The organism is Paenibacillus antri (genome assembly GCF_005765165.1).
GTDB lineage: Bacteria > Bacillota > Bacilli > Paenibacillales > YIM-B00363 > Paenibacillus_AE > Paenibacillus_AE antri.
Genome location: NZ_VCIW01000010.1, coordinates 55,693 through 113,363 on the forward strand (window position 1 = coordinate 55,693; position 57,671 = coordinate 113,363).

General features: G+C 59.5%; 52 protein-coding genes (2 of these 52 only partly in view). 45 read left to right on the forward strand and 7 right to left on the reverse strand.

From position 1 onward, the window contains the following. On the forward strand, positions 1-1,628 hold the 3' portion of the coding sequence (locus FE782_RS15855; RefSeq protein WP_138195200.1) for an alpha-galactosidase. 565 nt of this gene lie to the left of the window's left edge; the window shows 1,628 of its 2,193 coding nt (coding positions 566-2,193); its start codon lies off the left edge, out of view; the stop codon is at positions 1,626-1,628. Positions 1,629-1,712: 84 nt separating this feature from the next. Here the strand turns inward: FE782_RS15855 and FE782_RS15860 are convergent, their stop codons facing one another. Beyond that, entirely contained in the window at positions 1,713-3,035 is a 1,323-nt protein-coding gene (locus tag FE782_RS15860; protein ID WP_138195201.1) for a hemolysin family protein, read from the reverse strand. A 120-nt stretch (positions 3,036-3,155) separates the two neighbouring features. Beyond that, on the reverse strand, positions 3,156-3,560 hold the full coding sequence (locus tag FE782_RS15865; RefSeq protein WP_138195202.1) for a CBS domain-containing protein: 405 nt from the start codon (positions 3,558-3,560) through the stop codon (positions 3,156-3,158). 100 nt (positions 3,561-3,660) lie between these two features. On the opposite strand from FE782_RS15865, the gene FE782_RS15870 reads away from it, so the two are divergent. From FE782_RS15870 to FE782_RS15895, 6 genes are all read left to right on the forward strand, one after another. Then, entirely contained in the window at positions 3,661-4,209 is a 549-nt protein-coding gene (locus FE782_RS15870) for an NADPH-dependent FMN reductase (RefSeq protein WP_158299415.1), read from the forward strand. Next, positions 4,206-4,418, forward strand: a complete 213-nt coding sequence (locus FE782_RS15875) for a hypothetical protein (RefSeq protein ID WP_138195204.1) — start codon at positions 4,206-4,208, stop codon at positions 4,416-4,418. The genes FE782_RS15870 and FE782_RS15875 overlap by 4 nt, the downstream gene beginning before the upstream one ends. Before the next feature lie 395 nt (positions 4,419-4,813). Next, positions 4,814-6,739, forward strand: coding sequence for an endonuclease MutS2 (locus FE782_RS15880; RefSeq protein WP_138195205.1), 1,926 nt, complete (start codon positions 4,814-4,816; stop codon positions 6,737-6,739). 54 nt (positions 6,740-6,793) lie between these two features. Then, the gene (gene rnhA / locus FE782_RS15885; RefSeq protein ID WP_138195206.1) at positions 6,794-7,438 is read left to right on the forward strand and encodes a ribonuclease H; all 645 of its coding nucleotides are present in this window, start codon (positions 6,794-6,796) and stop codon (positions 7,436-7,438) included. A 37-nt stretch (positions 7,439-7,475) separates the two neighbouring features. Then, a complete protein-coding gene (locus tag FE782_RS15890) occupies positions 7,476-8,282 on the forward strand; it encodes a Cof-type HAD-IIB family hydrolase (RefSeq protein ID WP_138195340.1) in 807 nt (268 codons plus the stop codon). Positions 8,283-8,319: 37 nt separating this feature from the next. Then, entirely contained in the window at positions 8,320-9,702 is a 1,383-nt protein-coding gene (locus tag FE782_RS15895; RefSeq protein WP_439116436.1) for an NAD-dependent malic enzyme, read from the forward strand. A gap of 51 nt (positions 9,703-9,753) precedes the next feature. Here FE782_RS15895 and FE782_RS15900 read toward each other — a convergent pair whose 3' ends face one another. Beyond that, positions 9,754-10,668, reverse strand: coding sequence for an ArsR/SmtB family transcription factor (locus FE782_RS15900; RefSeq protein ID WP_138195208.1), 915 nt, complete (start codon positions 10,666-10,668; stop codon positions 9,754-9,756). A gap of 284 nt (positions 10,669-10,952) precedes the next feature. Here FE782_RS15900 and FE782_RS15905 point away from each other — a divergent pair, with 284 nt between their 5' ends. Next, on the forward strand, positions 10,953-11,513 hold the full coding sequence (locus FE782_RS15905) for a hypothetical protein (RefSeq protein WP_138195209.1): 561 nt from the start codon (positions 10,953-10,955) through the stop codon (positions 11,511-11,513). Positions 11,514-11,711: 198 nt separating this feature from the next. On the opposite strand, the gene FE782_RS15910 is transcribed toward FE782_RS15905, so the two are convergent. Beyond that, on the reverse strand, positions 11,712-12,512 hold the full coding sequence (locus FE782_RS15910; protein ID WP_138195210.1) for a transposase: 801 nt from the start codon (positions 12,510-12,512) through the stop codon (positions 11,712-11,714). Between the two features lie 240 nt (positions 12,513-12,752). Between FE782_RS15910 and FE782_RS15915 the strand changes: the two genes are divergently transcribed. Both FE782_RS15915 and FE782_RS15920 read left to right on the forward strand, forming a co-directional pair. Continuing rightward, on the forward strand, positions 12,753-15,344 hold the full coding sequence (locus FE782_RS15915; RefSeq protein WP_158299416.1) for an SLC13 family permease: 2,592 nt from the start codon (positions 12,753-12,755) through the stop codon (positions 15,342-15,344). Between the two features lie 88 nt (positions 15,345-15,432). Then, a complete protein-coding gene (locus FE782_RS15920; RefSeq protein ID WP_138195341.1) occupies positions 15,433-15,771 on the forward strand; it encodes a carboxymuconolactone decarboxylase family protein in 339 nt (112 codons plus the stop codon). A 31-nt stretch (positions 15,772-15,802) separates the two neighbouring features. Here the strand turns inward: FE782_RS15920 and FE782_RS15925 are convergent, their stop codons facing one another. Beyond that, positions 15,803-16,132, reverse strand: a complete 330-nt coding sequence (locus FE782_RS15925) for a LapA family protein (RefSeq protein ID WP_138195212.1) — start codon at positions 16,130-16,132, stop codon at positions 15,803-15,805. Positions 16,133-16,218: 86 nt separating this feature from the next. Here FE782_RS15925 and FE782_RS15930 point away from each other — a divergent pair, with 86 nt between their 5' ends. The 9 genes from FE782_RS15930 (at position 16,219) to FE782_RS15970 (ending at position 24,886) form a co-directional block, all read left to right on the forward strand. Next, on the forward strand, positions 16,219-16,584 hold the full coding sequence (locus FE782_RS15930) for a VOC family protein (RefSeq protein WP_158299417.1): 366 nt from the start codon (positions 16,219-16,221) through the stop codon (positions 16,582-16,584). 34 nt (positions 16,585-16,618) lie between these two features. After that, on the forward strand, positions 16,619-17,560 hold the full coding sequence (locus FE782_RS15935) for an MBL fold metallo-hydrolase (protein ID WP_138195214.1): 942 nt from the start codon (positions 16,619-16,621) through the stop codon (positions 17,558-17,560). A gap of 44 nt (positions 17,561-17,604) precedes the next feature. Continuing rightward, positions 17,605-18,570, forward strand: coding sequence for an aldolase catalytic domain-containing protein (locus FE782_RS15940; protein WP_138195215.1), 966 nt, complete (start codon positions 17,605-17,607; stop codon positions 18,568-18,570). A gap of 198 nt (positions 18,571-18,768) precedes the next feature. After that, positions 18,769-19,419: a PIG-L deacetylase family protein gene (locus tag FE782_RS15945; protein WP_138195216.1), complete on the forward strand. Its 651-nt coding sequence runs from the start codon at positions 18,769-18,771 to the stop codon at positions 19,417-19,419. 25 nt (positions 19,420-19,444) lie between these two features. Beyond that, the gene (locus FE782_RS15950; RefSeq protein WP_138195217.1) at positions 19,445-20,260 is read left to right on the forward strand and encodes a beta-keto acid cleavage family enzyme; all 816 of its coding nucleotides are present in this window, start codon (positions 19,445-19,447) and stop codon (positions 20,258-20,260) included. 13 nt (positions 20,261-20,273) lie between these two features. Beyond that, entirely contained in the window at positions 20,274-21,206 is a 933-nt protein-coding gene (locus FE782_RS15955) for a UDP-3-O-(3-hydroxymyristoyl)glucosamine N-acyltransferase (protein WP_138195218.1), read from the forward strand. 16 nt (positions 21,207-21,222) lie between these two features. Then, positions 21,223-22,461 (forward strand): glycosyltransferase family 2 protein, encoded by a 1,239-nt coding sequence (locus tag FE782_RS15960; protein ID WP_158299418.1) that lies wholly within the window; start codon positions 21,223-21,225, stop codon positions 22,459-22,461. After that, complete coding sequence (locus FE782_RS15965; RefSeq protein ID WP_138195220.1) at positions 22,458-23,687, forward strand: glycosyltransferase family 2 protein; 1,230 nt, start codon at positions 22,458-22,460, stop codon at positions 23,685-23,687. The genes FE782_RS15960 and FE782_RS15965 overlap by 4 nt, the downstream gene beginning before the upstream one ends. Positions 23,688-23,707: 20 nt before the next feature. After that, positions 23,708-24,886 carry a carboxylate--amine ligase gene (locus tag FE782_RS15970; RefSeq protein WP_138195221.1) on the forward strand — a complete coding sequence of 393 codons (1,179 nt, stop codon included), beginning with the start codon at positions 23,708-23,710 and terminating at the stop codon, positions 24,884-24,886. 102 nt (positions 24,887-24,988) lie between these two features. Here the strand turns inward: FE782_RS15970 and FE782_RS15975 are convergent, their stop codons facing one another. Beyond that, a complete protein-coding gene (locus tag FE782_RS15975) occupies positions 24,989-26,143 on the reverse strand; it encodes a conserved virulence factor C family protein (RefSeq protein WP_138195222.1) in 1,155 nt (384 codons plus the stop codon). Positions 26,144-26,279: 136 nt separating this feature from the next. Here FE782_RS15975 and FE782_RS15980 point away from each other — a divergent pair, with 136 nt between their 5' ends. From FE782_RS15980 to FE782_RS16075, 20 genes are all read left to right on the forward strand, one after another. Then, positions 26,280-27,902, forward strand: coding sequence for an ABC-F family ATP-binding cassette domain-containing protein (locus FE782_RS15980; protein ID WP_138195223.1), 1,623 nt, complete (start codon positions 26,280-26,282; stop codon positions 27,900-27,902). A 206-nt stretch (positions 27,903-28,108) separates the two neighbouring features. Beyond that, positions 28,109-29,110 (forward strand): cytochrome c oxidase subunit II, encoded by a 1,002-nt coding sequence (gene coxB / locus FE782_RS15985; RefSeq protein ID WP_138195224.1) that lies wholly within the window; start codon positions 28,109-28,111, stop codon positions 29,108-29,110. 96 nt (positions 29,111-29,206) lie between these two features. Next, entirely contained in the window at positions 29,207-31,030 is a 1,824-nt protein-coding gene (ctaD, locus tag FE782_RS15990; protein ID WP_138195342.1) for a cytochrome c oxidase subunit I, read from the forward strand. After that, a complete protein-coding gene (locus tag FE782_RS15995) occupies positions 31,027-31,665 on the forward strand; it encodes a cytochrome (ubi)quinol oxidase subunit III (protein WP_138195225.1) in 639 nt (212 codons plus the stop codon). The genes ctaD and FE782_RS15995 overlap by 4 nt, the downstream gene beginning before the upstream one ends. A gap of 6 nt (positions 31,666-31,671) precedes the next feature. Further along, a complete protein-coding gene (locus FE782_RS16000) occupies positions 31,672-32,016 on the forward strand; it encodes a cytochrome C oxidase subunit IV family protein (RefSeq protein ID WP_138195226.1) in 345 nt (114 codons plus the stop codon). A gap of 115 nt (positions 32,017-32,131) precedes the next feature. Continuing rightward, positions 32,132-33,070, forward strand: a complete 939-nt coding sequence (gene ctaG, locus FE782_RS16005; protein WP_138195227.1) for a cytochrome c oxidase assembly factor CtaG — start codon at positions 32,132-32,134, stop codon at positions 33,068-33,070. Positions 33,071-33,272: 202 nt separating this feature from the next. Continuing rightward, entirely contained in the window at positions 33,273-33,929 is a 657-nt protein-coding gene (locus tag FE782_RS16010) for a putative endonuclease domain-containing protein (RefSeq protein ID WP_138195228.1), read from the forward strand. A 61-nt stretch (positions 33,930-33,990) separates the two neighbouring features. Continuing rightward, on the forward strand, positions 33,991-34,887 hold the full coding sequence (locus FE782_RS16015) for an aldo/keto reductase (RefSeq protein ID WP_138195229.1): 897 nt from the start codon (positions 33,991-33,993) through the stop codon (positions 34,885-34,887). A 200-nt stretch (positions 34,888-35,087) separates the two neighbouring features. Continuing rightward, entirely contained in the window at positions 35,088-41,396 is a 6,309-nt protein-coding gene (locus FE782_RS16020) for a phosphodiester glycosidase family protein (RefSeq protein ID WP_238392511.1), read from the forward strand. A gap of 158 nt (positions 41,397-41,554) precedes the next feature. Further along, positions 41,555-42,274 (forward strand): hypothetical protein, encoded by a 720-nt coding sequence (locus FE782_RS16025; protein WP_138195230.1) that lies wholly within the window; start codon positions 41,555-41,557, stop codon positions 42,272-42,274. A gap of 16 nt (positions 42,275-42,290) precedes the next feature. Further along, complete coding sequence (locus tag FE782_RS16030; RefSeq protein ID WP_138195231.1) at positions 42,291-42,701, forward strand: GntR family transcriptional regulator; 411 nt, start codon at positions 42,291-42,293, stop codon at positions 42,699-42,701. Continuing rightward, positions 42,698-43,603 (forward strand): ABC transporter ATP-binding protein, encoded by a 906-nt coding sequence (locus FE782_RS16035; RefSeq protein ID WP_138195232.1) that lies wholly within the window; start codon positions 42,698-42,700, stop codon positions 43,601-43,603. The genes FE782_RS16030 and FE782_RS16035 overlap by 4 nt, the downstream gene beginning before the upstream one ends. Before the next feature lie 5 nt (positions 43,604-43,608). Beyond that, a complete protein-coding gene (locus tag FE782_RS16040; protein ID WP_138195233.1) occupies positions 43,609-44,517 on the forward strand; it encodes an ABC transporter ATP-binding protein in 909 nt (302 codons plus the stop codon). Further along, on the forward strand, positions 44,510-45,769 hold the full coding sequence (locus tag FE782_RS16045; RefSeq protein ID WP_138195234.1) for an ABC transporter permease: 1,260 nt from the start codon (positions 44,510-44,512) through the stop codon (positions 45,767-45,769). Before FE782_RS16040 ends, FE782_RS16045 begins: the two co-directional genes overlap by 8 nt. Positions 45,770-45,926: 157 nt before the next feature. Then, entirely contained in the window at positions 45,927-47,102 is a 1,176-nt protein-coding gene (locus tag FE782_RS16050) for a TraB/GumN family protein (protein ID WP_138195235.1), read from the forward strand. Positions 47,103-47,213: 111 nt separating this feature from the next. Next, positions 47,214-47,423: a hypothetical protein gene (locus FE782_RS16055; RefSeq protein ID WP_138195236.1), complete on the forward strand. Its 210-nt coding sequence runs from the start codon at positions 47,214-47,216 to the stop codon at positions 47,421-47,423. A 323-nt stretch (positions 47,424-47,746) separates the two neighbouring features. Further along, positions 47,747-50,308, forward strand: coding sequence for a glycosyl hydrolase (locus FE782_RS16060; RefSeq protein WP_138195237.1), 2,562 nt, complete (start codon positions 47,747-47,749; stop codon positions 50,306-50,308). Between the two features lie 163 nt (positions 50,309-50,471). After that, positions 50,472-50,861: a hypothetical protein gene (locus tag FE782_RS16065; RefSeq protein ID WP_138195238.1), complete on the forward strand. Its 390-nt coding sequence runs from the start codon at positions 50,472-50,474 to the stop codon at positions 50,859-50,861. A gap of 481 nt (positions 50,862-51,342) precedes the next feature. Further along, complete coding sequence (locus tag FE782_RS33310) at positions 51,343-51,507, forward strand: hypothetical protein (RefSeq protein ID WP_369127188.1); 165 nt, start codon at positions 51,343-51,345, stop codon at positions 51,505-51,507. Next, a complete protein-coding gene (locus FE782_RS16075) occupies positions 51,494-53,068 on the forward strand; it encodes a GMC family oxidoreductase (protein WP_138195240.1) in 1,575 nt (524 codons plus the stop codon). The genes FE782_RS33310 and FE782_RS16075 overlap by 14 nt, the downstream gene beginning before the upstream one ends. Positions 53,069-53,138: 70 nt before the next feature. Here FE782_RS16075 and FE782_RS16080 read toward each other — a convergent pair whose 3' ends face one another. Then, the gene (locus FE782_RS16080; protein ID WP_138195241.1) at positions 53,139-53,690 is read right to left on the reverse strand and encodes a helix-turn-helix domain-containing protein; all 552 of its coding nucleotides are present in this window, start codon (positions 53,688-53,690) and stop codon (positions 53,139-53,141) included. 145 nt (positions 53,691-53,835) lie between these two features. On the opposite strand from FE782_RS16080, the gene FE782_RS16085 reads away from it, so the two are divergent. The 6 genes from FE782_RS16085 to FE782_RS16110 all read left to right on the forward strand — a co-directional run. After that, a complete protein-coding gene (locus FE782_RS16085) occupies positions 53,836-54,243 on the forward strand; it encodes a DoxX family protein (RefSeq protein WP_138195242.1) in 408 nt (135 codons plus the stop codon). 22 nt (positions 54,244-54,265) lie between these two features. After that, entirely contained in the window at positions 54,266-54,907 is a 642-nt protein-coding gene (locus tag FE782_RS16090) for an alpha/beta hydrolase (protein WP_138195243.1), read from the forward strand. Beyond that, positions 54,904-55,674, forward strand: a complete 771-nt coding sequence (locus tag FE782_RS16095) for a DODA-type extradiol aromatic ring-opening family dioxygenase (protein WP_138195244.1) — start codon at positions 54,904-54,906, stop codon at positions 55,672-55,674. The genes FE782_RS16090 and FE782_RS16095 overlap by 4 nt, the downstream gene beginning before the upstream one ends. Positions 55,675-55,954: 280 nt before the next feature. Continuing rightward, on the forward strand, positions 55,955-56,299 hold the full coding sequence (locus FE782_RS16100) for a metal-sensitive transcriptional regulator (protein WP_138195245.1): 345 nt from the start codon (positions 55,955-55,957) through the stop codon (positions 56,297-56,299). Between the two features lie 20 nt (positions 56,300-56,319). Then, complete coding sequence (locus FE782_RS16105; RefSeq protein ID WP_138195246.1) at positions 56,320-56,520, forward strand: copper ion binding protein; 201 nt, start codon at positions 56,320-56,322, stop codon at positions 56,518-56,520. Positions 56,521-56,627: 107 nt separating this feature from the next. Next, a protein-coding gene (locus FE782_RS16110; protein ID WP_138195247.1) for a heavy metal translocating P-type ATPase crosses the window boundary here: on the forward strand, positions 56,628-57,671 show its 5' portion. The gene runs 1,191 nt beyond the window's last position; the window shows 1,044 of its 2,235 coding nt (coding positions 1-1,044); the start codon lies at positions 56,628-56,630; its stop codon lies beyond the right edge, outside the window.

Sequence of the window (57,671 nt, forward strand, 5' to 3'; positions counted from 1 at the left end):
ACGACTTCGACGTCCTGCAGCTGTCGGGCGCGTGGACGCGGGAGCGCTACCCGCACCGTCGCCCGCTTGCGCCGGGCATTTTGCGCGTCGACAGCAAGCGGGGCTCGAGCAGCCACCAGCAAAACCCGTTCCTCGCCCTGCTCGCGAAGGACGCGACCGAGCGCCGCGGCGAGGTGTACGGCTTCAGCCTCGTCTACAGCGGCAGCTTCGTCGCGCAGGCCGAGGCGGAGCAGTTCGGCACGTCGCGCGTCGGCATCGGCATTCAGCCGTTCGATTTCAGCTGGAAGCTCGAGCCCGGCGAGACGTTCCAGACGCCGGAGGCGGTGCTCGTCCGCTCCTCGGAAGGTCTCGGCGGCATGTCGCGCACGTACCATAAGTTGTATCGTACGCGGCTGTGCCGCGGCATTTTCCGGGACAAGGCTCGTCCGATCCTCGTGAACAACTGGGAAGCGACGTACTTCGACTTCAACGCCGAGAAGATCAAGCGCATCGCCGCGGCCGGCCAAGAGCTCGGCATCGAGCTGTTCGTGCTCGACGACGGCTGGTTCGGCCGCCGAGACAGCGACAACAGCTCGCTCGGCGACTGGGTGCCGGACAAGCGGAAGCTGCCCGAAGGGCTGGACGCGCTCGCGCGCGACATTACGGCGACGGGCATGGAATTCGGCCTCTGGTTCGAGCCGGAGATGGTGTCGCCGGACAGCGATCTGTACCGCGCGCATCCGGACTGGTGCTTGCACGTGCCGGACCGGAGCCGCACGATGGGACGGCAGCAGCTCATTCTCGACCTGTCGCGCCGGGACGTGTGCGACTACATCGTCGAGTCGGTGAGCGCGATTCTCGAATCGGCGCCGATCACGTACGTGAAGTGGGACATGAACCGCAACATGACGGAGATCGGCTCGGCGCTGCTGCCGCCGGACCGCCAGCGCGAGACGGCGCATCGGTACATGCTCGGCTTGTACGACGCGCTCGAGCGCATCACGTCGCGGTTCCCGCACATTCTGTTCGAGAGCTGCTCCGGCGGCGGCGGACGGTTCGATCCCGGGATGCTGTATTACATGCCGCAGACGTGGACGAGCGACGACACGGACGCGGTCGAGCGGTTGAAAATCCAATACGGCACGAGCATCGTCTATCCGGCGAGCGCGATGGGCGCGCACGTCTCCGCGGTGCCGAACCATCAAGTGCATCGTTCGACGCCGATCGAGATGAGAGGCCACGTGGCGATGTCCGGCAACTTCGGCTACGAGCTCGATCTGACGAAGTTCTCGGAAGACGAGAAGGACGCCGTGCGCGGGCAAGTCGCCCAGTACAAGGCGCTGCGGGAACTCATTCAATTCGGCGACTTCTACCGATTGAAGAGCCCGTTCGAAGGGAACGAGACGGCGTGGATGTTCGTCTCGAGCGACCGGAACGAAGCGTTCGCGGCGTTCTTCCGCGTGTTGGCCGCGCCGAACGCGCCGCTCCGCCGGCTGACGCTGCAAGGGCTCGACCCGCGCAAGGCGTACCGGCTCGAGGAGACGGGCGAGACGTTCGGCGGGGACGAGCTGATGCATTTCGGCTTGCCGGTGACGGGGCTGCGCGGCGACTTCCAGAGCAAGCTGTTCGTGTTCAAAGCCGTGGAGTAAGCAAGCGGTTCTAACGAAAAAGGTCCTCCGGTCCGAGCGTACTCGGACAAGAGGACCTTTTTCGATCGCAAGAGCCGCCGCTCTCTATCCGACTCCCAAAGCGCGAACCGGTTCGGCGCGCCGCCGCCGCACGAGAATGCGCGAGACGCGCAGGTTCTCGGTTTCCTCGACGACGAATTCGTATTCGCCTACGATGACCTTCTGGTGGATGCGCGGCGGGCTCTCCACGTTGGCGTACATCCAGCCGCCGATCGTGTCGTAGACGTCGGTGTCGATCGCCAAGGCGAAGTAATCGTTCACGTCTTCGATCAATAGCAGCCCGTCGATGGAGAACGTGTCGGGGTCCCTCTTTTCGATCGAGGCGCGTTCCTCGTCGAATTCGTCGTGCACTTCGCCGACGAGCTCCTCGATAATGTCCTCGAACGTGACGAGACCGGCGGTGCCGCCGTATTCGTCGATGAGGAGCGCCATATACGATCGCTTGCGCTGCAGCACCTTCATCAGCTGCGAGATCGGCATCGATTCCGGCACCTTCATGATCGGCCGAAGGAACGGTCGAAGGTCGGTCGCGCCGGACGTGTCGAGCAAATCCTTGATATGCACCATGCCGATGACGTTGTCCTTCTCCTCCACGCAAACCGGATACCGGGTATGCTTCTCCTCGACGACGATGCGCATGTTTTCCTGGAACGGACGGTCGGCGTACAGGCACACCATCTCGGTGCGAGGAATCATGATCTCGCGCGCGGTCGTATCCGCGAAGTCGAAGACGTTATGGAAGAGCGCCAGTTCGGTATTGTCGATATGTCCGCTCTTGTTGCTCTCCTTCACGAGAATGCGGATTTCGTCTTCGGTATGGGCCGTCTCGCTTTCGCTCGCGGGCTCCGTGCCGAGCAGCCGCAGCAGTCGGTTGGCCAGGCCGTTCAGCAGCCAGATGAACGGGTACATGACGCGATAAAACAGGTGAAGCGGCAGCGCCGTGACGAGCGTGACGCCTTCGGATTTGCGGATCGCGAGGGATTTCGGCATCAGCTCGCCGAGTACGATATGGAGGACTGTGATGAGGGAGAAGGCGATGGCGAATGCGAGCGGATGCAGCAGCGGATCGGGGATGCGGCCGGCGAAGGTCGTCTCCAGCCAGTTGGCGATCGTCGGCTCGCCGATCCACCCGAGGCCGAGCGAGGCGAGGGTGATGCCGAGCTGACACGCGGAGAGGTAGGCGTCCAGGTTCGAGGTTAACCGCCTCGCGATCCCGGCGCGTCGATGGCCTTGCTGTACGAGCGTGTCGATGCGGGAGCCGCGCACCTTGACGATCGCGAACTCCGCGGCTACGAAGAAGCCGTTCACAAACACTAAAATCGCAACCAGCGTCAAACCGAGCCATAGCGGTAAGGGTGAAGGGTCCACTCGCGTTTCCGCCCGCGCGTCGCATGTTCCCGTCCCGCGCGGACGGATCCACCTCCTCTAAGATAGTTACTATTCAGCCTATTCGATCCATTGTCGTCCTATGTGCCGGAATCGGCGAGATTACCGCGCCATTTTCCCATAACAGTATTCGATAATGTCGCTTCTGCGGACGATGCCGATGAATACGTCCATGTCGTCGACGACGGGGACGAAGTTCTGCGTCACGGCGAGCTTGATCAGATCCTCCATGACGGCATCGATCTTGACGGGTACGACGTTGCGCCGCTGAGGGACGCTCCGCAGCGCCACGCGGTGGGTATCGGTAAACTTCAGCTCGGGTTCGTTCTTCATCTTGAACAGCAGATCGCCTTCGGTAATCGTGCCGGCGTACTTGCCCTGTTCGTCGACGAGCGGAACGGCGGTATAACCGTGCCGGTCCATCCGCTCTAACGCTTGTCGCATCGTGTGGGAAGGCGTAAGCGTAATGACTTCGGTTTTCGGCAATATGAAAAATGCTACGTTCATAAGTAAGTCGTCCTCCCGTTCGATTCGCCTCTATTGTACCATAACGTGCGAACGCGGCCGAATGCGGTATAATAGGAGAAGCGAAAAAGGAGGGCGACTCGTGAACATAGTCTTGATTGCGGGCAGCAACCGGCCGGACGCGACCAGCGCGAAGCTCGCCGCCTGCGTCGGCAAGCGGCTGCAGGGGCTCGGCGCGTCCGTGGAGCTGTTCGAGTTGTATCGGAGGCCGATTCCTTTCTACGAGCCCGATTACATCCCGGGCGGGACGGCCGCCGACGCGAACCTGGCGGAGCTGCTTCGCCTCGCGGAAGGCGCCGACGCCTTCGGGTTCAGCACGCCGGAATATCACGGCGGGCCGACCGGTCTCATGAAGAACGCGATCGATTGGCTGGAGAAGCGGCATGTGTCCGGCAAGGCGGCGCTTGCGATGGCGACGGCGGGCGGCGCGGTGGCGGTGTCCACGCTGCAGCAGCTCCAGACGGCCGTTCGATACGTGCACGGCATCAATTGCCCGGAGTGGATTTCGCTCGGGGGGCAGCTGCGGGCGTTCGCGGACGGCGAACCGACGCATCCGGACGCGGCGAAGCGCATCGATCACGTAGCACGATATTTTTACGATTTCGCGAAAAAACAGGCAGGTGTCCAATGAACAACCTATACTTACTATGCGGCGCCGTCGTCTTGATCGCGCTGATCGGCTTTCTCGCCACGATGTGGATCGGGGGGTCGAAGGAAAACAAAGAAGGCAATCCGCAGTACGATAAAAATTCGGTGCCGAACTGGATTCGACTGTCCGTCATCTATACGGTGACGACGGTCGTCGCGCTCGGCGCGTTGATTTGGTACGTGCGAAGCTGATCGGGCGCCGGCCCTTGACAACGGGCCGGCGTCCGGATACGATGGGAATATCCTACATAGGGAGAGATTTTGATGTCTGCAGGGGTTCTTAACTGAGCAATTGAATAGAGGCGTTACGGGAAGGATTTCGGTACGAAGACTCTGTCGATCCGGCGGAGCCTTGTTTGCGTACGCTCCTTGACACCGTTCCCTCGATCAGTTAAGAACACGCGGAACGACATCTTACGCCGCCGGCGTACTCCATCGGCCTAAACCCGCGCTGTGTTTCAGCGCGGTTTTTTTATGGTCCGGATCGATCGGAGTGCCCTCGTCGATAGGCAAAGCTGCGTCGTGTTTTTTGACGCCGGCTTTGCCTTTTTGTTTTTCACCATTTTCCCTATGAGGAGCGATTACGAATGAACGAACGTACGATGGCGCGATTGGAATATACGCAAGTGGTCGAACGATTGACGGAATACGCGGTTACGTATTTGGGGAAGGCGCTCGCCGAGAAGCTGCAGCCGATGACGGAGCTCGGAGCGGTGCGGTCGCTGCTGGCGGAGACGGCCGAAGCGAGCGAGCTGCTGAAGCTGGGCGCGAGCGTGCCGCTGCCGTCCCTTGAAGGGATGGAGACCGTGTTCCAGCTGATCGGTACGGGGTACGTGTTCGCGGAGGCGGATTTCGGCGCCATCCTCACGTTCCTAACTGGCTGCGGGCAGCTGCGCCGGTACATGGACGGCAAGAAGCAGCAGGCCCCGCGCGTCACGTCGTACGCGAACTCCCTCTACGACTTGGCGGAGGTGCGCCGGGAGATCGACCGCTGCATCCGCCACGGTCGGGTGGACGACGCCGCGAGCGGAGAGCTCGCGAAGATCCGCAAGCAGATCCTGATCGCGGAGGATCGGATGAAGAAGCGGCTCGACGCCCTGATGACGAAGCATAAGAGCATTCTTCAAGAGGCGATCGTCGCGAAGCGCGGCAACCGGTACGTGCTGCCGGTGAAGAAGGAGCACCGCCGGCTCGTGCAGGGCGCGGTGCTCGACGAGTCCGCGAGCGGGCAGACGGTGTACATCGAGCCCGCGGAGCTGGCGGCGCTGCAATACGAGCTCGGCGACCTGCGGGCGGAGGAAGCTCGCGAGGAGACGAAGGTGCTCGCGTTGCTGACCGGCCTCGTCGAGGATCATGAGACGGAGCTGCGGCTGAACGCCGAGACGGTCGGCGCGTACGACTTCCTGTTCGCGAAGGCGAAGTACGCCCGGGCGATCGACGGCGTCTGGGTCGAGGCGAACGACGCCGGCGTCGTCGACGTCCGCGGCGCGCGCCATCCGCTGCTCGGCGGCGGCATGGTGCCGCTCGACTTCTCGATCGGGCAGACGTACCGAGCCTTGATCATTACAGGACCGAATACGGGAGGCAAGACGGTCGCGCTGAAGACGATCGGGCTGCTGACGCTGATGGTCCAGTCCGGATTGCTCGTCCCGGTCGCGCCGGGCAGCGCGTTCGCGGTGTTCCGCCGCTTCTCGGCCGACATCGGCGACGGGCAGTCGCTCGAGCAATCGCTCAGCACGTTCTCCGCGCATGTGAAGATGCTCGTCGAGACGCTGCGAACGGCGAACGGCTCTACGCTCGTGCTCATCGACGAGATGGCGTCCGGCACCGACCCCGGCGAAGGCGTCGGCCTCTCCATCGCGGTGCTCGAGGAGCTGTACCGCAAGGGGGCGACGGTCGTAGCGACGACGCATTTCAACGAAATCAAGCGGTTCGCGGCGGCCGCGCCGGGCTTCGAGAACGCGCGCATGGAGTTCGATACCGAGACGCTGGAGCCGCTGTACCGGCTCCGCATCGGCGAAGCGGGACACAGCTACGCGTTCGCGATCGCGAGCAAGCTCGGCATGCCGGCGCAGGTGCTCGTCCGCTCGCGGGAGCTGACGGAAGGCGCTCGCCGTCGCGGCGAGGACGGGTCCGCCGCCTTCGAGGGCGCGATCGACCTGCCGGCGTTCGTGCCGGGCAAGGCGGCGGAGCCGTTGCCTCGTCCCGCCGCTTCCGACGAGACGGAAGCGGAGTTCGACGTCGGCGACTGCGTCTACATTCCGTCGCTGGACAAATACGGCATCGTCTATGCGGCGGCGGACAAGGTCGGGGACGTCGGCGTCCTGGTGCAGAAGGAGAGGCTGAAGCTGAACCGCAAGCGGCTTAAGCTGCACATCTCGAAGACGGAGCTGTACCCGGATGATTACGACTTCGATATCGTGTTCGACACGAAGGAGAATCGGAAGAAGAAGAAGCTCATGAGCAAGCGCCACGTCGAGGGGCTGACGATCGTCCGTCCGGATCCCCAATGAAATATGCTCTTGGACCGCAGGTGTGATAAAATCTTGAATTGGTGATTGAAACTTATGGCAAACTCGAAGTGGTACGTCGTATGGGTCGGGAAAACGCCCGGCGTCTATACGTCATGGAACGACTGCAAGGCGCAGGTGGACGGCGTGCCCGGCGCGAAGTACAAATCCTATCCGACCCGCGCGGAAGCGGAGAAGGCGTACGAGCAAGGCTTCCGCAAGTCGTTCGCGGCCGCGGGCGTCAAGGCGGCCGGCGCTTCCGCCGGCAAGGGCGGAGCGAAAGCCCCCGCGGGCGATTACGACCGGAACAGCATCTGCGTCGACGCGGCAAGCAGCGGAAATCCCGGCATCGTGGAGTACCAGGGCGTCGATACGGCGACGGGCGAGCGGCTGTTCCATCAGGGCCCGATCCCGAAAGGGACGAATAACTTGGGCGAGTACCTCGCGATCGTGCACGGCCTCGCCTATTTGAAGCAGCAAGGCAGCGACAAGACGATCTACAGCGACTCCCAGACGGCGATGAAGTGGGTGCGCGACAAGAAGCCCGCGACGACGCTGGTCCGGGACGCCTCGACCGAGGACATCTGGCGCCGGGTCGACCGGGCGACGGCATGGCTGCAGTCGAATTCGTATTCCAACAAGATCGTGAAGTGGAATACGGAGGCATGGGGGGAAGTAAAAGCGGATTTCGGGAGAAAATGAGAATAGAGAAGCGGAGGGAGAACCGCACGTGGAAAATATGGAGAGCAAACGATACCGCTTGATCGCGATCGACGTCGACGATACGCTCTTGACGGACGATCTCGTCGTGACGGAGGGGACGAAGCGGGCGCTGGCGACCGCAGTCGCGCAAGGCTGCGTCGTGACGCTGGCGACGGGGCGCATGTTTCCGTCGGCTGCGAAAATCGCGGCGCCGCTCGACCTGAACGTGCCGATCATTACGTACCAAGGCGCGTTGATCAAAAACCTGCTCGACGGCGAGGTGCTGTACGAGCGGCCCGTTCCGGAGGACGCCGCGCTCGAGGTCGTCGCGTTCGCGGAAGAGAAAGGGCTGCATATCCAAGCCTACGAGGACGACCGGTTGATCGCGAGGGAAGATAACGACAAGGCGAGGGCGTACTCGGCCTTGACGAATGTGCCGTACGAGGTGCAGGCCAACTTCCGGAGCATCGCGAAGCGCGGCACGGCGAAGCTGCTCATGATCGACGAGCCGGCGACTCTGGATGCGCTTATTCCCGAGCTGCGCGAGCGGCTGGGCGGACGCGCGCACGTCACGAAGTCGAAGCCGCATTATTTGGAAGTCGTGCATCCCGAAGCGACGAAGGGCCATGCGCTGCTTCATCTGGCTGCGCATTACGGCATCCCGCAGGAGGAGACGATCGCGGTCGGCGATTCGTGGAACGATCATGAGATGATCGAGGCGGCGGGACTCGGCGTCGCGATGGACAACGCCGTGGATTCGCTGAAGGCCGTCGCGAACTACGTGACGGCGAGCAACAACGACGAAGGGGTTCGCAAGGTCGTCGAGAAGTTCATTCTACGATAAGGTCGGTGTCGATATGGCAATCGGGACGAGCGTCATTATGCGGATCGAGATGGACAAGACGAAGACGGGATTCGGACAAGTGATTTCGGAAATAACGAACGCGGGCGGAGACGTCGTGGCGATCGACGTCATCCGCGCGTCCAAGGAGTCGACGATCCGAGACGTGACGATCAACGTGAGCGACGCGGAAGACGGCCGCTTGACCGAAGCGGTCGCCTCTCTTCCCGGCGTGCGGGTCGTCAACGTGTCGGACCGTACGTTCCTCGTCCATCTCGGCGGCAAAGTCGAGGTGCAGCCGAAGGTGAAAATCACGAATCGCGACGACTTGTCGCGGGTGTATACGCCCGGCGTGGCGCGCGTCTGCATGGCGATCCACGACGATCCCGGCAAGGCGCACACGCTCACCATCAAGCGCAACACGGTCGCGGTCGTCTCCGACGGCACGGCGGTGCTCGGGCTCGGCGACATCGGACCGAAGGCGGCGATGCCGGTCATGGAAGGCAAGGCGATGTTGTTCAAGCAGCTGGCCGGCGTCGACGCGTTCCCGATCTGCCTCGACACGAAGGATACCGAAGAGATCATCCGGACGATCAAGGCGATCGCGCCCGGCTTCGGGGGCATTAACCTGGAGGATATCGCGTCGCCCCGGTGCTTCGAGATCGAGGAGCGGCTGAAGGCGGAGCTCGATATTCCCGTGTTCCACGACGACCAGCACGGCACCGCCGTCGTTATGCTTGCGGGGCTGTTGAACGCGCTGCGGCTCGTGGACAAACCGATGGAGCGAGTGAAGGCGGTGCTCGTCGGCTGCGGCGCGGCGGGGACGGCGTGCTCGAAGATCCTCCTGTCCGCCGGCATCGGCGAGCTCGTCTGCGTCGATCGGATGGGCGCGCTCGTACCCGGCGAGACGTACGATAATCCGAACTGGAATTGGCTCGCGGAACGGACGAATCCGCGCCGGCTCCGGGGCGGCGTCTCCGACGTCATTCGCGGCGCGGACGTCTTCATCGGCGTGTCGCGCCCGAACGTCCTGACCGTCGAGGACGTTCAGTCGATGGCGAAAGATCCGATCGTCTTCGCCATGGCGAATCCCGAGCCGGAAATTTCGCCGGAGGCCGCGGAGCCGTACGTGAGGGTCATAGCGACCGGCCGCGGCGACTACCCGAATCAGATCAATAACGTCCTCTGCTTCCCGGGCATCTTCCGGGGCGCGCTCGACTGCCGAGCGACCTCGATCAACGAAGAGATGAAGCTCGCGGCCGCGCGGGCGATCGCCTCCGTCGTCTCCGACGACGAGCTCAACGAGTATTACATCATCCCGAGCACGTTCAACGACAAGGTCGTCGAACGCGTCAGCCGAGCGGTCGCCGAAGCGGCGATCCGCACGGGCGTCGCGCGGCGGATCCCGAACGACCTTCGATAAAGACACGAAAAAAACCTCGCTTTCGGCATCCGCCGAGGCGAGGTTTTTTGTCTACGTACTCATATAAGCGCGGAGCGCGTTCGTGCACTCCTCGACGCCGTCCAACCGGATGCTGAACCGCTCCTGACTGTACTGTTCACCGACGAAATGCGTCCGGATCAAGCCGGCGGCCCGCAGCGCCATCATATGATGGTGCACCGTTCCCTTGGAGAGGCCGGTGTAGGCGACGACCTCCGTGAAGCTGCGCGGCGACGGCGCCAGAAACCGCAAAATGCGAAGGCGGCTGTCGTCCGACATCGCCCGCGTGGCGCGAAGCACCATCGTCGGCGGCGCATCCGGCGCGGCGGGCGGATCGACGGGATACAAAATAATGACAAGAGAACGATAGGTGGCCGTTAAATTCAACGGGCGGAAATGCTGCCCCGGAATGAGTACGATCGTCCGTATGCGGTCGTTCGGCTCGAGCACCAAACCGCCGGTCGTCAGCTCGACCTGAGAGACCGCGTCCGGCGCGACGGCCGCTTCCTTCTCCGCGAGGCTGGCGCGGGCGAGCTCGTCCCATCCCGTCTTCGCGAGAAAGTCGTCGAAGTACAGCTCGTTCCAAGCCCGCAGCAATGTCACGGCGCGTTCGATGTCTTCTCCGAGGTCGCTCGGCAGCGAGCCCAGCGCTTGCGGAGAGAGAAGCTCGTACAGCTGGCCGGGGCTTTGACCCGAGAGCCAATCCAAGAACGAGGGCACGTCTTCCTTATTCGGGCACACGTAAGCGAGCAGGAACAACCGGTCGAACGTATCCTCCGAGCAGGCGCCGCTAGCCGCTTTCCGTTTCGGGCCGAACAGGTCGTCGGTTTCCTTCAACCAGGCGTTCCCGATATCGAGGTTGCGCGTCCACTTTCGGCGGCTGTAAATCATAAAGCTCAGCAATAGCTCGTAAACCGGCGAGTAGTCGAACTGAACGCGATACGTCATGCGGCCGCCTCCTTTAAATTTATTTCTTATCATAAACGAATCCCGCGGTTCGATCAAACTCGACATTACGCTTCCGTTCACAGAAACGCCAAATTTCTGGAGTTTGCACAGGAACATTTTGGCTATACATAACGTTTAAGTGATGGAAAAAATTAAAAGCAAAGGGGCTTGTAATTTTTTAGGCGACTCACTATAATAGGAAATCGAACCTATAGTTCGATAAATATAAAACCATAACGTCTATTTGATGATTATGGAAAAGAGAGATAAGGGGATGGAGATCTATGTTGAAAAAGTTTGCGATCGGTTTGTTTGCGCTGATGTTGGCCCTTGGGGCCGTTGCCTGCTCGAACGGCGGCGAAGAGACGCCGGCGGCCGAGACGCCTGCGGTTGAAGCGCCTGCGACGGAAGCGACGCCGGCCGAAGAAGCGGCTCCGGCGGAAGATCCGGCCGTCGAACAATTGAAAGCCGTGAACGCGATCGCGATCGCGGAAGATAAAGTCAATACATTGTTCCACCACGACGCAGCGGAAGACGGCACGCCGCTGCTCAACCCGACGACGGGCACGCCGGAAGCTGCGAAAGATCTGCTGCTCGGTTACTTCGACGCAGCGGTCGCTGACCGTATCGTCGCCCACTACGTGTCTGCGCCGGCAACGGACGCGGGCGTCGTCGTCAACGCGGACAAGTTCTTCGCCTCCTCCGTCGTCGGCGTCGCTCCGGAAGAGCTGACGATCGAAGGCAGCAAGGCGGACGGCTTCACGGTAGCAACGAAGGACGGCGTGAAGTATACGGTAACTTGGAGCCAAGAGGAAGGCCGTTACATCGTATCGAATATCGAATAAGCGATTTGCAGCAGGCGCCCTCGCGCGAATCCCGGGACCACGGGACTCGCCGGGGGCGTTCTTCGTTGGCGGAGGGTATTTTCGCGTTCGCATCCATTCCAATGCCGGATCGCTCCATGGCGCCTTCGCTCCGCCGTTCCTTTCTTCCGCCGCACCTTTCCAAGGTGATGTCTCCTGCTCAGGTAGAGCGCGGGGCGCCTAACCGGCTTGGAAGCAAAGCTTGCCCCACGCCTCGCGTAAGGAGGTTCCTTGGGCGGAGGCGTTCCAACGGAAACAGAACTCGTCGAGGTAGCTCTGAAGGTACTTCGTGCCGACGCCGTTGAACAGCCGGTTCATCCAACCGCGGGCCTCTAGTAGGCAATCCCGCAGCGGGCTATGGTGCATCCGATCGGAGTTGAGCCAATGCTTGTCCGCGCACGGATCGACGTGTTCCTCGAGGATGCGTTCCTTCCCGTGCGCGGTCGGTTCCTTATATCCGCGGACGAGACGGTCTCGAGGCACGAACCCGAGCTTCAACGCGGTCGGCTTGCCGTCTCTACCGACGGAAGCCGAGACGGACACGACGCGTTCGCAACGATAGTGCCGGTGGGGCAGAAAAATGAATATATATTTGGGCGCCAAGAAATGGAGCCCGGTATGTACAGTCCCTTGCAGCTTGAAGGCGTCCTCGACTTCTCCGATCGCTTGCCGGAATTTGCGCAGCATGCGCCACGCCGTCTTGTGCTTTACGTCGACGAGCGCGGCGAGCTGCTTCGCGTTCACGCCGTTCGTAGAGGCAAGCAGCTCGATGGCGGCGGCCCACTTGGCGAGCGGCGTGCGCGTCTTGGCCATGACGGTGCCGGCCGTCACGGACGTTTGATGGCCGCACAGGCGGCATTCGTAGAGCGGGAGCTGCCGCGTCGTGATCGTATAATACGCCCCATATCCGCAGCTCGGGCAGGAAAACCCGTTCGGCCACCGCCGCCGAAAAGAATAAGCCACCTGTTCCGCTTGGTCCATGAACGCCGCCTCCTTTTCCTCATTATACCGAACATATGTTCCAATATCAATATCAAAATTCCATCTTCTTCATCCTGAACAGGTGGAATCAACTTAGAAAGTAGGCGGGGAAAAGGTTTATCCATTGCGTTCCTGAGTAGAAGAAATCGCCTAAGAAAGGAAGCCGGGGAGGGATTTCGACGAAATTGCAGAATGTTAGTGAGGTCAACTACTTTTCCATGCAGAGGAACGTACGGATTTATGCATATTACCGACATTCGGATGTTTGCGGGTTTATCGAAGATGGAATTGGCGAAGCTGCTCGGCAAGCTGGAACGCCGTCGGCTCGCGCCCGGGGAGCTGCTGTTCGAGCAAGGGGACCCCGGAGGAAGTTTGTTTCTGATCGAGCGCGGAGCGATCGAGCTGTTTTCGGGCGCCGAGGACGCCAGACGATCGCTGGCCGTCCTGGCCGAGGGGGACAGTCTCGGGGAGATGGCGGCGCTGACCGGGGAGGCGCGAACGGCGACGGCGATCGCTTCGACGGAATGCTTCTTATATGAAATCGACCGGGATACGCTTGATCGATTAATCGAGGAGCATCCGGCGATTTCCTCGTATTTCATCCGCTTGCTGTCGGAGCGGTTGACGGCGACGAACGCGCGGCTTCAAGCGTCGAAGGAATCCCGAGCGGCTTGGATCGCGTCGGAGCTTCAAGCCATGGGGGAGGCGGAGGCTTCGTTCTTGCTCTGGTGCGCGTCCTTCCCGATCGCGACCGAGGAATTGGCGGCGTCCGTCTTCCCGACGATGGCGGAGATGGACGAGTCCCGATGGCGGACGTTTCTGCGCGTCGAGACGGTGCCGGAGGGAGGGCGACGGCGGTTCCGAGTGCGTCCGGCGTACCAAGGGGCGCTGTCCGACGCGGCGGTCGAACGAGTCGGCTTGGCGGCGAAGCGGGAGTGGATCGAGCGGGCGATGCGTCATTACGAAGCGGCGGACGATTGGATTCCGCTTTTGGCGTTATACGAGGCGGAGGGTGAAGCCTCGCGCATCGTCGACGCGATCCGCCGATGGGCGCGGGCGGGGCGGGAGTCGACCGAGGAGGAAGAGGCGGCGTTCCATGCGCTGCGGGGCGTGCCGCGTCCGACGCTGACGGCCGACGCCGAGCTTCTGACGACGTTCCTGTCGCTGTGCCGCGAGCGCGAACCGGAGCTCGGCCTCGAGCTGCTCGAGGAGGCGTTGGACCGCGGCGAGGGGCTCTCCGCCGCCGAACGCGCGTCGCTCTGCGAGCAAGGGGCGGGGCTGGCGAGAGTATTGCAGCGCCACCGGCTGGCGCTCGATTATTTGCGCCTCGCGGAAGCGGGCTCTGGGGATGCGCGGCAGGAGTACGAGCTGGCGAAGCTGCAGGCGTCTTCCCGCAAGAGCAGACTGCTCACCGAGCGGGCGAGCCGCTTCGTGAAGGCGACGCAATGGAACGCGGCGCTGACGATCGCACTCGCGATCGCCTGCATCGCGATTTCGTTCCTCCTTCCTCCGGTCGCCGGGCTGTCCCGCGAGGGGATGGGATTTATCGGCATCGGCATCGCGGCGGTGCTGCTGTGGATCGTCAATATCGTCCCCGATTACGTGGTCGCGCTCGGCATGGCGATGCTGTGGGCGACGTTCGGGCTGGTGGAGCCGGAGGTGGCGCTGTCCGGCTTCGGCTCGGAGACATGGCTCTACATGGTGTTCATCATGGCGCTCAGCGCGGTCGTGACGCGGTCGGGCATCTTGTATCGATTCTCGCTGCATGCGCTGAAGCGATTCCCTTCGAGCTATCGCGGACAGGCATGGGGCATCGTAGCCGGCGGGCTGCTGCTCAATCCGCTGATCCCTTCGTCCTCCGCGAAGGTGTCGCTCGGCGTGCCGATCGCGCGGACGATCTCGGAGTCGATGGGGTTCAAGGACCGCAGCGACGGGGCGGCCGGTCTCGGCCTGACGGCGATGACGTTCTACGGGTTCACGGCGCCCTTCGTGTTAACCGGCTCGTACACGAACGCGATGGCGTACGGACTCGTCGAGTCCGCCGCGCCGGTCGGGTGGCTCGATTGGGCGCTGTACGCGCTGCCGGCCGGCATCGTATTTACGGCGATCCTGTTCGGCGGCGTCTCGTTGTCGTTCCGCGGCGTGCGCGCGGCGAAGTCCGTCTCCGCGGACGTGCTGAACGAGCAGCTGCGGCTGCTCGGGCCGTTATCCGCGCGGGAGCGGGACGCGCTGATCGCGGTCGTCGGCGCCATCGTTCTAATGGTGCTGCAGCCGTTGCACGGGCTCGCCAATGTATGGATTTTGCTGCTGGCATTCGCCTACACGATTATCCGAGGGGCGCTCGATCGGCAGACGCTGCTGACGGGCATCGACTGGTCGTTCCTGCTCTTCCTCGGCGTGGCGTTCAGCTTCGCGGCGGCCGCCAGCCGGCTCGGCGTCGTCGACGCGTTGACGGGCGCGCTCGGCGAAGGCATGGGAGCGTTCGCGGCGTCCCCGGCGATCTTCCTCGCCGCGGTCGCGCTGTTGTCGTTCGCGGTGACGTTGGTCATCCGGGACGACCCGGCCGTCATTCTGCTCGTCGTCGCGCTGCTGCCGCTCGCGGAGCAGGCAGGGGTCCATCCGTGGGTGCTCGTGTTCGTCGTATTGTTGTCGACCGATCCGTTCTTCTTCACGTACCAGTCGCCGACGTATTTAACGGCGTATTTCAGCTCGGAGGAGGCGTCCTTCAGCCACCGGCAAGGACGCCGCGTCGGGCTGCTGTACGGGCTGACCGTACTGGCGATCGCCGTGCTGTGCGTGCCGTATTGGCGTTGGCTCGGTCTGATTTGGTAAGCGGGCCGGGTAAAAGCTGGAATGAATGGGGACGCTAACCGAGACATCTCGGCAGCATAGGAGGCTAGAAGGCGTGACCCCAACGATAATGGACGAAAAGGTCGACGCGTACAAAATCGGCGTCGGACACATGAACGAAGCGTTGCCGAACGTGGTGGAGGCGTACCACAATTTTACAGGCACTTGCTTCGCGGACGGCGCGCTCGGCGCGAAGGAAAAGCAGTTGGTCGCGCTCGGCATCTCGCTTTTCGCGAACAACGAGGTATGCACGCTGTATCACGTGCAGGAGGCGTTATCCTCCGGGGCGAAGCCGCAACAGGTGCTGGAGGCGGCGGCGGTAGCCGCGGCGGTCGGCGGAGGGCATGCGATGAGCCAGGGCGTGACCCGGGTGCAGCGCGCGCTGGAGGACTGGAGACAAACGCACTGAAAAAGAAAGGGCCGGAGCGCATCGCTCCGGCCTATTTCGTGTCTTCGCCGGCGGAGACGACCGCTTCCGGGGACGGGGCGTCCGGCGAAGGGGCGACAGGCGCCGAGGGTAGATCCTTCGCAAGCTGCGCCTCCCGTTCGAGGGAGCGGATGCGCCGGTTGAGGCGTACGATGCGGATCGTGCCGAACAGCCCGACGACGAAGCCGCCCGCGAGCGCGGAGCCGAGGATGACCAGGATCAGCGGCAGGAAGGCGCTCCCGAACACGTAGTCGACGGGAACGGATTCGACGTTGACGACCGAGAAGACGGCGATGACGAGCGCGAACAGCAGTCCGAAGATAAGCGTCCATTGTTGCTTCATGCGTTCTCCTCCTAAGGATTCACGTTGTGAAATTATAACATAGTGATTACTATATTAGGTAAAGGATTTGCGGGAGGGGAAGCGTCTTGAATCGGGTCGTTCATTTCGAATTGCTGTCGCGCGACCCCGGAGCCGCGGCTTCGTTCTATGCCGACGTCTTCGGCTGGAAGACGGTGCGCGGCGAAGGCGACTATTATCGGTTGATCACCGGCGAGGAGGGCGACGGGACGCGAGGCATTAACGGCGCGGCCGTCCGGCCGATGCTCCCGTCGCTGCCCGCGCAGACGGTGAATACGATTCACGTGAAGGATCTTCCCGCGTACGCGGAGAAGGTGCGGTCGCGCGGGGGGCGGACGCTGTCGGACGTCATTCCGCTCGCGGGAGTCGGACGGTTCCAATATTGCGCGGATCCGGACGGCACGCCGTTCGGTCTGATCGAATACGACGATTGATGCGGAAGCGGACGCGAAGGAGCATTGAGAGAATATGGCTAAGAAATTCGTCAACGCGGACGGCTCTTCGAATGTGAAGTCGTTCGCGGACTTGCGGCAATGGCAGAAGGAGCGGCGCGCGAAGAAGAAGGATTTGTCGTACCGGGTTCCGCGCGTCGAGCCGGACCTCGCGCTGCTGCATAGCAATCGTTCGGAGCCTACGGTGACGTTCGTCGGTCATTCGACGTTCCTCATACAGCTCGGGGGGCTCAATATCGTCACCGATCCGGTGTGGGCGAAGACGATGGGCTTCCAGCCGCGCCTGTCGGCGCCGGGAATCGCTATCGAGGCGCTGCCGCCGATCGACGTCGTGCTGTTGTCGCACGCGCACTATGATCATCTCCATCTGGGCAGTCTGCGCCGCTTGCCGGGCGACTTCGTCGCGCTCGTGCCGGACGGGCTCGCCGGCTGGTTCCGCCGCCGCGGCTTCCGCCGGGTGGAGGAGCTGTCGTGGTGGTCCGAGACGAGCGTCGGCGGCGTCGCGTTCGGCTTCGTGCCGGCGAAGCATTGGACGCGGCGGACGCCGTGGGACACGAACACGTCGCATTGGGGCGGCTGGGTCATGCGGCATGGCCCAGACTGTATATACTTCGCGGGAGATAGCGGCTATGACGGACTCTTCCGCGAGATCGGGGCGCGGTACGGCGACATCCGGGTCGCCTTGATCCCGATCGGGGCGTACGAGCCGGAGTGGTTCATGGGCGGCTCGCATATGACGCCGGAGGAAGCGGTGCAGACGTTCGTCGACGTCGGGGGAAGCATTTTCGTACCGATGCATTACGATGCCTTCCGCCTTGCGGACGATACGCCGAAGGAGGCGCTGGACCGACTCCTCGCCGAGTGGGAACGGAGGGGGCTTCCTCGGGAGCGACTGTGGACGATGCCGCTCGGAAATACGAGGTTGTGGTCTGCGGACGAGACAACTATAATGAAATAATTACTTATTGACGGAAGCGTAGCTTCAGGAGGCGTAGAACGAGCATGAAAAATACGAACAGCAAAATTTTGGATTGTACGATTCGGGACGGCGGGTTGGTCAACAATTGGGATTTCAGCGTCGAGTTCGTTCGCGACCTGTACTACAGCTTAAGCGAAGCCGGCGTAGAATATATGGAGATCGGCTACAAGAACTCCCCGAAGCTGTTGAAGGGCGGCGACGCGGGACCGTGGCGCTTCCTCGACGAAGCGTTCCTGCGCGAGGTCATCCCGACCAAGACGGATACGAAGCTGTCCGCGCTCGTCGATATCGGCCGCGTGGACGAGAACGACATTCTGCCGCGCGAGCAGAGCATGCTCGATTTGATCCGCGTCGCTTGCTACATTAAAGACGTGGACAAGGGTCTCGAGCTGGTCGAGAAGTTTCATAATCTCGGGTACGAGACGACGATCAACATTATGGCGCTCTCGCACGCGCTCGAGAACGAGCTGAACGACGCGCTGCAAGAGATCGGAAACAGCAACGTCGACGTCGTATACGTCGTCGATTCTTACGGCAGCATGAACCCGAAGGACGTCACGTACATGACGGAGAAGTTCAAGCGCGCGCTGCCGAACAAGACGCTCGGCATTCATACGCACAACAATATGCAGCTGGCGTTCGCGAACACGATCGCGGGCATCGACGCCGGCGTCGAGTTCCTCGATTCCTCGGTGTACGGCATGGGCCGCGCGGCGGGCAACTGCACGACGGAGCTGCTGCTCGGCTACTTGAAAAATCCGAAGTACGAAGTTCGCCCGGTGCTCGGCTTCCTCGAGAAGCATATGGTCGCGATGCGCGAGAAGTGGGAGTGGGGCTACAACATTCCGTACATGCTCGGCGGCATGCTGAACGAGCATCCGCGCTCGGCGATGGCGCTTCGCGCCGGCGGCGACAAGGACAAGTATGTCGAGTATTACGACCGTTTGACGACGCCGGAGACGGCGTTCGGCAGCGGGAAATCGGAGTAAACGAAAATATGAAATGAACGGCCCCTACGTCTTTCGGACGTCGGGGCCGTTTTTTTTGTCGTGCGACGGGCTCGTTGTCCCTTCGAGAAAGCGGGCCGGAATATCCACGGATATGCCGTTTCGTCCTCCGTAAGCGGCTCATATAGATGGAGAGAGTAAGTGATCCAGACAACCATGACAGGTAGGTGGGGAGAGGTCATGACCAGCCTCATCATTGCGTCTCACCCGGACGACGAACTACTCGGTTGCGGGGGGACGGCGAGGAAACTAATAGAGAGCGGAACGGAGGTCGTCACGATCCTCACCGCCTTGGGACGGAAAGAAGAAGCGCATCGGATGAAACAATTCACGCGGGCGGCGAATCGGCGCTTGGGCGTCAAAGAAGTCGTCCATCTCGATCTCCCTAATCTTCGGTTGGACGCCGTACCGCTGCATCGCATTACCCGGGAGCTCGAACGGTTGATCGCGAAATATGAGCCGGACACGATCTTCACGCATCATTACGGCGACTTGAACGGCGACCATCGGGCGACGTTCCAAGCCGTGCTGACCGCCGCGCGGCCGCTCCCCGGAAAGAAGCCGATCGATATTCACTGCTTCGAAACCGTCTCTTCCACCGAATGGGCGCGGCCCTCGGGCGACAATGTCTTTAAGCCGAATTATTTCGTCGACATCGGCGCGACGATCGATACCAAGATGGAGGCGCTCGCATCGTACGACGTAGAAATGCGGCCGTTCCCCCACCCGCGATCATACGAAGGCGTCCGTTACTTGGCTCATGTTCGGGGGATGACGGTCGGCGTTCCGTACGCCGAGGCTTTCGAAACGATCCGCAGAACGTGGGTCTGAACAGAATGGGGGCAGGGGAAGACGAATGGATAAATTGATCATTACCGCGGCCGTGACCGGAGGGGTGACGAGCCGCAAAGAACATCCGAAGCTGCCGATTACGCCGGAAGAGATTGCGAACGACGTATACGAATGTTGGAAGGCGGGCGCGTCCATCGCGCATATTCATGCGCGCGAAGCCGACGGAACTCCGAGTCAGCGGGAGGAGCTCTATCGGGAAATCGTCGCTCGCATTCGCGATCGCTGCGACATCATCGTGAATCTCACCACGACGGGATGGGGGCAAAACGGAAGCGACGAGGACCGGTGGAAGCCGTTGGTGTGCCGGCCGGAAATGGCCTCCTTCACTCCCGGTTCGATGAATCGTAAGGATAGCGTCATGTTGAACGCCCCCGATTTCGTACGGAAGCTAGCCGTGAAGATGAAGGAGCATAACGTCAAACCCGAAATCGAAATCTTCGATTTCGGCATGATCGGTCAAGCCGTAAAGCTCGCGGCGGAAGGCTTCTTGAACGAGCCGCTCCATTACCAATTCGTTCTGGGCGTCCCCGGAGGCATTCAGGCGACCCCGAAAAACCTGCTGCATCTGACGGAGAGCATTCCTGCGGGGAGTACATGGTCCGTAGCCGCCGTAGGGAGGGGACAGCTGCCGATGGATTTGCTCGGGATCATGCTCGGCGGGCACGTCCGAACGGGGTTCGAAGACAATGTGTTCTATCGATACCGCCGGTTGGCCGACAGCAACGCCCAACTGGTGGAGCGACTCGTAAGGTACGCGGTCGACCTCGGCCGGGACGTCGCCAACCCGCAAGAAGCCCGGAACATACTTCGTCTCGGATAAGGAGGAGGACGGGATGGACATCGAATTTTCGCTCCAAGAGCTGCTTGCGTTTCTCGAGGAGAACGGCTTGTATTCCTCCGACGGCTCGAGCCATCCGAACGCGGCGAACATCCGCATGCACGGCTTCTCCTCCATCTTCGATTCCAAGCCGGGGACGCTCGCCAGAATGGAGGCGCAGACCTTGGATTGGAGCGCGATTCGCGCGGCCGTCGTGCTTTGTTCCGAAGACGCCGCCGTGCCTTCGGATACGAGCGTTACGTATATCCCGATGGCGAATCCGAGAGACGCATTCGCCTTGGCGATTCGGAAATTTTATCGGAAGGCTCGACCGACGGGCATCAGCCCCGCCGCCGTCGTCGGCGAAGGCTGCGTCATCGGAGAACAAGTATACATCGGCCCTCATGCGGTCATCGGCGACCGCGTCGAAATCGGGGATTACACGGAAATTCACGGCAACGCGACCGTCTGCGACGATACGACGATCGGCCGGCACTGCGCGATCCATAGCGGGGCCGTGATCGGCGCGGACGGCTTCGGGTACCAACGGGACCCGGAAGGGTTTTATTACAAGGTTCCTCATGTCGGCAAGGTGCGGATCGGCGATTACGTCGAAATCGGGAGCAATACTTGCGTCGCCAGAGGGAAGTTATCGGACACCGTCATCGGAACCCGCGTAAAAATCGGGAACTTATGTCATATCTCGCATGACGTGACGATCGGTTCGGAAGCGATGATCACGCATCAAGCGCATATCGGAGGGAACGCCGTCGTCAAGGAGAGAAGCTGGATCGCGCCCGGGGCGATCGTGAAACAAGGCGTTACCGTCGGCGAATCCTCCCTTGCGGGCATGGGGGCGGTCGTATTGAAGGATGTCCTTCCTTCGGACGTCGTGGCCGGCGTTCCCGCGAAACCGATCTCGTCGATCCGCAAACCGACGTCAGAGTAAGAAGGAGCGATCCGCGATGAGACCCAGGGTCAGCATCGTTATTCCGTCGCATAACCGCTATCCGCTAAATCGATACAGTCTCTACGCATTGGAACTTCAATCGTTCGATCTCTCTCGCTTGGAAGTCATCTTGGTCGACGACGCCTCTACCGACGATACGACGAAGCTGAAGCATTACAAACCCGAGTACCGGTTCCGCTATGTTCGCAACCGCAAGAAGCTCGGGGTCGCGAAATCCAGAAACGTCGGGGCGCGATTGGCCGAAGGTCAGGTCGTTATTTTTCTGGATGCGGAAATGATCGTAGATCGCGATTTCGTAAGGAATCATTATAAGCACCATGAAACGGCGGCAAATCACGTCGTAATCGGGGGGGAGCGGCGGGCGAAGCTCTACTCGTTGCTGTTTCCGGGCATGAGCAAGAGTCAGATCGCGGACGTGTGTCGGCTCGCCGAAAGGCAAGAGTTTCGATCGTTGCTGCGGGCGAAGGGCCTCCCGAGCGACGACCCGGGCAAAATCAAACGGAGCCTCGGAAAGCTGAAGCGGCCGATTCCGCTCATAAGCGCTTCGCATATCAAGTCGTTCTCCGATCTAGCCGTTTGCGCGGCGCCCAAAACGAATATCAACGAAATCATTCAGCAGCTCGGCGACCGTCTGGAGACGAGTCCCTTGCGCTGGATGGTGTGCGTAGGAAACCTTTCTTTGAGGAAAAGTTTGTTCGACCGGCTTGACGGCTACGACGAAGATTTCACGGAATGGGGAACCGAGGACGTCGAATTCGCTTATAGACTTCATTCGGCCGGCGCCCGATTCGTGATCGAACCGGAGCTATGGCGGTACCATCAGGAGCATCCGAATCCGCCGAACAAAATCGATTCCGGGCGAAGGAACAGAATTTTGCTGCAAAAAAAGCATCCGGTCCTCGACGTTTGCATTCGGTCGTTAAAGTCCGTCCAAAAGCTGGACTACGTGTTTATGGACGAAACGCTGCGGGAGTACCGCGCGCTCCGCGCAGGCTATTCTTTGTACTATAAGGAATTTATCGATTGCATCGTGTATATGCTGCGCCGGGCCGCGATTCTTCAAGAAAGAGATGCGAAGATCGCCGACCTGACGCGAGGATTCCCGTCGTCGCTGAAGACGGCGGTCCGCCAGCGGAACCGGTTGGAGGCCGCGAAGCGTTCCTCTCGATTAGTGCGGTTGTTCGATCTGTTGGCGAAAAGGAAGAGGAAGAGGAAAAGGAGGCGGAGACGATGAAGCCCCGCGTCACGATCGTTCTCCCCTCTTATAATCGGTATCCGTTCAATGCGTTGTGTCTTCGCGCTCTGGAAAAGCAAACCGTCGATCTGTCGACGATGCAAGTCATTCTCGTCGACGACGCTTCGACCGACGAAACCCGTCGTCTACGCCATTACCGGCCGCCGTATCCTTACCAATACGTGCGGAACGAACGGGTCCTCGGCGTCGCAAGGTCGAGGAACGTCGGGCTGAAGCGCGCGAAGGGCGACGTTCTCGTGTTTCTGGACGCGGATATGATCCCGGAACCGAATTACGTAAAATTTCAGCTGGAATGGTATCGACATGACGAACGCAGCGTGGTCCTGGCGGGAACCGAAGGATCGAAGCTGTACTCCGTGCTCGTTCCGGGAATGAAGCGCGGACAAATTCGCCAGATCGTCAAGTTGTACCGGGAACGGGACATCGTGCGGGAACGGATCGACGGCGCGTTGAACGGCGGGGAACGGATGGATGACGGGCAGTTGAGAAGCGCGCTGCGGTCGTTGAAGCGGCCGATTCCGCTGCTGTCCGCGAACGAATTGGACGATTCGATTCGGATGAACGCGTTCTCGACGCCCAAATCTACGAAGGTCAACCTCCTCGCGGCCGCGTTAGGAAGGCGTCTGCGCGACAGCCCGATCGCCTGGATGGGGTGCCCGGGAAACCTCGCCGTCGGCCGCCGGCTGCTTCGGACCGTCGGCGGGTACGACCCCGACTTCGTCGGTTGGGGCACGGAGGACGTCGACTTGGCCTATCGCCTGTATCGGGCGGGAGCCCGATTCGTCGTGGACGATCGAGTCAAGCGATACCATCAGGAACACGCGCCGCCGCCGAACAAGAAGGTCGAATGGCAAAAAAACAAGATGCTGCTGCTCAAGAAGCATCCCGTCCTCGAAGTCGCCGTCCGCTCCTTGAACGAAGTGGGGGCATTCGATTACGCGCTCGTCGATCGAATCGTCCGAGAGGCGTACGCGTTGCGGCGGCGAAGCCCGGCCGAGTTTGCGAAATTCGAAGCGGCGTCGGTTGCCATGCTGCATGAAATTTTGCGCTTGAAGTCGAAGGGGCGTCGGCCGAATCGATTGTTGGAACGATCTAGGATCGCCGCAAGAAAGCGGCGGCGGCTCAAGGGAGTACGAAATCGGATGGAAGCGACGGGGGAGTTTCCTCATCTCGTGAAATTGTACGATTTCTTGGTTTCATTATAAGTGATATGGAGGGACGACCGATGAATCATGATATTCCCGCCGTCGTGCTCGACTTGAGCGCGAACGGGATCGGCATCGTTCGAGCCTTGCGGCGCAAAGGCATCCGGGTGTTCGCTTTCGACACGAGCCGGAATTACCGGATCGGTCGAACCCGTTACGCGACGTGCGGATTATGCCCGCATCCGGTCTTCGAGGAGGAGGCGCTGCTGCGGTTTCTGCTCGCGTTCGGGGAACGATTCCCGGGCAAAGCCGTGCTTTACGCCGGGGCGGACGACTACGTACAGTTTATGTCCAAGTATCGGGAGGCGCTGGCGGATCGTTACTTGTTCTTATTGCCGGAGGCGGCGGCGATCGACGCGGTGCTGGATAAGCGGTTGACGTACCAAGCGGCCGTCGCTCACGGCATCCCGTCCCCGAGGACGTATACCGTCGACTCCCGCAGTCGACTTCAAGAATTGCTTCCGTCCCTTCAATATCCTTGCATCTTGAAGCCGGCGTTCTCCGCGGACTATCGGAAGCGGATGAACAAGAAGGCGATCGTCGTGGAAAGCGCCGAACGGATGGAGACGGCGTACGCCTATTACGAACGGTTCGGCGAGTTAATGATTCAAGAACTCGTCCCCGGAGAAGACGAGAACGTGTACGAGCTAGGGGCGTTATTCGACGACGAGATGCGTCTGCTCGCCGTATTCACCGGGAAGAAGCTGCAGCAATACCCTCCGCGGTTCGGCAGCGGGGCGCTGGCGGTCAGCGTCCGCGACGAAGAAGTGATCGAGCTGGGGCTTCGATTGCTGCGGGCGTTATCGTTCAAGGGGTTCGCGAACGTCGAGTTTAAGCTCGATCCGCGCGACGGTCGAGCGAAGTTTCTGGAAATCAATGCGCGCACCTGGTTTTGGCACAGTCTGGCGACCCGATGCGGCGTCGATTTTTCGTACTTATATTATTTATCCGTCACGGGGCAGAAGCCGGAAGCCGCGACGACCCAAAGGGAAGGCCCGAAATGGTTGTATCCGGTTCGTTATTTGCTGGCGTTCCTCGAACGGAGGGCCGAAGGCGGCGCGAACCTCGCGGAATGGATCCGGCGCCTGCGCGGGGAGACGGAATACGCTTTGTTCGAGTGGTCCGATCCGCTCCCGTCGCTGCGCAGCTTCGCGGCGCATCTGAAATCCATTCGGCTTCGGAAGAACCATCCAAAATAAGCAGGACCGTCCCGAGGCGTCGCGACCGGAGGGCGGTCTTTTTTCTGCGAAAAAAAACTCCGCCTTCCTAAGATAGGAGGCGGAGTTTGCGTATCCGGACGTTCAACGGTCGTTCTCGCGGCTCTTCGCCATCTGCTGCCAGACGGTGCCCGCGGCCGCTTCGCCCGAGGCGATGCGCTCGACCGCCATGCGCGCCTGCAGCGCGACCTCGAACTCGGGGTCGTCCGCCGCCGCTTCCAGCGCGGGCAGCGCCGATGCGTCGCCGAGGTCGTACAGGAAGCGGGCGGCGCGCCAGCGGACGATCTTGCTCTTGTCGCCGAGCGCCTCGATCATGGCGGGCTGGGCGGACGCGTCGCCGATGTCCGACAGCGCGTCGCCGGCCGTCCGCCGCACGGCGACGGACGGGTCTTTCAGCATGGCGGTCAGATGCGCCACCGCCTCCGGGGTTTTCAGGTCGCCGAGGTACACGACGGCGAGGCGGCGGACGGAGAAATTATCGTCCGCCAAAGCTTTAACCACGACGTTCAGCGTCTCGGGCGTCGGCTTGAACCGCTCGAGCGCGGCATACCGCGCCTTCCAGTCCGCGTCGTCGAGACGCGTCAGCGCCTCCGAAGGCGTCAGCGACTCCGCCGCCGAAGGCTCCGGCGCCGCCTCGGGCGCGTCGCCCATCGCCATCGCCTGCGCGACGAGCGCCGCGAGGCGCGCGTCGTCGTAAGCGGCGTCGAGCTCCGCCGCCACCAGCGCGGCGATGTCCGGCAGCTCGCCGTAGCGCACGCCGCGATCGACGAGCGTCCGCTCGCGGATCAAATTCGGCGACGCGGCGCCGGCGGTCATCGCAGCGTCCGCGAACCGCTGCGGCAGCGCGACGCGCGACTCCTCGTGCCCGGCGCGCACGCGCACCTGCATCGGGATGCCGCGGAACATCTGCACCAGCACGTGCGCTTCGCCGTAGCCGAACGCGGCGTCCGCGTCGCCCGCGCCCGCCGCGCCGGCGACGGCCCCCGCGCCGAACGCCTCGCGCACCCCTTCGAGCACGGCGCGCCAATCGGCGCTCGCCTCGCGCTCGAGCGCGATGAAGTCCGCGGCTTGGTAGACGCCCTTCACGCCGCGGATCGCGAGCAGCGCCCGCAGATGCGCCGGCGCGCGTTCGGCGTCGGCGGCGCCGAACGCGTATTTCGCGCCGGACGGCAGCGACTCGTCCAAGTTCAGCTTCATGGCGTTCGGGCTCGGCGTCGGTTCGATGGATAACAGTTTCATATGTAAATAAGCACCCCCGGCTTAGAAATGATTTTCCTTACATGATAACATAATGTATTCTCCAACACTTTTCGGTAATTATGATATAATGGAAAAGTTGCATTTTAGGCACGGAAAGGTAGGTTTCATAGTACTTATGATCACTGTATCCAACGTTACGCTCCGATTCGGCAAGCGGGCGCTGTTCGAAGACGTCAACATCAAATTCACCCCGGGCAACTGTTACGGCCTCATCGGCGCGAACGGCGCGGGGAAATCGACGTTCCTTAAGATTCTCTCCGGCGAAGTCGAGCAATCGAGCGGCGAGGTTCATATTCAGCCCGGCGAGCGGATGGCGGTTCTGAAGCAGAACCACTACGAATACGACGAGCATCAAGTGCTGCAGACGGTAATTATGGGCCATAAGAAGCTGTACGAGATTATGGAAGAGAAGAATGCGATCTACGCGAAGCCGGACTTCTCCGACGAAGACGGCATGCGCGCGGCCGAGCTCGAGGGCGAGTTCGGCGAACTGAACGGCTGGGAAGCCGAAGCGGAAGCGGCGGAGCTGCTCATCGGCCTCGGCATCGGCACGGAGTATCATGACCGGCAGATGGCGGAGCTCGACGGCAACCTGAAGGTGCGGGTGCTGCTCGCGCAGGCGTTGTTCGGTCAGCCGAACATTCTGCTGCTCGACGAGCCGACCAACCATCTCGACATCGAGTCGATCCGTTGGCTGATCAACTTCCTCGGTAAGTTCAACGGCACCGTCATCGTCGTCTCCCACGATCGTCACTTCCTGAACGAAGTATGTACGCACATCGCGGACATCGACTTCGGCAAAATCTCGGTGTACGTGGGTAACTACGACTTCTGGTACGAGTCCAGCCAGCTGGCGTTGAAGCTGCAGCGCGAAGCCAATAAGAAGAAGGAAGACAAGATCAAGGACCTGCAGGAGTTCATCCAGCGGTTCTCGGCGAACAAGTCGAAGTCGAAGCAGGCGACGAGCCGGAAGAAGCTGCTCGATAAGATCTCCCTCGACGACATCAAGCCGTCCAACCGGAAGTATCCGTTCATTAACTTCAAGGGCGAGCGCGAGGCCGGCAAGCAGATGCTGCAGATTCAAGGCCTCTCGAAGACGATCGACGGCGAGAAGGTGCTCGACAACCTGAACCTGATGATCAACACCGGCGATAAGATCGCGTTCGTCGGTCCGAACTCCCTGCCGAAGACGACGTTGTTCCAAATCATCGTCGGCGAGCTGGAGGCGGACGCGGGCGAATACAGCTGGGGCATTACGACGTCCCAGGCATATTTTCCGAAAGACAACTCGAAATATTTCGACGGCGTCGATCTGAACCTCGTCGATTGGTTGCGTCAATACTCGAAGGATCAAGACGAATCGTTCGTGCGCGGCTTCCTCGGGCGGATGCTGTTCTCCGGCGACGAAGCGCTGAAGAAAGCGAGCGTCTTGTCCGGGGGCGAGAAGGTGCGCTGCATGCTCTCCCGCATGATGCTGGGCGGCGGCAACGTGCTCATCCTCGACGAGCCGACGAACCATCTCGACCTCGAGTCGATCACCGCGCTGAACAACGGGCTCGTCGACTTCGACGGCACGATCCTCTTCACGTCGCACGACCATCAGTTCGTCAATACGATCGCGAATCGCATTATCGAGATTACGCCGAACGGGATTATTGATAAACAGATGACTTATGACGAATACTTGGAAAACGAGGACGTAAAACGCCAACGCGAAAAGTTGTACGCGGAAGCGTAAAATCGTCACATTTTCGCCGAATCGAGCCCCTGTCCGTGATTTAACGCACACGAATCCGAACTTTTTGTGAAGGTTTGTGTCGTTAAATTGACAAACATGGGGCTCGAACTTATAGTTAGTATGGTGTTCTTACGCCCGAAAACCATTGATTTGACGCGGTTTTCACTGCGAAAAATAATAATCCAGAAGCGGGGTTGATCCACACAATGCTGAAGTCGTTAAGAGGGAAGGCAGGCCTTTCCTTGTTCGTCGCGCTGGCGCTGCTGCTTACGGGTTGCGCTGAGCAAGCGTCTCCGCTCAACCCGAAAGGGACGCAAGCGCTCGAGCAGCTGAATCTCATGATTTTGTCGATCGTCATCATGGTTATCGTCGTCGTGGTCGTATTCGCGATTTCGATTTACGTGCTCGTCAAGTTTCGCGCGCGCAAAGGCGACAACCATATCCCGAAGCAAGTCGAAGGCAATCACAAGCTCGAGATCATCTGGACGGTCATCCCGATCATCCTGCTCGCCATCTTGGTCGTGCCTACGGTCGGGTACACGTTCAAGCACGATCAGAACTTGTCGGCCGATCCCGACGCGATCAAGGTGCAGGTCGTCGCTCACCAATTCTGGTGGGAATTCAACTATCCGGAACTCGGCATCTACTCCTCGCAAGAGGTCGTCATGCCGGTCGGCAAGAACGTCTCCTTCGAGCTGACGTCCGCGGACGTCGTTCACTCGTTCTGGATTCCGGCGCTCGGCGGGAAGAAGGACACGAACCCTGGATTAACGAGCTACATGCATCTGACCCCGACGGAAGTCGGCGTGTACAAGGGCAAGTGCGCCGAGCTTTGCGGTCCTTCGCACGCGTTGATGGACTTTAAAGCCGTCGTCGTGACGGAAGAAGAGTTCGCCGCATGGGTGGCGGACATGCAGGAAGCGCCTTCGGTCGCGGCGGAAGACGTCTCGGCGGGCGAAGAAGTGTTCAAGAACAACTGCATTCAGTGCCACGCGATTCAACCGGACGCGAAGAGCCCCGTCGCTCCTCATCTGAACGGCTTCGCGGAGCGCGGCAACGTTGCGGGCATTCTGCAAAATACGGAAGAAAACATTAAGGCTTGGATTGCGGATCCGGACGGAGAGAAGCCGGGCACGTTGATGCCGAAGGTCGGCCTGACGGAAGAAGAGATCGATCAAGTGACGCAATACTTGCTTCAATTGAAATAAGCAAAAACAACACAGTATAGGGAGGTTGGCCCGGTGGCTAACGCACATGCCCATGGTCATCACGGTGCGCACACCGTAAAGCGATATACAGGCCTCATGGATTGGTTGACGACCGTCGACCATAAGAAAATCGGGATCCTGTATTTGCTCGCCGGTGCGTTCTTCTTCGTGATCGGCGGGATCGAAGCCCTTCTTATTCGGCTTCAATTGATCGGTCCGCAGCAAGAGTTCTTGGACGCGCAGACCTTTAACGAAATGATTACGATGCACGGCACGACGATGATCTTCCTTGCGGCGATGCCGATCATCTTCGGCTTCATGAACGCGATCGTGCCGCTGCAGATCGGCGCGCGCGACGTCGCGTTCCCGTTCGTCAACGCGCTCGGCTTCTGGACGTTCTTCGTCGGCGGCGTGCTGCTCAACCTGAGCTGGATCGTCGGCGACGTGCCGGACGCGGGATGGACGGCGTACGTGCCGCTCTCGGGCGAACAGTTCAGTATGCACCGAGGTCTAGACTTCTACTTAATGGGTCTGCAGATCGCGGGGATCGGGACGCTCGTCGGGGGCATCAACTTCCTCGTCACGATCATCAATATGAGAGCGCCGGGCATGGGCTTCATGAGAATGCCGATGTTCACCTGGACGGCGTTCATTACGTCCGCGATGATTTTGTTCGCGTTCCCTGCACTCGCGGTAGGCCTGATTCTCTTGACGTTCGACCGCCTGTTCGGCGGTAATATTTTCGATCCGAATATGGGCGGCAACGTTGTGTTGTGGCAGCACATCTTCTGGATTTTCGGGCATCCTGAAGTATATATCCTCGTGCTTCCGGCGTTCGGGATCATCTCCGAGGTCATTCCGACGTTCTCGCGCAAGCGGTTGTTCGGTTACAGCGCGATGGTATTCGCGACGGTGCTTATCGGCTTCTTGGGCTTCATGGTTTGGGTTCACCACATGTTCACGACGGGCATGGGTCCGGTCGCGAACGCGTTGTTCGCGGTAGCGACGATGCTCATCGCGATCCCGACCGGTATCAAGATTTTCAACTGGCTGTTTACGATGTGGGGCGGCCGCATTCAATTCACGACCGCGAATCTGTTCGCGATCGGCTTCGTGCCGACGTTCGTTATGGGCGGCGTCACGGGCGTCATGCTGGCGGTTCCGCCGGCGGACTGGCAGTTCCATGACAGCTACTTCGTCGTCGCGCACTTCCACTACGTTATCGTAGGCGGCATCGTGTTCGGCTTGCTGTCCGGCCTGTTCTACTGGTGGCCGAAGATGACGGGACGGTTCTTGAACGAGACGCTCGGGAAAGTCACGTTCTGGACGTTCTTCACCGGCTTCCATCTGACGTTCTTCATCCAACATATCGTCGGACTTCTCGGCATGCCGCGACGCGTCTTCACGTATCTCGGCGAGAACGAAAACCCGGGCTGGACGTGGATGAACCAATTGTCGACGATCGGCGCATTCGTGATGGCGTTCGCCGTCATCGTCTTGCTGATCAACATCGTCACTTCGATGACGAAGCCGAAGACGGCGAAGGGCGACGCTTGGGGCGACGGCCGGACGCTCGAGTGGACGATTCCGTCCCCGGCGCCGGAATACAACTTCAAGCAAACGCCGATCACGCGCGGCATCGACGCATGGTGGAAAGAAAAGATGGCGGGCAACACCGAGATGACGCCGGCGGAACCGGTCGGTCCGATTCACATGCCGTCGCCTTCGATCCTGCCGTTGTTCATGTCGATCGGCTTGGGCATCGCAGCCGTAGGCTTTATGTACAGCGAGGAATGGAACGGCTATTACGTAGCGATCGCAGGTCTCGTGATCACGTTCTTCTGCATGTTCCTTCGCTCCGTTTACGACGATCACGGGTTCCATATCGACCCGAAGGATGACAAGGGGGTAGGGGCATGAGCGGCGTAACTCACGTGGATCCGCACGCGCACGGCGTCTCCGGCGAGCTGCCTCACGAGCCGGAACGCGCGACGCTGGAAGGCCGTAATAAGCTTCTTGGATTTTGGTTGTTCTTAGGCGGCGAATGCGTCCTGTTCGGTACGCTGTTCGCGACGTTCATGGCGCTTCGCCACAATACGATGGGCGGTCCGGACGGGGCGCATCTGTTCGACCTCGTCTTGGTCGCTTGGGCGACGTTCATCCTGCTCACGAGCTCGCTGACTAGCGTGTTCGCGATTCAGGCGATGCACGCGAAGAAGGTGCCGCAGATCATGCTGTGGCTCGGCGTGACGGTCCTTCTCGGCCTGGGCTTCTTGGGCCTCGAGATTTACGAGTTCTTCCATTACGTACATGAAGGCCACCAGTTCAACTCGAGCGCCTTCGGTACTTCGTTCTACTCGCTCGTCGGCTTCCACGGCGCGCACGTCGCGTTCGGGGTGCTCTGGATTACGCTGTTGATTTTCCAACTAGCGAGGAAAGGCCTCACGACGGTAACGGCGCCGAAGGTGTACGTAGCATCGCTGTACTGGCACTTTATCGACGTCGTGTGGGTGTTCATTTTCACGATCGTCTATCTTATGGGAAAGATGGGGTGATCCGGAATGGCCGATCATACGCTTCATAACGGGTCGACGTCGAACGCTCGACGGAAAGTTCGCCACGAAGGTCCCAGAAACCATCTGCTCGCGTTCGCGCTTTCGATTCTGCTGACGGGCGTCGCCTTCTTGGCGGTCGCGTATTCCTTGGTCGGGGAAGAAACGCATGTCGAGCCGTGGTTCGTACAAATTTTCATCATCACGTTGGCGATTTTCCAAGCCGTCATTCAGTTGGGCTTCTGGATGCACATGAAGGATAAGGGGCATTCGTTCCCGATTCTCGGCATCGCCTTCGGATTTTTCGTCGCGCTGACGTGCGCGGCGGCGGGACTTCTCTGGTCTTGGTGGTAGGCGATAAGCATCTCTGATTTTCAATAGTTCGTCGTTGGGTCGCAGCGGGCAGGCGGAGGTTCGTTCTCACGAATCGCCGCCTTCCTGCGTCATCGGGTAAGAAGGAGGATACGATATGTTCGGTTTGGTCGGAATCAGTTGGACTTCGATGTGGAGTCCGGTCACGTTGGCGGCGTTCGTCGCGTTGGCCCTAATCTATTTGTACATTACGGGTCCGGGTCGCGCGCGGTTCGCCGATTCGACTCCCGTGCCCGCGGCGAAGAAAGCCTGGTTCGTCGGCGGGTTGGCGTTCCTATACGTTGCGTTCGGCAGTCCGATCGATCTGCTCGGGCACATGATGTTCACGTTCCACATGATCAGCATGTCGTTCGCCTACCTCGTCGCGGCTCCGATGCTGCTGGCGGGTACGCCGGAATGGCTGCTGCGGCCGATCGGCCGCATTCCGGGGATCAAGGGTTTGAAATTCCTTGTGAATCCGATCTTTACGCTGTTGTTCTTTAACATCGCGTTCTCGATCTATCACGTTCCGTTGGTCCATGACTTCGTCATGTTGAACTTCGCCGTCCATACGGCGTATTACGTGCTGCTGATGCTCGCCGCGCTGCTGATGTGGTTCCCGGTCATCTGCCCGGTCTCCTCGTTAGATAAGCTCGAAGGGTTCCGGAAGATGGGATACATTTTCGCGAACAGCGTCCTGCTGACGCCGGCGTGCGCGTTGATCATTTTCTCGGGTACGGCAATGTATGTCACTTACACGGATCCGATGATGTGGGCGACCGCGATGGGGTACTGCGTACCGCAAGGGGCGACGGCGCTGCTCGAGATGTTCAGCGGCCCGCAAGCGCTCGGGTGGATGGACGCGCTCGTGGACCAGCGGACCGGCGGCGTGCTGATGAAGATTTTCCAAGAGATCGTGTACGGCTCGATCTTGGTGTATGTGTTCCGGCAATGGTATCGGAAGGAAAATCCGAAGGCGAAGAACGACGACGATTCGCTCGATCCGACGCCGGCTTATTTCGAGATGCTGCGCGCGCAGTCGGAGCCCGCGAAGTAGGGGCGGGGGGCCGAGGTCCTTCACGCTAGAATAATCAACTTTCCGCATTAATAGTAAAGCGCGCCTCACTATTAATAAGATCAACTTCTTATTTGACAAAATTTTATCCGTTGCCCTACAATAACGGCAAGTGAAGCACACGATGAACCGGAGGAACAGCCGGAGCGTCGCGTGCTTTTTTCATTCGGAAAGGGGGAGGACGATGCATCCCGCGGTTGAACGATACGTGGAGGAACAAAATCGAAAGGCGGCGGCAAGGAAGGTAAATCCTCTGAATGGACTGGCGATTCGATTTCTGGAGGAGGTGTGGGGACCGGTATTCGACTTTCGGTTCGAAGGATTGGAGGCGGAAAGTCCGTTCAAAGATTTTCGGGGCAGGCAGCGATTCGCGGATTTTCGGTACGATGACGGCAACGCGAAGACAGCGATCGAGTTGGACGGATATACGACCCACGCGAAGCACATCTCATCCGAACAATTCGACGATCATGTCGAGCGACAGAACGACCTCCTCTTCAACGGTTGGTTTCTTGTTCGCTTCTCGTCCGGGATGATAATCGAGAAGCCGGAGGTATGCAGAAGGCAATTGATCCAGACGATCGGGCATTGGCACTACATCCGATTCGGCGAGCTGGCGGAAGAGGAAGAGCGGATTTGGGTGGAGCGACGGAAGCGAATCGCTCGGATTGCGATCCGTCAAGGGGGGAGTATTCGCCCCGTGGATGTCGCGAAGGTGTATCGGGTGAGTAACCAAACGGCGGCAGTTTGGCTCCGACAATTCGCGGACGAGGGCTATTTCGAACCGGCAGGGGGAAGCAAGCGCATTACGTCGTATCGATTAAGGCGCTTCGAGGAGTGACGTTGCATAGCCGGAACGATTAGGGATATCATGAGGAGGAAAGAAAAGGGAGGGATCGTTCATGGAAAGAAGAAAATTCGGCAGCACGGATATGGAAGTGAGCATCCTGGGCTTCGGCGGCGCGGAGATCGGCTTCGAGGGAGCCGACGCGGCGACGGTGGAGCGGCTGCTCGGCAGCGCGCTGGATGCCGGCTTGAATATGCTCGACACGGCGGAATGCTATAAGGACAGCGAAGAGTTGATCGGGAAGACGATCGCGCATCGGCGGAACGAATATTATTTATTCACCAAATGCGGACATGCCTCCGGTCTCGAGGGCAACGATTGGGATCCGAAGATGCTGGCCGCCAGCATCGATCGGAGCTTGAAGCGGCTGAAGACGGACTACGTCGACGTCGTTCATCTGCACAGCTGCAACGAGGAGACGCTTCGGCAGGGCGACGTCATCGACGTGCTGAAGCGCGCGAAGGAGCAGGGCAAGACCCGCTACATCGGTTACAGCGGCGACCATAAAGCGGCGCTCTATGCCGTGGAATGCGGCGCGTTCGATTCGCTCGAGACGTCGATCAACATCGCCGATCAAGAGGCGATCGAGCTGACGCTGCCGAAGGCGAGAGAACGAGGCATGGGCGTCATCGCGAAGCGGCCGATCGCCAACGCGTCCTGGAAGTACTACAGCTTCCCGAGCGTGCAGTACCATCAGGCGTACTGGGAGCGGCTGCAGAAGCTGCAGTACGATTTCTTGAAGGCGCCGATGCAGGAGGTCGTTTCGACGGCGCTGCGCTTTACGCTGGCGCAGCAGGGCGTCTGCACGGCGATCGTCGGTACGGCGAAGCCGGACCGCTGGGTCGAGAACGCGACGCTCGTAGCGCAAGGCCGGTTGCCGGAGGAGACGGTGCAAGCGATTCGCCGCCGCTGGTCGGAGGTCGCCGGCGCCGACTGGATCGGGTTGGAATAAGTGAGACAATTACCAAGGGGCTTCCTCGCGTCAGCGAGGAGGCCTTTTTTGCATGAATATTTTTGAAAATAAATTTCATATATTTCAAAAATCCATGAAATAAATTTATATATCTCGCGACCAGGCTTAACAATCCGGCGGCATACTGTTCACGGGATACGGAATAGCCAAAGACGACAGGGGAGCGTGAAGAAAAGGATATGCGGTCGAACCTTCTACAACGACGATGGAGCGCGATGGCGCTCGCGGCGGCGATGCTGGCATCGTCGCTGCTGCCGATCGCGCCGGCCACGCCGGTCGCGGCGATGGACATGCCTCGGACGGAGTTCGGACAGATCGTCGATATGCGGCGGACCGAACTAGCGCCCGGAGCGGCGTATACGTGGTATGATATGAGCATTCCGAGAGGATCCGAGAAGATGCACTTCGTCGAATTCGATCCGACCGCGCCGCACCTAGAACTGCAGGCCGGGACGAAGTCGGGGAAGGTGTACGGCTTCCAACGCTTGACCGAGATGGCGGACGCTGCCGATGCGCCAGGCAATCGGGTCATCGCGGGCATTAACGCGGACTTCTTCGATATTAGCGGGCATGCGACCGGCGTGCCGAACGGCATCTTTATCGGCGACGGCACGATTCTCAACAGCGCGTCCGCTTCGTATGCGTTCGGCCTGAAGGCTGACGGGACGGCCGTCTACGGCAGCCCGACCTTAACGAAGACGGTGACGATCGACGGCGCGACGACGACCTTGACGCATATCAATCGATATCGCGACGCCAATCAACTGGTTTTATACACGGATGACTATTATACTTCCACGAAGACGAATGCCACCGGCGACGAGGTCCGCCTGGAAATTCTGGAAGGCGCCGTGAAGAGCGGCCGGACGATGCGCCTCCGCGTGGTCGAGGTGCGGAGCAATGCCGGGGACACGCCGCTCGCGCCGGGCTTCGTCGTGCTTTCGGCGTCCGGTACTCAACGAGCCGCGCTAGCCGGCCTCGAAGCGGGCGACGAAATTACGGCGTCCTTCGCGCTGAGCGGCGAGTGGGACGACGTGACGGTCGCCGTCGGCGGCCAAGGCCCGCTCATCAAGGACGGCGTCGTGCAGACGAACGTCGGGCCGGAAGGCGTGCATCCTCGCACTGCGATCGGGACGAAGGCGGACGGTACGGTCGTTATGTTCGAGATCGACGGCCGAGCGCCGGGCTTCAGCGAAGGCGTGGAGACGGTCGAGCTCGCGAACATCATGCGGGATATCGGCGTCGTGAACGCCGTCAATCTCGACGGCGGGGGCTCGTCGACGTTCATTGCGAGACTGCCGGGCGAGTCGACCCGTAAGATGCTGAATCGCGGCTCCGACGGCGGGGAGCGCTCGACGGGGAACGGGCTGCTGCTCGTAAACACGGCGCCGGAGGAAGCGGCCGCGAAGCTGGTCGTGCGGCCGAATTACGAGCGCGTGCTCGCCGGCTCGCGCCTCGCATGGAGTGCCGCGGGCGTCGACGCGGCCGGGCATCCGGCGGAGGCGACCGAGCCGGTCGTCTGGACCGTCGATCCCCGACTCGGGACGATCGACGCCGCAGGCGTCTTCGCGGCAGGCAGCGACGCTGGCGAAGGCGAGATCTTCGCGCAGGCGGGCAGCCTTAGCGGCGCGGGGACGGTCGAGGTCGTCGAGACGTTGACCGCGTTGAAGTTCCCCGACGCCATGAAGGCGTTCAACGTCGGCGAGAGCTCGACGTTGTCGGCGGCGGCGCTGCGAGACGGTCAGGTCGTGCAGGCGGACAACCGCTTATTCGAATGGCGAGTGGAGGGCCCTATCGGTACGATCGACGAAAATGGGGTGTTCCAAGCAACGACCGAGAACAGCAAGACAGGGAAAATTTTCGTAAAACATGGAAACGTAGAGACGTCCATGGACGTCGAAGTCGGCACGCCGCCGGTCGTGCTCGAGGATTTCGAGAACGGCATCGGCAACTATAACGCGACCGGCGCGAACTTTAACACGGTACGGATCTTCGAGGAAACCGGCGAAGATTTCGTCCGCTTCGGCAGCAAAGCGCTGCGGATGGAATACGATTTCGTCGGCAAGACGGGAACCTCCGGCATCTACTTGGCGGCGAAGAGCACCGCTCAGCGGATTCAGGTTCCGGGCTATCCGGAGAAAATCAGCATGTGGGTGTACGGCGACGGAAAGAAGCATTGGATGCGCGGACAGATGCGCGACGGCAACAATTCGGCGTTCCCGATCGATTTCACGACGGAAACCGGCGGGGTCGACTGGGTCGGCTGGAAGTATGTCGAAGCTTCCGTGCCGCCTGGCAAGAAGCTGCCGCTGACGATGGACTGGCCGGTCCGCTACATGGAGACGAAAAACAACAACAAGACGAACGGCGTCATCTATATCGACCAGATTCGGGCGGTGTATGGCCCGCTGACGGAGGATCGGACGCCGCCGATCGTGAAGAATGTCGCGCCGGCCGACCAGTCGACCGTGAAAACGGCAACGCCGACGATTCGAGCGGTAGCGGAGGATGCAGGCTACGATCCGGACGCTTCGCCGGGCACGACGTTGATCGATCCGGAGAGCATCCGGCTGTACGTCGACGGCCAGCCGGTCGCTCACGGCTTGTACCCGCCGAAGGGCGAAATCTCGTACGTCCCGAACGAGCCGCTGGAGGAAGGGCCTCATACGGTGAAGCTGTCCGTCAGGGACCTCGCCGGCAATCAGACGATCAAAGAATGGAAGTTCAGCGTCGATCTCGGTTCGCCGAAGTTCAAGTACGAGACGCCGACGACCGTCTACGCGGGCAATACGGCGACGCTGGACATTCGCGGCGAGAAGGCGAGTCGTCTGAAGAGCGGATACCTCGAGTTCGCGTTCGATCCGGCGAAGACGGATAGCTACGAGGTCGTGCCGGGTCCCAAGCTGACCGACGCGAACGTGATCGGCTCCGTGTACGGCGAAGGCGTCGTGCGCGTACAATTCAATGAGCTGCAGTCGGCAGCCTTAACGGACGCGGATGTTCTTGCGCAAATGAAGTACAAAGTGAAGCGCGAAGCCGCGGGAGAGAACGCCATCGCGCTGCGGTCCGGCGAGGTTTCGTTCGAAGGGCGCGCGACGCCGATGAACTTCTTCGCTTGGCCCGTCGCTTCCGACATTCGGACGCAGCTCGGTTTGACGTGGGATTACGAGGGCATCGCGGAAGGCTACGAAACGACGCTGACCGTAACGGATGCCGAAGGGAACCCGGTGGAAGGCGCGACGATCCTTGCGGACGGAACCGCGGTCCCCGGCGTAACGAATGCGGCGGGCCGGTTGACGGCAGCCGACTTGACCGCTGCGGTGAAGACGGTCAAGCTGCAAGCGTCGCACGGGGAGAGGCACAGTCCCGTCATCGATTTCAAGGTATCCAAGCTGACCGGTTCTCCGACCCCGTACAATATCAGCGTCGCGATGAGCGAGGAGCCGACGACGAGCCGGCGCTTGTCTTGGAACTCGCATCCGCATACGACCGGTACGGTGGTGCAGGTCGCGAAAGCGTCCGAGTTTACGGACTTCGCCGCCGCCGATGTGAGGCGGTTCGACGGCAGCAGCGGCATCTATCATACGAACAACGACGGAACGATTCGCGTACATAAGGCCGTCGCGGACGGACTCGAGCCGGATACGGAGTACGTGTATCGGGTCGGCGACGGCGGGGCGAACGTGAGCGCGCTAGGCAAGTTCCGGACGGCGCCGGCGAGCGGCGATCGGACGAAGTTCCTGTTCTTCGGAGACTCCCAGGCGGGGGACAAAGCGGGGTTCGATCTATGGGGCCATACGCTGGATAAAGGCGTAGCCGACGCGGCGGACGCGGAGTTTATCGTCCACGCGGGCGATATCGTCGATCTCGGGCACGAGGAAGAGCAGTGGAATCTATGGTTCGCCGCGGCGCAAGAGGAGCTCATGAGCACGACGCTCGTCGCGGTCGTCGGCAATCACGAGGTCACGGGCGAAAACCCGGAAGTCGTCGGGGACGAAGGGAAGGACTTCAAGTCGCATTTCAACTTCCCGGACAACGGGATCGACGCATTGAAAGGCAGCAATTATTCATTCGATTATAAAAACATTCATTTCGCCGTGTTGAACAGCGAGTATTATTACGAGGAACAGCGCGACTGGCTGCGGGAAGATCTCGCGAACACGGAGAAGACGTGGAAAATCGTCATTTTCCACCGCGGGCCGTACGGAAGCTATTACAGCACGGAGGCCGTCAAGCGGCATTGGACGCCGGTGTTCGACGAATTCGGCGTGGATCTCGTGCTGAACGGACATGATCATATTTATTTGAAGACGCACCCGATGAAGAACGGCGTGCCGGTCGAGCCGGGCGAAGGCACGGTATATGTCGTCGGCGGATCCAGCGGACCGAAGTTCTACGATTTGGTCGAGCAGCCTTGGCAGGAAAAGGTGTACGACCGCAATATTCAGATGTATTCCACGGTCGAGGTCGTCGGCGATACGCTGACGTTCGTAGCGAAGGCGGTCGACACCGGCGAAGAGATCGATCGATTTACGCTGACGAACGAGTTCGAGCGCATCGAGCTGACGGGCGCCCCGATGCTGACGGCGGGCGACACGTCTCCGACAGTTGTCGAAGCCGTGTACGGCTCGGGCCGCCGCGTACCGCTGCTCAGCGGCATCGCGTACGGAAGCAGCGACCCGAGCGTCGCGACGGTCGACGCGTCCGGCGTCGTCCGCGCGCTCGCGGAGGGCACGGCCGTCATTTCGGCGGCATACGGCAAGTGGAGCGATGCGTATCCGCTGCAGGTGAGCGCCGTACCGCCCGCGATGACCGGGATTTCCGTCGAAGGGCCGACCGCCCTTACCGTCGGAGACGAGGGCGTCACGGTCACGAAGGCGACGTATGACAACGGCGTGTACGTATCGTTGACGGAGGGCGTCTTCTACGGCAGCAGCGACCCTAGCGTGGCGACGATCGACGCCGCGGGCAGGATCCGCGCGATGGCTGCAGGTACGACCGTCATCTCGGCGACGTACGGCGAGTGGAGCGATGCGTATACGCTGCTAGTGAGCGCCGTTCCGCCTGCAATCGCCGCCGTCACCATCGAAGGGCCGACCGCTCTTGCCGTCGGAGACGAGGGAGTCGCGGTCGCGAAGGCGGCGTATACCGACGGCGTGGAAGCGCCGCTGACGGCCGGCGTCGTCTACGGCAGCAATAATTCTAACGTCGCGACGATCGACGCCGCGGGCAAGATCCGCGCGCTCGCCGCGGGCACGGCGGTCATCTCTGCGGTATACGGCGAGTGGGACGATGACTATGTGCTGCAGGTAAAACCAAGAGACGACGACAATCCGCCGCCGCCAAGCGCGCCGTCCACGCCGTCCGCGCCGGCCGAGTCGGCCGTGGAAGGCCGCATCGAGATCGACGCGGGCGCGCTGACGAGCGGTCGACCGTACGAAGCGAACGGCAAGCTCGAAGAGCTGGCCATTCCGGGCGATGCGGCGCAAGTGATGACCGGCGAGGCGTTCACCGTCGAAGCGGAAAATCTAACGATCGCGATTCCGAAGGACGTGCTGCGAGCGTTGAGCGAGCTGCTTCCGGCGGAGGCGCGCGCCGACAGTCGGATCGTGTTGAGGGCGGAGCCGGTCGGAACGGAGGAGACGGAACGCTTGCTCTCGAGCGCCGACCGTCCGGCGGGAGCGACCTTCCGATCGGCGAGCGAACTGTATTCGTTCGAGCTGTCGATCGTAGCGAAGGATGGGCGGAGCCTGAAGCTTACCTCGTTCGAAAAGCCGATTACGATTTCGATTCCGCTGCGTCCGGATACCGATCGGACGATCGTCGGCATGTACTATATGGCCGATGATAGAACGGTCGAATATGTCGGCGGCACGGTCGTGGACGGAATGCTGACGGCCGATCTTGAACACTTCAGCACGTATGCGGCGCTGGAATACGAAGTGCGTTACGGCGACGTACCGGCGGATCATTGGGCGGCCGGCGTCATCCGGGCGATGTCCGCGAAGCATCTGGCCGAGGGCGTAGGCGGCGCGCTATTCGCGCCGGAGCGCGCAGTCACCCGGGCGGAATTCGCCGCGCTGCTCGTCCGGGCGTTGGGGCTGAAGGGCGAGGCGTCCATCGCGTTCGCGGACGTCGCCTCGAACCGTTGGTACGCCGACGAGGTCGGGCTCGCCGCCGAAGCGGGCATCGCGGGCGGAGCGGGAGACGGCACGTTCCGTCCGGAGGCGAACGTCACCCGTCAGGAGATGGCGGCCATGCTCGTTCGAGCGTTCGCGTATGCGGGAGGCCGAGGAGAATCGACCCCGGCGGTAGCCGGTTTCGAGGATACGGCCGAAGCCCCTGCGTGGGCGCAAGCGGCTATTCGCGAAGCGTTCGCCGCAGGGCTTGTTCAGGGCCGCGCGAACGGCCGATTCCAACCGGAAGGCACGCTGACGCGCGCCGAGAGCGTCCAAGCGCTGGCGAATTTGTTGGCAGCCTTACAGTAAGGAGAAACCGAGAAACTCCCGGGGTTCGAACAGAACCTTCGGGAGTTTTTTTTCATTATTATCCTAAACGATATTGACATTAGCTCCAGGGTCGTTATACTGTGTATATAGATATAAACACATATACACAGACACAGTTGAACATATAGGAGGCGCTTATGGGTAGAGATGCGTGGTGGCTGACCCGAACGCAATGGTCGCATTCGAAGATCGGTCTCGTCATGACGATAGCTTTTTACGGCACGTACGGCGGTATGACGGGGATGTTCTCCGACGAATGGGTTTCCGAGAGTTTCGCTTTCACGGGAATCATGATGGATCTGCTCGTTCTCACGTTCATGTCGATGAACGGCTTCGTCTTCTGCAAGGGCTACTTCAACAATCCGTACTGGAAGACCGATTCGTTCACGAAGAAGCTCGCGATGATGCGGACGCTCCCGATTCCGGTCGAGACGCTCGCGATGAGCCGGTCGATCCAGGTGCTGTCGGCGTCGCCGGTGTCGACGGCGTTGTACTTCGGCATTTTCTATATCGCAAGCGATTGGGCGCGGAATTTGCCCGTGACCGTCTTACTTCAATTCGTTCTCTTCTGGTTCGCCCTCGGCAACGCGTTCAGCGTCTGGTTCGTCGTCGAAGAGTGGAGCCGCAGCGGCAAGCGATATTTATTGAGCTCGTTCCTCGCGTTGTTCGTCTTCATCGCAGTCGTGGTCGCCTTCTACTTTCTGACCGGCAAGCATCTCACGTTCTTCATCGTCGATGCGATTCAAAGACCCGGCGGCTGGCTCTGGACCGCGCTCGCCGTGCTGATCGGCGTCGCCGCGCATGTCTGGATGCAGCTTCGCTTGCGCCGCATCTTACTCCATCGGGATTTCGAGTGAAGGGCGGTGACGAGAGATGCCATTACCGATTCGCATATCGCATGACAGCGCCGAACCGCTGTATCATCAGATCGCGTCCCAGATGAGATCGCTTATCTTCAGCGGGCAGCTGCCGGCCGGGATGCTGCTTCCGTCCATTCGGGAGCTGGCGGTCGAGACGGAGTGCAGCGTCATTACGATTCGCAGGGTATACCAAGAGTTGGAGAGTGAGGGGCTCGTGAGAACGAAACAAGGGACCGGAACGTTCGTATCCGAGGTGGAAGCGAACCGTAAGGGGCAATATCAATACGAAGCGGTGCGCGACGCGCTGAAACAAGCGTTGGAACGGATCAAGATGTCGGGTCTCGGCGAACGGGAAGTCCGGGACGTGTTCGAGCAGGCGCTGCGAGACGTATTCGCTCCGGATGCGGAGGAGGGAACGAGATGAAGCCGGTATTGGAGCTGGAGCGGTTCGTGAAAGCGCGGGGCGACTTCCGTCTGGGGCCGATCGATCTCGCCGTGGAGGAAGGGCTGATCGTCGCGCTGGTCGGGCCGAACGGCTCGGGCAAGAGCACGTTGTTCCGCTCGTTGATGGGGCTGCTGCATCCCGACGGGGGAACGCTCCGCGTCTTCGGCGAAGCCGCGTATCCCGCGAACGATATCGGCACGAAGAGCCGGATCGGCTTCGTCGGCGATTCGTTGACGCCCGCGGACGAGGGCATGACGGTGCTGCAATGGAAGCAGTTCGTCGCCCGGTGGTTTAAGAGCTGGAACGAAGCGACGTGGAACCGATTGAGCGAGCGGCTCGAGCTCGAGCCGAAGAAGAAGCTGAAGGAGCTGTCGACCGGCATGACGAAGCGGCTCGAGTTCGCGCTCGCGGTGTCGCACGACCCGGAGCTGCTGCTGCTCGACGAGCCGTCCTCCGGTCTCGATCCGTTCGCTTGGCGCATCATGATGGACGAAATCCGGACGTTCATGGACGGGGGAGACCGGACGGTGTTCGTCGCGACGCATATCATGGAAGAGGTGCGACGGCTGGCCGACTTGATCGTATTCTTGTACAAGGGGCGCATCGTCGGCGTATACGAGAAGGATCGGCTGATGGACGATTGGAAGACGATGTGGATCGGCGATGGCGCGGACCGCGTCCGGACGCTGCCCGGCGTCGTCGCGGTCGAGGAGGGCCGGGGCGCCGGCGGCGGCACGCGATTCGTCACGAGCGACGCGAGGCGCGCCGAAGCCGAGCTTCGCGCGCTCGGCATCGCTCCGCTGGAGACGCGGGCGGTCGAGCTCGAGGATATCCTATGGCATCTGATGGAAACCGATAAACGAAAGAGCGGAGGCGTGTAACCGACATGCGGAATTTGCAATTAGAACGCGTAGCGAAAAACTTCGGCGCCAAACGCGCGGTGAACGGCATCTCGTTCACGGCGCAGCAAGGGGAAATCTTCGGCTTGATCGGGGCGAACGGCGCCGGGAAGACGACGACGATGCGCATGGTGCTGGGCCTCATCTATCCGGACGAAGGCAAGATCTCCTACGGCGGGCAGCCGTATTCCCAAGCGGTGAAGGAGCAGTTCGGCTACTTGCCGGAAGAGCGGGGGCTGTACCCGAAGGTGAAGGTGAGCGACCAGATTTTGTACCTCGCGGAGCTGCGCGGCATGCGCCGCGCCGATGCGGACAAAGCGCTGAAGTCTTGGCTGGAGCGGTTCGGCGTGCCGGAAAACTACGGCAAGAAGGTCGAAGAGCTGTCCAAGGGCAACCAGCAGAAAATACAGTTCATCGCGGCCGTCATCCATAACCCGCATTACCTCATTCTCGACGAAGCGTTCAGCGGTCTCGATCCGGTCAACGTCGAGCTGTTGAAGGAGACGATCGCGTCGCTCCGCGACGAAGGGAAGACGATCCTGTTCTCCAGCCATCGGATGGAGCACGTCGAGGAGCTGTGCCGGAACGTCTGCGTCTTGGATCGATCGAACGCCGTGCTGCAGGGCAGCCTGCGCGACATCAAGAGCCGATTCCCGAAGGAGCGCGTCATGCTGACGACGGAGCGCCCGATGGAGGGGCTCGAGCGCCTCGAAGGCGTGACGGCGGTCAAGCGGCTCGCGAACGGCTACGACATCCGAATCGCGGACGAGTCGGCGGCCGGACGGGTGCTTCGCCTCGCGGCGGACACGAACACGGTGACGCGGTTCGAGCTGATGGAGCCGTCGCTGAACGACATTTTCATTAAGACGATCGGGGGTTCCGGCAAACATGAATAAATTAGGGACGGTTATCCGATTTACGTACGGCAACGCGATTAAACAGAAGTCGTTCCTGATTTCGACGCTCGTCTTCGTCCTCATCGTATCCATATTGGCGCATCTGCCGTCGATCATCGCGTCGTTCGGCGGGGACGAGGGGCCGAAGCGGGTCGGCGTCGTCGAAGGCGGAGAGCGGTACGTGTCGCTGCTTAACGAATATTACGCGCTGTCCCCGGAGCCGGCCGTGGAAGTCGTCGGCGTGCCGAACGAGGAGGAGGCGGCGAGGCTCGTCGAGGCGAAGGAGCTGTCTGGCTACCTGAAGGCCGGCGCCGAGGCGAACGTCAACGGCGTGCCGAGCTTCGAGTATAAGTCCAAAGACGCGATCCCGCAGCTGATGGGCGACTTATCGAACGGCCTGCACTACGTCAATCAAGCGCTCGCCCGGGAAAGCATGGGCCTCAGCGAAGAGCAGGTCGCCAAGCTGTCCGCGCCCGTGTCGATCGTGCCGGTGCAATTGACCGACGCGGCCGAGGGCAAGAGCGAGTCGGAAATCCAATTGGCATACGGACTCGTCTACGTCCTGCTGTTCCTGCTCTACATGGGCGTCATCGGGTACGGCAACACGGTCGCGACCGCGATCACGGCGGAGAAGAGCTCCCGCGTCATGGAGCTGCTCGTTTCGAGCTCCGCGCCGCTTACGCAGATGTTCGGCAAGATCATAGGCATCTGCCTGCTCGGCTTGACGCAAATCGCGTTGTTCATCGTCGTCGGCGCCGCGAACCTGACGCTCTCCCAAGGCAGCAACCCGCTGCTGACGGAGCTTAACATTAACCTGACCGATGTGGATCCGATGCTGTTCGTTTATTTCATCGTATTCTACTTACTCGGCTATTTGATCTACTCCGCCGTCTTCGCGGCGGTCGGCTCGCTCGTCAGCCGGACGGAAGAAGTCGGCCAAGTCATCATGCCGGTCACCTTGCTGATCGTCGCCGCCTTCATGGTCGCGATGTTCGGCCTGACGAACCCGAATACGCCGTTCATCGTCGTCATGTCGTTCGTGCCGTTCTTCTCGCCGCTCGTCATGTTCCTGCGCATCGGCCTCGCCGATCCGGCGTGGTGGGAGATCGTCCTCTCGATCGCGATATCCGCGGCAGGCGTCTACGCGATGGGCTGGCTCGCCGCGAAAATTTACCGCACCGGCGTCCTGCTCTACGGCAAGCTGCCGACTTGGAAGGAATTGCGCAAGGCGATGAAGGCGTACGACGTGTAACGGCGCATCCTGACCGGTAAATACCTGCATAAGCATTTGCAGGTAAACCTCAACGGCAATGCACCGGACTTAAAAATAACTGCGCAAGCGCAGGCGCGACCGGCGAGATTACGGCGGGAGCGCCTGCAATACATACGGGTAGAGGAGAGAGATGAACATGTTGAAATTGTGGAAAACGAAATGGAGCCTGGCGGCGTTGACCGCGGCGATGGCGTTGACGTCGGCGGCGCCGGCTTCCGCGGCGACCGCGCCGGGTCCGCTGGCGATCGTGGTCGACGGGCAGCCGCTCGCGTATAGTTCGTCGCAGCCGTTGATCGAGGACGGCACGACGTGGGCGCCGCTTGATGCGACGCTCGAGGCGCTGGACATCGGCTTGGAGGACGTCGGCGGGGCGGCCGGCGCGACGCGGACGGTCGGCGGCGAAAGCTACCTTCCGCTGAGGCTCGCCGGCGAAGCGGGCGGCTACGTCGTCGAGTGGGACGAGGCGACTCGCACCGTGACGCTCATTTCGAAGCGGCAGTCGGGCGCTCTTGGGTTCCTGTGGAGAGTCGATCATGACGGAGACTCGGTGTATTTGGTCGGCTCCATGCATATCGCGGACGAGAGCTTCTACCCGCTGCCCTCTGCGTACGAGGAGGCATTCCAGGATGCGGAGTACCTGGGGGTAGAGGTGGACGTTAGTCAAGGGGCGACGCCGGAGGTGCAGCAGCTCGTCATGAGTCTCGGGATGTATCAAGACGGAACGACGTTGCAAGATCGCATTCCGGAGGAGCTCTACGGAAGCATCGGCGAAATCTTGGCCGAGAACGGCTTGGAAGCCAACGCCATGGATGCGTTCAAACCATGGATGGCCGAGATGACGCTCGCGTCGCTGAAGTCCATGCAAGCCGGGTTCCAAGGCGAGGTCGGGATCGATATGTATTTCTTGCAGAAGGCTATCGAACGGCAGCTCCCGATTCTCGAGCTTGAATCCTACGAATCGCAATTGCAGATGTTCGACGGTTTCTCTGAGGAACTACAACGCACGAACTTGAAGAATACGGTCGAGAGCTTCGAGCTCGTCGACGAATCGGTCTCTCAGATGGCGGAGATGTGGAAGAACGGCGACGAGGCCGCGCTGCTGGAACTCACCGAGGCGATGGCCACGGACGAGGAGTACAGGAAGGCGATGCTGACGGACCGAAACATCGGCATGGCCGATAAGATCGCGGAGTACTTGGAAAATCCGGAAGAGGCGGACTATCTCGTCGTCCTAGGCGCCGCGCACTTCCTCGGCGAAGACGGCATCGTCAAGCTGTTGGAGGACAAAGGGTACGTCGTGACGCGCCAGTAAGGCGGCGGCAAGCTTCGGATTAATGTGGGCGAAACGATCCATGGGGGAAGCGAGATGCGGAGAGTTCAGTTTTTTTATAAACAATTTTTTAGAGAACCTATGTGGTTCAGAATGCTTATCGGGCTTTCCCTGCTGGCGTCGATCGTATTCAGCAGCTCCGCCTTCCCGCTCGGAGGATATGCGGCTAGCGTATCGAAGCTGGCCGCGGCCGTCTTCTTCGGCGCCATCGGATTCAACATGCGGCGAAACCGGCGAATCTCCATTCTGTTTTTTGCGATCGTAGCCTTGTGCTTATACTTATCCTGGGACGTCTTACCTTGATAGTCTTCCCTCGGAATAACGCCTCGACTCATTGGAGTCGGGGCTTTTGTATGTACGCACAGCATGAACGTTTCCCCGTTGGACGAGAGCAAGGGGGCCATCGTGAGATTTTTTCAGTGCCGGGACAATGAAGTTAAGAGAGGATAATGAAGTCGAAAATGAACAAGTTCCATCATTTTCCGCTAATGATACCATAAAAGTGCCCGCTTATTGCGGGATCGAGGCATATCCGAGGAGAGGAGGGCGACTGCGGGAAGACGTTGACTCGCGCCGCAAAACAAGTAAACCGATTGTACTTTCATACGGGAAGGGAGAGGGAAGTTATGCGAATCACCGTGAAATGGGTCCAAATTTTGCTGTGCATACTGCTGTTTATACCGCTGGCTAATGTCAAACCGATGCAATCGAAGGCGCAAGCGGCCGCGGCTTCGATTACCGTCGACCAGGCAACGATCGTCAACCCGGATTTCCTCGGGATCGGCGCCGAGTACGATCCGTTCGCGCTTATGGGAGAAAGCTTGGGGGACGGGTTCAACGACAACTGGTGGGAGTTGGAGAAGCACCGAATCGCCAAGCTGAAGCCCGATATCGTACGCGTGTGGTATCAGATGGACTGGATGGAGCCCGCGAACGATAACGGCGATCCCGCCGTCATCGACTGGGCGGGCATGCAGACGAACAGCGCCAAGATGCAGGCCGTATACGAAGTGCTGGACTACCTGAAGTCGCAGCATATCGATGTGATGCTGATCGCGGGTCTGGCCATGACGGAGGACAATCAGAGCTGGATCGGGTTTCCGGGACTGCCGCGACCGGAGCTCAGCGCGCCGACGGATCTGGCGGAGTGGGGCGAGTGGGTTTCGGCTACGCTGCAGCATCTGATCAACGCTAAGGGCTACGACAACATCAAGTATGTAATGTCCTACAACGAGCCCAACCTCGCAAGCTTCGCGACGCCCGCGAACGTAAGCAAGCCTATTTATTACAGGGATATGTACCAAGCGATTCACGACAGACTCGTATCCGACGGGATTCGCTCGCAGGTTCGACTCATCGGGCCCGATGAGTCCGGCGCGGCGAACTGGACCCAGTACGCAGTCCAACAAATGAACGGCGTGCTCGATATTTATGACGGACATGCTTACGGACAGGACTACGCGACGCTGCCGAACTGGCTGTCCGATCGTCTGAATTTCGTAGACCCGACCGGGAAGCCGTTCATGATTACGGAATTTGCAGCCATCGGGAGTCCTGACAGCCGCAAGACGTACCAATACGGCGTCAGCGTGGCGGACCTGATGGTGTCCGGGATTCGGAACAACGCTTCCGCACTCCTATACTGGCGATTCGCGGACCAACGTTTGCCGGAGCCGCTCGATTTTCTGGACAATAACGCCTACGGGTTGTACCGCTGGATGCCGATCACGGCAACGCCGAACCCGTCTTATTACGCATTCGGCCTATTCTCGCGTTTCATCGAGGCGCACTCCGAAGTGCTGTCCGCGCAATCCGCCGATCCGGATCTTCATGTCGCCGCAGCGCGCTTGCCCGACGGGAACTATTCCGTGTTTGTCGTGAACAGCAGCATGACCGAAGACAAGAATGTGACGATCGACTTTACGGCCGCGATCGACAAGACGGTGCAGCGCCATCTCTATTTCGAAGGGCTGAAGCCTTCGGCGAACGCCAACACGATCCCCGCCGATAAGCAGTGGACGCAGGTGGCGAGCCAGTTCAACGACGATCTGCTTCCCGCCAACAGCGTCGCCGTGTATACAACGGTACCGGACGAGACGCAGATCGAAATTATGTCTGCCGATCAGTCGGTGACTTGGGGAGAAACCGTTAAATTCAAGGCCGACGTTCTGAACGGGATCGGCGGCGTTCATTGGTCGGTGCTAGGCGGTCCGGAATACGGTACGATCAGCAATGGAGGCGTCTATCGCGCTCCATCGGCGATGCCCCCGATGCGGCAGGCGATCATTAAGGCAACCAGCAATGTGGATCCCAATGTGTTCAGTTATGCCGTAGTTCGTTTCGAGGCGGCGGGTTTGACCGCATCGGGCGAAGAGGACGAGATCGTGCTGAACTGGCTGCCTGCCGCGGGCGCGACGGGCTATACCGTCAAACGGAGCACGACCGCGGGCGGTCCTTACACGGCGATCGCCGACGACTTGACCGGAACGACCTATACGGACGTCAACGTGAATGCTTCCGCCCGCTATTATTATGTCGTCTCCGCCAAGAACGCCATCGGCGAAATCGGCGATTCCCGCGAGGCGTTCGCAAGTCCGCTGTCGACATCCATGCAGGACGATTTCTCAGGCAATGCGGTGGACACGGGCAAATGGACGGTGATCAATCAGGGCCTTCGTTCCACGTCGGCCTCCACGCTTACGGCTTCCGTAGCTGACGGCAAGTTAATACTCTCGGGAACGACCGACATCGCGGCATGGGCCGGCAAGTCGCTTCGCAGCATCCCCACCTTCCGGGCGACTCCCGAAGCGCCGCTGACCGTGGAAGTCGATCGAGTTTCGCTTGACGGATCGGGTACCGGTTACCGCAGCGCCGTCTGGTTATATGTCGGCCCGTCGCAATATATTCATTTCGCCCAGAGCGGCGAGTTTAACAGGTGGGTATTCAACAAAGACGGAAGCGGCGATAATTTGGTATGGAACGACGGCGACCGGGGCAATCACCGGATGAAAATGGTTCATGACGGCAGCACCGTGAAGTTTTACATCGACGACATCGAGCGCGCAAGCACGCCGGTAACCTGGAATACCGACATCAAGATTATTCTGACAGGCGAGGCGTGTCTGGTCGGCGATACGGTGAATGCGGAATTCGATAATCTCTCAGTCTATAAAGATAGCGCGCCTTAACGAAGATACGGCAAAGTAACGGAAATAAGGGCGGGGGGACTGCTGTGGGCAGTCCTCCTTTTTCGTTATGGCGACGCTTGGAAGTGGATACATCTACGCGCACATGATTGGGGAATAAATTGGAAACAATGGGGTGAGAGATGTTACATAGGGAGGATTCGCGATGAACTGGAACGGTTGGACGTTAGAGCGCATCGTCATTTTATTCGTTTCTTTAGCTTATCTGATGATGTGGGTTCAAGTGGGTTTGTTTCATTATAGACAAAACTTCCATCACAAGGCGATGTGGTCGCCGATCCTCGTATCGCCGCTGCTTTTTTGCAGTGGAATCGTACTCACATTCTACAATGCGGCTTGGACGACCAACCTATTTATTGCCATGTTAATCGTGGGGGCGATCGTCGGCCTTGTGGGCTTCTACCTCCACTGGAGAGGGGTCGGGGTGCGCGTAGGCGGGTATGCGTTACGTAACTTCCTAATAGGTCCGCCTGTCGTGCTGCCATTGATGTTTACTGCAGTATCCGGACTGGGCTTACTAGCCGTGTTTTGGTAAAGGAGATATTGGATGAAACGGGACCTGCCTAACGCCACGCGTTATGAAGATTATAATGTTATGGATCAGCAAGAGCACTGGGACGACCATACAAGGAGCATCGTGGAGCGTCGTCTTGAGCTCGAGAGTCGCTTGCAGGTTTTCCATCCGGAGAAAGCCGCCTGTATGCAAGCCATATGCGCCTGTATCGTAGACGATTACCGGCCGGAGATCATAGGGTTTATCGTTCAGCATATCGACCAAACCTTACACCAAACGATCGGCGAAAGCGACAGGAAGGTAAACGTCCCGGAAGCAAAACCATTGATCCTAGCCGGGCTTACGGCGGTAGAACAGACGGCCATATTGAAGCGCGGGAAAGCTTTTCCTTCGCTCGCCAAGACGGAGCAGTCGAGCATGCTGAAAGAAAGAAGGTCGCGCGGAACCGGCCGTTATATGGGAAGGTGTGCCGCAAAAACCGCTCTTCGCGAAGTGGTTAACCATGACGCTCGAAGCCTATTATTCCCATCCTGCCGTATGGTCCGAGATCGGCTATGGCGGTCCGGCGTACCCGAGAGGGTACGTTCGAACCCAACTGGGGCAGCTTGATCCGTGGGAGGCTCATACGAAGCAGCCGGAAGGAGGGAAAGGGAATGCTTCAACGTAAGTACGGAGACGAGGAAGCGGATGTCGTGATCGTCGGCGCCGGGACTGCCGGCGGCATCCTCTCGAAAGAATTGGCCGAAGCCGGAATGAAGGTCGTTCTTTTAGAAGCAGGGCCGTTATACGATCCTCAGGATGACTTTGCGAGCGACGAGTTGGCAATGACCAGACTGGGGTGGCAGGAAACAAGAATCGTAGACGGGAAAGACCCGCTCCAAATGGGTCATAACAACTCCGGCCGCGGCGTAGGCGGGGGAAGCTTGCATTGGACAGGGGTCGCGCTTCGGTTTCATGACGCAGATTTCAATGCCCGCACGCTGGATGGAGTCGCGGACAATTGGCCGATCAATTATTGGGACTTGGAGCCGTATTACGATCGAATCGAGAAGGAAATCGCTGTATCCGGACCCAAGTATTTTCCGTGGGGGAACTTTCATGGGCCTTACCCATATCCGGAGAGGGAACCGTTAAGTCCGAATGCGTACATGTTCCGAAACGGCTGCGATAAATTAGGCATCCGGAGCGTAGTCTCGCCGTTGGCGATTTTATCCGCCCCGTTCGAAGGACGTCCTCCGTGCATCAATCGGGGGTTCTGCAATCAAGGGTGCATGCCGAATTCGAAATACAGCTCATTGATCGTCCATATCCCTAAGGCGTTAAAGGCCGGCTTAGAGCTGCTTCCGGATTGTATGGTAACCGGCATCGATATGGGTAAGGACGGCAGAGCGCAAGGGGTAACCTTCTTACATAAGGGAAAGACATACCGTCAACGGGCCAAGCTTGTGATCTTGTCGGCCTTCGTTGTGGAAACGCCCAGACTGTTACTTAATTCGGCTACGCCTCAATTTCCTGACGGATTGGCCAACAGCAGCGGTTGGGTAGGAAAAGCGGTAATGACGCACAGCAGTTACGACGTGTATGGTCGATTCGATCACGAAATCCGCTTGTACAAAGGTACGCCTGTCCTAGCCACTACGCAAGACTTCTACCGGACGGATCCCGGGCAAGATTTCGTCAGGGGTTATACACTGCATGCTCATGGCTCGCGCCCCGTCTCTTTCGCCAAAGCGATTTCCCAACACCAAGGAGGAACGTTGTGGGGAGAGGAGCTTCGCAGGACGATGCTGGATTATAATCACTATGGCCGGGTCACGATGGTCGGAGAGGTGCTTCCAAACCCAGATAATCATGTCGCGTTAACGGATGAAAAGGATGAATACGGCTTGCCGAGAGCGAAGGTAACCTTCAGCTATGGCGATAACGACAAGAAGCTCATTGATCATGCGGTTGGGAAAATGAAGTCCATCATTGAAGCCGAGGGAGGAGTGCCGGAATTCGTCGTATCCGACTCCGCTCACCTCATGGGGGGATGTAGAATGGGGGAGGACCCGGACACTTCGGTCGTCAATTCTTATGGACAAACGCACGACATTCCGAACCTATTCGTATGCGATGCGAGCATCTTCGTCACGTCGGGCGGCGGGAACCCTACGGAAACGGTAATGGCGCTTGCATTACGGACGGCTGACCATATCAAGGAAAAAGCGGGCAAGAACGAACTGTAGCGGTGCCGAAGACGATCATTCCGATAAAAGGGCAGAACCGAGCGAGTTGCGTCGGACCGCCCTTTTCTATTTAGAGAAGATCGCGTGCGCTTTCGTCCTCGGTGTAGATGGATATGAGCACGACGGCCGTATCCTCGCCGATGTTCCGGACCAAGTGGGGGGTGCACGCGTTCCAGCTGAACGAATCGCCTTCTTCGAATTCCGCCGCGTCTTCGCCTTGTTCCGCGTAGATTCTTCCCTTCATCACGACATGGACCTCCTCGCCCTCATGCGCATGCGGCTCGTCTCCCGTCGAAGTCCCGGGAGGGAACTCGACCAGCATCATGCGAACGTTCTTCGTCGAGCCCAAGTGTTCCACTTTTAATTGCTCGGAACCGCTGGTCGTCATTCTACGTTCCTCTTTTCGCACAATCCTCATGCGGTCCTCTTTCTTCAACAGCAAATAAGCCAAAGGCACTTTCAACGCCTTGGCGATGCTCTCCAGCGTCGCGATCGAGGGAGAGGTTTTGTTGTTTTCCATCTGGCTCATAAAGCCTTGGGACAAGCCGGTTTCTTCGCATATTTGGGCGATGGTGATATTTTTTCGCTTTCGGATCGCGCGTATGGTAGAGCCGATATCCATCCGATTACACCTCGTTAACATTTGTAATACAGAACATAATTTCATATTAGCAATTTTTCTATTGACATGCTAGCACGATCCATTGTAAATTACCCATATGAAATATAAATTATTATAACTAATAACCAACGAAGGAGAGAATAAGATGACAAAGACGGCAGTCGTTTCGGTAATGATGCGTGTGGCGATGGGGATTATCTTTTTATTTCACGGGGTAGCGAAGTTTCAAATGGGCTTAGGCAACGTTGACGCATGGTTCAGTTCGATCGGGATTCCGGGATTTTTAGCTTACTTCGTGGCGGCGCTCGAGCTTGCGGGCGGCATCCTGTTGATCATCGGTTTGTTTACTCGTTATGTATCGGCTTTGTTCGTCGTCATGCTGATCGGCGCGATTGTAACGACGAAGCTTTCGTTGGGACTTCTTGGCGACGGTCAAATGGCGGGTTACGAACTGGATCTCGGTTTTATTTTGGTTTCGCTGTACCTTGCGGTCGCAACGGAGTCGTCGTCGCTCTCGATGGACCGTCTTATTATGAACAAGCGTACCGCATAACTTACCGGGAAGGATGATGAGCATGAACTCGGTTTACGAATATGACGTACACTTGCCGGCCAAGATGGACCCGGAGAAGAGATATCCGGTCGTGTTTACGCTGCATGGCAAAGGCTCCAACGAAAGAAACATGTTCGGCTTCGTCGCTCCTTTAGCCGATAATTTCATCATCATAGGCATTCGCGGAAATCTGCCGCTCGGCGCGGGGTATCAGTATTACGATTTGAAAAGCCTGGGCAATCCCGTTCGGGAAATGTTCGACGAAGCGGTAAAACAGCTCGAAGCTTTCATCCAGTACGCGACGGATCGGTATCCGATCGACCCGGACCGACGTTACTTGCTCGGTTTCAGCCAAGGCGCGATTCTATCCATGACGCTTGCGCTTACGATGGGGGATCGGCTCAAAGGAATCGTTGCGCTGAACGGGTATGTTCCTGATTTCGTGAAGGCGGAGTATCCGCTGCGCAGCGTCGGCGACGTCTCCGTATTTGTTTCGCACGGGGAGTACGATTCCGTATTCCCGGTTCGGATCGGCCACGAGACGGCGGCATACTTTAAGGAGCTTACGCCGCGGCTGACGTTCCGGTTGTACCCGACCGACCATGGCGTGTCGGAAGAAAATCAGTTCGATGTATTACAATGGCTTAAGGAAGATGCGAAATGATGCCATCCTATTTCTTCGCGCACGGCGCCCCGTCGATCGTGCTCGAGGACAACGAATATACACGGTTGCTAAGGAACTTTAAAGACCAGACGCCTAAACCGAAAGCGATCGTGCTTTTCTCCGCGCACTGGGAAGAGCCGACCCAGAGCATCGGCGCCGCCGAAACGTATGAGACGATTTACGATTTCGGCGGGTTTCAGGATGAGCTTTACGAGATGACCTATCCGGCCCAAAGCGATCGCTCGCTAAGCGAGCAGGTTCAAGCATTGTTTTCGAAGCACGGCATTCAAAGCGTTCTGAACGAGAGAAGAGGGCTTGACCACGGCGCTTGGGCGGTTTTGAAAATGCTGTACCCGGAAGCGGATATTCCGGTTGTCGCTATGTCGGTCAATCGGTTGCTTTCGAACGAGCAACAGTACAACATCGGTAAAGCGTTGGCGGAGCTTCGGGAGCAGGACGTTCTCATTATCGGAAGCGGCGGTACGGTCCATAACTTAAGAAGATTGAATTGGCGGTCCGAAGGAATCGACGAGTGGGCGCTGCGGTTCGACCTATGGCTTCAAGACAAGCTCGAGTCTTGGGATACGGAAGCGCTCTTCCGATACCGGGAATCGGCTCCATACGCCGAAGAGGCGGTACCGACGAGCGAGCATTTCATCCCGCTTCTTCTCGCAATGGGGACCGGGGACTCGAATCGGCAGGCGAAGCTGCTTCATCGGAGCTATCAATACGGAAATTTAAGCTTAAGCTGCTGGCGGTTTCATTGATACGAGCAACCAACAAGCGACGCGTTATTTTATTTGGCGAATCATGAGCGGAGAGGCATCGAGCAAGAAAACGGATAGGATTCCGTGGACGCCAATCTTCAGCTAGGGTTGGTCGACGATGAAGGCGAAGGCTGCTGCAACAACGACTGATTATAAAAATTACATGAAGCCAGTACGGCAGACGAGCCTCGACTCATTGGAGTCGGGGCGTTTGTTTTGAAATAACCGCTTGACATAGGTAGGGGGGGTATAGTAAATTGAACTTGTGAGGTGATTCAAGATGATAAACGAAGAACAAGTCCTGCGTGTCGAAGCGGATCACTCTTCTTGTTGTTCCACGGAGAGCGAACGGAGGAGCCGCCATTCGGAGAAGACGAAGAGCAATTTGATCTCCCGACTGAACCGGATCGAAGGTCAACTTCGCGGCGTTCGAGGCATGATCGAGAAGGATACGTATTGCGACGATGTGTTAAACCAAATCGCTTCCATTCAGTCCGCTCTCAACGGCGTGGGTAAACTCTTGCTCGAAGGGCATATGAAAAGCTGCATCGTAGACCGGATTCAAGCCGGCGAACATGAAGTCATCGACGAATTGTTGGTCACTGTAAATAAATTAATGAAATAATACGATCGGAGGAATTTCGGATGAAACAAGCGACGCTTCAAGTACAAGGCATGTCCTGCCAGCATTGCGTACATTCCATCGAAGGCGCATTGGAGGAAATCGGGGCCAAGGGCCGCGTCGATCTCGAAGGCAACTCGGTCGCCGTAGAATATGATGAAACGATCGTGACGCTCGAAGCCGTGAAAGAAGCTATCGAGGAACAAGGTTACGATGTCGAGTAAGAGGACGGGGGTCCATCCAAAGATTGGCTCCTTATTATTCGCCTTAAACATAGGGTACTGGGGTATTGTAAATTAACGAGCGAGACATCCTTAAGGAGTGAACGGGAATGAGTGCGACAGCATCAACCGAGCAGAAACAGACTACGCTGCAAATCACTGGCATGACTTGCGCCGCTTGCGCCAACAGAATCGAAAAGGGTTTAAACAAATTGGACGGCGTCTCGTCCGCGAACGTCAACTTCGCGATGGAGACGGCGCGCGTCGAATTTAGGCCCGGAGAGGTTACGATCGAGGAGCTGCAAGCGAAAGTGAAGCAGCTAGGATACGGAGCCGTCGCCCAGCAGGAAGGGCATACGGCGGAAGATCGCCGGCAGAACGAAGTCCGGTTACAGAAGCGGAAGCTGCTGGTTTCGGCGATCCTGTCTTTGCCTCTGCTTTGGAGCATGGTCGGCCACTTCTCCTTTACTTCCTGGATGTACGTTCCGGACTTGTTTATGAACCCGTGGTTTCAGCTCTTGCTCGCGACTCCGGTTCAGTTTTACATCGGGAAACCGTTTTATGTCGGGGCGTATAAGGCGCTGCGCAACGGAAGCGCGAATATGGACGTTCTCGTGTCGCTCGGAACGTCGGCGGCTTACTTCTACAGCCTGTATCTCACCCTGGAATGGTATGTAGGCGGGGATGCGCACCATGGGCACGGTCCTTCCTTGTACTATGAAACCAGCGCCGTACTGATTACGCTCGTCATTATGGGGAAGCTGTTCGAATCCTTGGCGAAGGGCCGCACGTCCGAAGCGATCAAATCGTTGATGGGGCTGCAAGCGAAGACGGCGCTGGTCGTACGGGACGGGCAAGAAACGTTGATTCCGGTGGACGAAGTGCTGACAGGCGACGTGGTGTTGGTTCGCCCCGGAGACAAGGTGCCGGTGGACGGTATCGTCATGGAAGGCGTCTCGTCCGTAGACGAATCCATGTTGACGGGCGAGAGCTTGCCCGTAGAGAAGAAAGCCGGCGATTCCGTCATCGGCGCCACGATCAACAAGAACGGCGTGCTTCGAATTCAAGCGACCAAGGTCGGGAAAGATACCGCGCTCGCCCAAATCATTAAAGTCGTAGAGGAAGCGCAAGGCTCGAAGGCGCCGATTCAACGG

What these genes read in the sequence shown, in the direction of transcription:
- FE782_RS15865 (WP_138195202.1), bottom strand. Translation starts at nt 3,560, where the DNA reads ATGAACGTAGCATTTTTCATATTGCCGAAAACCGAAGTCATTACGCTT.
- FE782_RS15875 (WP_138195204.1), top strand. Translation starts at nt 4,206, where the DNA reads ATGAACAACCTATACTTACTATGCGGCGCCGTCGTCTTGATCGCGCTG.
- FE782_RS15880 (WP_138195205.1), top strand. Translation starts at nt 4,814, where the DNA reads ATGAACGAACGTACGATGGCGCGATTGGAATATACGCAAGTGGTCGAA.
- rnhA (WP_138195206.1), top strand. Translation starts at nt 6,794, where the DNA reads ATGGCAAACTCGAAGTGGTACGTCGTATGGGTCGGGAAAACGCCCGGC.
- FE782_RS15890 (WP_138195340.1), top strand. Translation starts at nt 7,476, where the DNA reads ATGGAGAGCAAACGATACCGCTTGATCGCGATCGACGTCGACGATACG.
- FE782_RS15895 (WP_439116436.1), top strand. Translation starts at nt 8,320, where the DNA reads ATGCGGATCGAGATGGACAAGACGAAGACGGGATTCGGACAAGTGATT.
- FE782_RS15900 (WP_138195208.1), bottom strand. Translation starts at nt 10,668, where the DNA reads ATGACGTATCGCGTTCAGTTCGACTACTCGCCGGTTTACGAGCTATTG.
- FE782_RS15905 (WP_138195209.1), top strand. Translation starts at nt 10,953, where the DNA reads ATGTTGAAAAAGTTTGCGATCGGTTTGTTTGCGCTGATGTTGGCCCTT.
- FE782_RS15910 (WP_138195210.1), bottom strand. Translation starts at nt 12,512, where the DNA reads ATGGACCAAGCGGAACAGGTGGCTTATTCTTTTCGGCGGCGGTGGCCG.
- FE782_RS15915 (WP_158299416.1), top strand. Translation starts at nt 12,753, where the DNA reads ATGCATATTACCGACATTCGGATGTTTGCGGGTTTATCGAAGATGGAA.
- FE782_RS15920 (WP_138195341.1), top strand. Translation starts at nt 15,433, where the DNA reads ATGGACGAAAAGGTCGACGCGTACAAAATCGGCGTCGGACACATGAAC.
- FE782_RS15925 (WP_138195212.1), bottom strand. Translation starts at nt 16,132, where the DNA reads ATGAAGCAACAATGGACGCTTATCTTCGGACTGCTGTTCGCGCTCGTC.
- FE782_RS15935 (WP_138195214.1), top strand. Translation starts at nt 16,619, where the DNA reads ATGGCTAAGAAATTCGTCAACGCGGACGGCTCTTCGAATGTGAAGTCG.
- FE782_RS15940 (WP_138195215.1), top strand. Translation starts at nt 17,605, where the DNA reads ATGAAAAATACGAACAGCAAAATTTTGGATTGTACGATTCGGGACGGC.
- FE782_RS15945 (WP_138195216.1), top strand. Translation starts at nt 18,769, where the DNA reads ATGACCAGCCTCATCATTGCGTCTCACCCGGACGACGAACTACTCGGT.
- FE782_RS15950 (WP_138195217.1), top strand. Translation starts at nt 19,445, where the DNA reads ATGGATAAATTGATCATTACCGCGGCCGTGACCGGAGGGGTGACGAGC.
- FE782_RS15955 (WP_138195218.1), top strand. Translation starts at nt 20,274, where the DNA reads ATGGACATCGAATTTTCGCTCCAAGAGCTGCTTGCGTTTCTCGAGGAG.
- FE782_RS15960 (WP_158299418.1), top strand. Translation starts at nt 21,223, where the DNA reads ATGAGACCCAGGGTCAGCATCGTTATTCCGTCGCATAACCGCTATCCG.
- FE782_RS15965 (WP_138195220.1), top strand. Translation starts at nt 22,458, where the DNA reads ATGAAGCCCCGCGTCACGATCGTTCTCCCCTCTTATAATCGGTATCCG.
- FE782_RS15970 (WP_138195221.1), top strand. Translation starts at nt 23,708, where the DNA reads ATGAATCATGATATTCCCGCCGTCGTGCTCGACTTGAGCGCGAACGGG.
- FE782_RS15975 (WP_138195222.1), bottom strand. Translation starts at nt 26,143, where the DNA reads ATGAAACTGTTATCCATCGAACCGACGCCGAGCCCGAACGCCATGAAG.
- FE782_RS15980 (WP_138195223.1), top strand. Translation starts at nt 26,280, where the DNA reads ATGATCACTGTATCCAACGTTACGCTCCGATTCGGCAAGCGGGCGCTG.
- coxB (WP_138195224.1), top strand. Translation starts at nt 28,109, where the DNA reads ATGCTGAAGTCGTTAAGAGGGAAGGCAGGCCTTTCCTTGTTCGTCGCG.
- ctaD (WP_138195342.1), top strand. Translation starts at nt 29,207, where the DNA reads ATGGATTGGTTGACGACCGTCGACCATAAGAAAATCGGGATCCTGTAT.
- FE782_RS15995 (WP_138195225.1), top strand. Translation starts at nt 31,027, where the DNA reads ATGAGCGGCGTAACTCACGTGGATCCGCACGCGCACGGCGTCTCCGGC.
- FE782_RS16000 (WP_138195226.1), top strand. Translation starts at nt 31,672, where the DNA reads ATGGCCGATCATACGCTTCATAACGGGTCGACGTCGAACGCTCGACGG.
- ctaG (WP_138195227.1), top strand. Translation starts at nt 32,132, where the DNA reads ATGTTCGGTTTGGTCGGAATCAGTTGGACTTCGATGTGGAGTCCGGTC.
- FE782_RS16010 (WP_138195228.1), top strand. Translation starts at nt 33,273, where the DNA reads ATGCATCCCGCGGTTGAACGATACGTGGAGGAACAAAATCGAAAGGCG.
- FE782_RS16015 (WP_138195229.1), top strand. Translation starts at nt 33,991, where the DNA reads ATGGAAAGAAGAAAATTCGGCAGCACGGATATGGAAGTGAGCATCCTG.
- FE782_RS16020 (WP_238392511.1), top strand. Translation starts at nt 35,088, where the DNA reads ATGCGGTCGAACCTTCTACAACGACGATGGAGCGCGATGGCGCTCGCG.
- FE782_RS16025 (WP_138195230.1), top strand. Translation starts at nt 41,555, where the DNA reads ATGGGTAGAGATGCGTGGTGGCTGACCCGAACGCAATGGTCGCATTCG.
- FE782_RS16030 (WP_138195231.1), top strand. Translation starts at nt 42,291, where the DNA reads ATGCCATTACCGATTCGCATATCGCATGACAGCGCCGAACCGCTGTAT.
- FE782_RS16035 (WP_138195232.1), top strand. Translation starts at nt 42,698, where the DNA reads ATGAAGCCGGTATTGGAGCTGGAGCGGTTCGTGAAAGCGCGGGGCGAC.
- FE782_RS16040 (WP_138195233.1), top strand. Translation starts at nt 43,609, where the DNA reads ATGCGGAATTTGCAATTAGAACGCGTAGCGAAAAACTTCGGCGCCAAA.
- FE782_RS16045 (WP_138195234.1), top strand. Translation starts at nt 44,510, where the DNA reads ATGAATAAATTAGGGACGGTTATCCGATTTACGTACGGCAACGCGATT.
- FE782_RS16050 (WP_138195235.1), top strand. Translation starts at nt 45,927, where the DNA reads ATGTTGAAATTGTGGAAAACGAAATGGAGCCTGGCGGCGTTGACCGCG.
- FE782_RS16055 (WP_138195236.1), top strand. Translation starts at nt 47,214, where the DNA reads ATGCTTATCGGGCTTTCCCTGCTGGCGTCGATCGTATTCAGCAGCTCC.
- FE782_RS16060 (WP_138195237.1), top strand. Translation starts at nt 47,747, where the DNA reads ATGCGAATCACCGTGAAATGGGTCCAAATTTTGCTGTGCATACTGCTG.
- FE782_RS16065 (WP_138195238.1), top strand. Translation starts at nt 50,472, where the DNA reads ATGAACTGGAACGGTTGGACGTTAGAGCGCATCGTCATTTTATTCGTT.
- FE782_RS33310 (WP_369127188.1), top strand. Translation starts at nt 51,343, where the DNA reads ATGACGCTCGAAGCCTATTATTCCCATCCTGCCGTATGGTCCGAGATC.
- FE782_RS16075 (WP_138195240.1), top strand. Translation starts at nt 51,494, where the DNA reads ATGCTTCAACGTAAGTACGGAGACGAGGAAGCGGATGTCGTGATCGTC.
- FE782_RS16080 (WP_138195241.1), bottom strand. Translation starts at nt 53,690, where the DNA reads ATGGATATCGGCTCTACCATACGCGCGATCCGAAAGCGAAAAAATATC.
- FE782_RS16085 (WP_138195242.1), top strand. Translation starts at nt 53,836, where the DNA reads ATGACAAAGACGGCAGTCGTTTCGGTAATGATGCGTGTGGCGATGGGG.
- FE782_RS16090 (WP_138195243.1), top strand. Translation starts at nt 54,266, where the DNA reads ATGAACTCGGTTTACGAATATGACGTACACTTGCCGGCCAAGATGGAC.
- FE782_RS16095 (WP_138195244.1), top strand. Translation starts at nt 54,904, where the DNA reads ATGATGCCATCCTATTTCTTCGCGCACGGCGCCCCGTCGATCGTGCTC.
- FE782_RS16100 (WP_138195245.1), top strand. Translation starts at nt 55,955, where the DNA reads ATGATAAACGAAGAACAAGTCCTGCGTGTCGAAGCGGATCACTCTTCT.
- FE782_RS16105 (WP_138195246.1), top strand. Translation starts at nt 56,320, where the DNA reads ATGAAACAAGCGACGCTTCAAGTACAAGGCATGTCCTGCCAGCATTGC.